The organism is Gemmatimonadales bacterium, assembly GCA_035502185.1.
Taxonomy (GTDB): domain Bacteria; phylum Gemmatimonadota; class Gemmatimonadetes; order Gemmatimonadales; family JACORV01; genus Fen-1245.
The window spans coordinates 1-44,370 of record DATJUT010000111.1 but is presented as its reverse complement, the minus strand read 5'-3'; the positions used below and the strand labels follow the sequence as shown (position 1 = coordinate 44,370).

Here is a 44,370-nt window from a genome sequence, read left to right as displayed (position 1 = left end):
CGCGACGACGTGGTATGCGAGTCGACTGCAGGAAGCGTCCCGACGCCCCCGCGCGGACGAGATGCGCGCGATCTTCGCCGGCCTGGGCCTGGAGGGTGATTTCTGGGATCCGCAGTCAGACAGCTTCGGCGGCCCCACGTGCGTCGAAGCCACGAAGCAGCTTTAGGATGGAGAACGTGACCGGCATCGGCGGGCTGTGGCAGCGCGAGGGACGGGACGCGGGCGCGAGGTCCGCCTCGTGACGAGAGTGCGCGTCCACAGCTTCGCGATGTCCCTCGACGGCTTCGGCGCCGGGCCCGACCAGGACCTGGCCAATCCGCTCGGCGCGGGCGGCCCCCTGCTCATGGACTGGTTCTTCCACACACGCACATGGCAGGCGATGAACGGCAATCCGACCGGCGGCGAGACGGGGCTCGACAACGACGTGGCGGGGCAGGGGTTCGCCGGCATCGGGGCCTGGATACTCGGCCGGAACATGTTCGGCCCGGTTCGGGGGCCGTGGCCGGACGACAGCTGGAAGGGCTGGTGGGGCGACGAGCCGCCGTACCACACGCCCGTCTTCGTCCTGACCCATCACCCTCGGCCTCCGTTGCGCATGACGGGCGGCACCGAGTTCCGGTTCGTGACCGACGGCATCCACGCCGCCCTGCGGCAGGCGACCGAGGCGGCGGGCGGAGGCGACGTCCGCGTGGGCGGCGGCGTCGCCACGATCCGGCAGTATCTGGCCGCCGCGCTCCTCGACGAGCTTCACCTGGCCATCCGTCCGGTCCTGCTCGGTGCCGGGGAGGCTCTGCTCGCGGGCATGAACCTGCCGGCGCTGGGCTACGAGTGCGCCAGCCACGTCGCCGGCGAGCGCGCCCTGCACGTGTTCCTGCGCAGGCGCGGATGACCGCCCCCCGGGTGCCCGATGCGGTGGACGCCGGGCACACGGGCGGTCCGGCCAGCGATGGAGATGCGGTCCTGCGCCTGGTCAATCCCACGCTGCTGCTCATCGATCTCCAGAAGGCCGTGGACGACCCGAGCTGGGGCGCCCGCAACAACCTCGCCGCCGAGCGCACGATCACTCGTCTGCTGCAAGCGTGGCGCGCCCGGGACCTGCCGCGCATCCACGTGCGGCACGACTCGCCCGAGCCGGCGTCCACGTACCGTCCCGGCCAGGTCGGCCACGAGTTCAAGGCGGAGGCCGCCCCCGTCCCGGGCGAGGTCGTGCTCGCCAAGCGCACCAACAGCGCGTTCATCGGCACGGATCTCGAGGCACGCCTGCGCTCAGCCGGAGCCCGGACGCTGGTGGTCGCCGGCGTCAGCACGAGCAACTCCGTGGAGGCGACGGTGCGGATGGCCGGGAACCTGGGGTTCGAGGTCTTCCTGGTGGCGGACGCCTGCTTCACCTTCGCCAGGCGAGACTGGAGCGGACGGCTCCGGACGGCGGATGAGGTGCACGACATGTCGCTCGCGAACCTGGACGGCGAGTACTGCACGGTCGTCGACGCGGAGGCGGTTCTCGCGGCCCTCGGCGGGGTGGTGAGGCCGGCACAGTGAGGGAGCCGTCGAGCTTTCGCCCGGTCGTGCGGCGCATCTTCCTGGTCGTCGCAGTGCTGCTCCTGGTGGTGCTGGCCTGGGGGGTGATCTCGGGCGCGATCCAGCAGATTCCCCGGTCCCGCACGCTTGGCCAGCGAGTCGAGACCGCCGTGCAGGTCGCGGGCGGGCTTCTGAGCCTGGCGACCGTGCTCACGTCGTTCCGGTGGCGCAGCTGGGGCCGCCCGGTCAGAGCCGCCTGGGCCGGCTCGCTGGCGACGGCGGCCGGCCTCTCGTCGCTCGTCTGGGGTCCCCCGATGGTGATGGTCGGACTGGCCTTCGCGGCGGGGACGCTGCTCGCGGCGCTCGGCATCATCTGGCTGCTCGGTGCCGGCCTCGCGGAGTGACGGGCCCCGGCTCGGCGCGCGGCGGCTCGGGCGCGCGATCCTCCTGCGACGCCGTGGCGACCGTCCGTTCCGGGCGGAAGCGGGCCCGACGGCGGCCAGCGCCATCGGCCCGCCGGCCATACCTGCGCCAGGGCGCGATCGGCGGCCCGCCCTAACGCTCGCGTGACGCGGTGCACCTAGGATGTCGCGTGGCCGCGCGAGCGTCCGGCGCCGCCCGCCGCCGAAGGAGGGGGGCTGGTGCGCTCGACGGGTGACGCCACGGGAGGGTAGGATGCGGCACCTGGCTCCGATGGCCCTCGCGATGCTCCAGGCGTGTGCGAGCAGCCCGCCGATGTGGACCCCGGCCGCCCGCACCACGGTCGCGTCGTGCGCCGCCCCCGGCGCGCCGGCCGCGCCGTCGTGGCAGCTGGTGACGGCGGACGGATTCACGTTCTGCGTGCCGGCCGACTGGCGGTCGGCGGACGGGCGCACGTGGCACAGCGCAGACGGGTCGGTCACCTGGGGCACCGGAATACCGGGGCCGCGCGACGTGGTGACCGGATCCGTGATCGTCCTGGTCCCGGTGGGTGGGACCGGGGCGATGCCTTCGCCGTCCGCCATGCAGTCAGCGGCGAACGCTCAGATGCGCGAGCGCTGCTCGAACGACCGGTTCGCGGAGAAGGTGGGCGGGCGATCGGCCACGCTGTTCGACAACGAGTGCGGCGGCCGGCACAACACCGGGGCACAGTGGGGGGCGCCGGCCGTGTACTTTCGAGGGGAGGCCGGGGACGCAGCTACTGCGTCGCTCCAGCTGCAGGTGTACCGGTCCACCCGGTTCGTATCGGCCACCGGGCCTTAGGCGCCCGGCGCTCTACCACGTCACGGGAGGCTGCCACGGCCGTCATCGTCCGCGCCATCACCTATGCCACGCTGTTCGTCGGCTTCGTCCTGGTGTTCCTGCCCGCGCGGGTCCTGCGCTGGTCGGGCATCGTGGGTCCCGTGCCGGGCGGGGTGCTCGGGGTCGCCGGCGTCGTCGCGGGCGCGGCCGGAGCCGGCCTGGCCGTCTGGTGCGTGCTCACCTTCGCGCTCGTCGGGAAGGGAACGCCCGCGCCGTTCGATCCGCCCCGCCGGCTCGTGGCCCGCGGTCCCTACGGCGTGGTGCGGAATCCCATGTACGTCGGGGCCGGGCTCGCCCTGGCCGGGGCCGCCCTCGTGTACCGGTCGGTCGCGCTGCTCGGCTTCGCGGCGGCGTTCCTGGTGGTGTGCCACCTGTTCGTGCTGGTGTACGAGGAACCGACGCTGCGGCGGATGTTCGGGGGCGAGTACCAGGACTACTGCAACCGGGTGGGCCGGTGGTGGCCGCGGCGGTTCGCGCGGCGCGCCGTGGGTGCCGGCTGACCGGCGGTGCGGCGGCGGGCACTGTGAGGCCACCCGTGGATCGGCAGGTGCACGTGTGGGAGTTCCAGGTTCGCCCGGGGCGCGAGGTCGAGTTCGAGCGGCACTACGGGCCCGACGGCTCGTGGGCGCGGTTGTTCCGGTCCGCGGAGGGCTATGGCGGCACCGTGCTGCTGCGCGACCTCGAGCGGCCCGGGCGTTACCTCACGCTCGATCACTGGGAGAGCGAGCGCGCCTACCGGGCCTTTCGGGCGGCGCGCGAGCAGGAGTACGCGGCGCTCGACGCGGCCTGCGAGGCATTGACCCTCACCGAGCGGGCGATCGGCCGGTTCGAGGTCGTTGCGCCGCCGGCTACCTGAGCGACGAGCAGCACGCTGCTCAGTGAAGTCACCGCGAATGGCACGGAGGCCCGGATGCAGAAGGAATGGCTGTGGGGACCCGGCCGGATCGCTCCCGAGCACAAGGGACTGCCCAAGCGCGACTACCTCGAGCGGCTCGCCTCGGTCAGAGCGAGCTACCTGCACAAGCTCCTGGCGGACCTCGAGCCGGCCGACGTGCCGTACGTCTGCCGGATCGAGAAGGCCAGGTTCTCGCTGCTGGCGGAGCTGGACCAGGTGACGGAAGAGGAATTCGCGCGCCCGCAGGAGGACGTGCCCGCGTGCCGCGACTGCCCCAACGAGGCGGCCTGTGAGGCCAGCGGGGTCTGCGACGGCTGGTCGCTGGCGGACTTCGCGGCGCATCTCCTGACGCACGAGGAGAAGAACGTCGATCCCGACGTCAACGAGACGCTGCAGCACATGGCCGAGCACGAGGAAACACACCTGCACCAGATCGAGAGCATCGTCCGGCGGCTCCGGCGCCGGCGGACGGCGTTCCCGGCACCGGGGGGAATCCGGAACTGAGCCGCAGCGGCTCCGCCCTGACGCTGGACTGACGGGGGAGGTATACGTTGGGCGGCAGCGCGGCCGGCCGGGGGGGGGCAGCGCGCCAGGCGCGTCCAGCCGCGCGCCGACCGGAGCCGGGTCGCGAGGAGGGTGAGGCGCGATGATCTCGGCCTGCGGAGTCATGTGCTCGGAGTGCCCGGCGTACCACGCCGCCGAGAAGGGCGTGGCCTATCAGCGGCGGATCGCGGCGGCGTGGCGCCGGATCTACGGGCTGAAGGAGCCGGCTGCCAACATCTCGTGCGGCGGCTGCCTGGGGCCGGAGCGCGACCTGTTCCACACCAGCCGGCGCTGCAAGGCTCGCCGCTGCTGCGTCCGCAACGGATTCGGCAGCTGCGGCGAGTGCCCGATGGAGGCGTGCGCGGACCTGGAGCACGCGCAGGCCGTGTGGGACGGCGTGCCGGAAATCGGGGCGAAGCTGTCGGCCGCGGACTTCGCCAGATACGCGCGCGGCTACTGCGGGCATCGCGAGCGCCTGGGGGCAGCCAGGCCCCTGCGCCCGACCGGCCGCGCCCAGCCGCCCCGGTAGAGGCGCGGGAACCGCCGGCGCGGCGCATCGAGCTTCGGCACGTCGTTGGCCACGATGGAGGGATCGGCGGGGTGGCGCGGGGCCGGAGCCGCGCAAGCGCCGCCGGCCTCGCCGCCATCCCGCCCTCTGCTTGCGCCCATCGGGCCGGGCGGCAATAATCGCACCCGGCGTCTCCCTCGCAGGAGTCGGCGATGAACTCGTGGCCGATGCGCGTCCTGGTCGTCGGTGTCGTCCTGCTGGTCGTCGCGGCCCTCGTGGTCGTGATCGCCGCGGTTCCGCCGGCTGGGGCGGACACGTTCCCGCTCGCGACGCCGGAGGGCGCGGTTCGCGGGCTGTGGGGCAACGCGCTGCTCAACGTCTCCGCCGCGGCCGCGGCACTGGCCGCCTCCCGCGTGGAGCCGGTCCGCGTCTCGCTGCGCCGCGCGCTCGTGGCCGTGGCGGGCGTGGCCGCGCTGTTGCTCGCGGCACACCTGATCACCACGGCCGCCACGCTGCATCGGCACGGGCCGGCCCTGCGCGGCGCCGTCGCGGCGCTGCGGGCGTGCGCGGGGTGCGACCTCGCGGGCGGCATCGCCCTGCTCGCCGCCGCACTCGGGCGGCGTCGGTGAGCGCCGGACGGGGTGCATCGTCCCGGAGCGGCGCCGGGAACGCGCCGGCGCAGGTGCGCGCCTACTTCGCGAAGCTGCCGCCCGACGCGCGGCGTCGCCTCCGCGCACTGCGCCAGGCGATCCGGTCGGCGGCGCCCCGGGCGGTGGAGGCCTACAGCTACGGGATTCCCGCCTTCCGGCTCGACGGGCGGATCCTGGTGTGGTACGCCGCCTTTGCGCGCCACTGCAGCCTCTACCCGATGACCGCCGCCATCCGGCGCGCCCACGCAGCCGCCCTGAAGGGGTACGAGACGTCGAAGGGCACGATTCGATTCCCGCTCGAGCAGCCGCTGCCATCGGGACTGGTGACGCGACTCGTCAAGGCGCGTGTCGCCGCGCAACGTGCGGCCGCGGGGCGCCGGGGGCGCTGAGGCGTCCGGGCGCCGACCGTGCGCGCCGCTCCACCATGACGGTCGACCGGAAGGCCCTCAGCCGCCGGTACAAGGACACGCCGCGCCCGATGGGCGTCGGCGTGGTCCGCAACCTCACCAACGGCAGGGTGCTGCTCGTCTCGAGCCGGGACCTGCCCTCGATGCTGAACCGGCAGCGCGCACAGCTGAGCCTCGACGCGCACGCCAATCGCGCCCTGCAGCAGGACTGGAACGCCCTCGGCCCGGCGAGCTTCGCGTTCGAGGTGCTGGACACGCTCGAGCCGGCCGACACGCCCGACTACGACCCCGCGGAGGATCTGGAGGCCCTGAAGGCCCTGTGGATGGAGAAGCTCTCGCCGTTCGAGCCGGACGGCTATCACCCCCGCCCGGCATGAGCGCCGCTCCTACGGTCGCGCCATCGGCGACGAGGAGCCGACGCTGCGCCGCCGCTTTGGCGCGTCCTTCGACACGTACGCCGGGGGGGGTCGCCGGATCCCCGGCCGGAGAGCAGGTGTTCCGGCGGCCCGCCCGGCGGGCGACCGGGCGGGCGGCGCGTTAGATACCAGTGGGAGGTGGCGACGTGAGCACGGGCGTGAAAGCGTACCTGGCGTGCACTGGCGTCCTGTTCGGGCTGTTGGCCGCGTGGCATGTCGTGGAGCTGGTGGCCGGCCTGCGGAAGCCGGAGTCGGACCCGGGGTTCGTCGTCGGCGTCGCCCTCATCATCCTGGCGAGCGGGGCGTTGAGCGTCTGGGCGTTCCGCCTGCTGGCGGTGAAGCACGGGGACTAGAATGCTGGACCGCGTGCCGCCGGCCGTCGCGCGGCTGGGCCCTGCCGTCGCGCTCGCCCTCGTGCTCGCCGGCTGCCTCCCGATTCACTGGCGAGAGCCGCTCTCGCCGGCGGTGGTCGGCGTCGTGCGCGACGAGACGGGCGAGCCGGTGGCCGGCGTCCGGGTGGGCGTCGCAACCGGGTACGGCGGCTCGTCCTGCGAGCGGCCCGCGGTCGAGGCGACCACCGACTCGGCCGGTGCGTTCCGGCTCCCGGCCACCGAGCGCCGGCACGGGTTCGTGGTGCTGCTGCCGTTCGACGCGGCCTTCCGCCCGTACGGTTTCTGCGCCGGCGACGCGGATTCGCTGCGCCTGGTGTACCGCGGCGAGCGCACCTGGTGGGGCAGGCAGGCGGAATCGGTGGTGTGCATCCGGGAGGATGGTCCCGAGCTCCCGCTGGTGCGCTGCTACGGCTACTACGTCCGGGACGGGAGCGGCCGGCGGCGCGTGGACTCCACGGCCGCGGAGCACGCCCGGTAGGCGGCGCCGAGTGCGACGGAACTCGGGCCGGCCCGCGTCACGACCTGACCCGCGTCGAGGAGGTAACTCATGCGCTGCTCCATCCTTCGAGTTTCGCTGACGGTCCTGTGCCTCGCAGCCCTGGCGGCGGGAGCCGCCACGGCCCAGAACCCGCCGCCGGCGCCGCCCCGCAACGACTCCGCGCTGGCCGCGATGCCGGCGGAGCTCCAGACCGTCGTGCCGCTGTTCTCCCGGATGATGGCCGCGATGCTGCAGGGAACCCTGGCCGTCCTGGCGCGCCCGGAGACCGCGGAGCAGCTCGCCACGTTCGACCGGAACTACCTGGATGCGCTGCAGCACCACGGATTCACGCGCGACGAGGCGCTGCGGATCGTGGCGAGCGTGGGCCTGCCGTTGCCCGGCGCTCCGAAGTAAGCGCGGCCGCGGGCGGCGCCGCGGGTGCGGTGAATGCGGGTCCCCTGCGGCGGGGGCGGGTGCGCTCTGGCGGGCGCCCCGGCCGCGGTGCATATCTGACCCCGGCGGCGGGCGGAGGGCGCACCCGGTGGGGCGCGTCAGGCTGGATGGCCGCGTGACCACGCCCGGTCCGGCCGGCTTGCGTGAACCCTTGTCGAGAAGGAGAGCCTCGCCATGAAGATGAACAAGAACATCGGCATGGTCCTGCTGGCCATCTGGCTCATCGTGCACGGGCTGCTGGTCCTGACCAACTTCACGTTCTCGGGGCTCAGCACCATCATGGCGATCGTCGCGATCGCCGCGGGCCTGCTGATCTGGTTCTGGGACAAGTCCGCCGCCTGAGGGAGCGCGCATCCTGCAGGCTCCTGAGGCCGACCGCGGCCGCTCGGCAGGGCAGTCCCTGCGGGCGGCCGCTGGCGGCTGAGGCCCTGACGTGACGACGATCGCGGAGGTGATCATGGCGCTGGTGCTGACGAGCGGCGCCTTCACGGGAGGCGGCGCCATCCCCGCCCGGCACGGCTGCGACGGCGCGAACCTGTCGCCGGCGCTGGCGTGGAGCGGCGCGCCGGCGGGCACGGTCGCGTTCGCGCTGATCGTGGACGATCCCGACGCTCCGGCCGGCACCTGGGTGCACTGGGTGCTGTTCAATCTCCCCGGCACGCTCGCGGCGCTGCCGGAGGGCGTCCCCGGGAACGAGCGGCTGCCGGCGCTGGGTGGCGCGCTCCAGGGGCGGAACGACTTCCACCGGGTCGGGTATGGCGGACCGTGCCCGCCGCCTGGCCGCGCTCACCACTACTACTTCCGGTTGTACGCGCTGAACGCGGCCCTTTCGCTCGCGGCCGGCGCCTCCCGGCAGGAGGTGGACCGCGCGATGCACGGCCACGTCCTGACGGAGACGACCCTCATGGGCACGTACGCGCGCCAGGCGCACTGAACGGCGACACGTCTTAGCTTCCCTCCGAACCACGCGCGGAACCCCTGACGCGGATCCGGAACCCGCGTGGGCACTGGAGCCCCGATGAGACTCGTGTCCGCCCTGCTCGACGCCCTGCTGGTGCTGCTGCTGCTCGTCACGGCCTACCTCGGCCTCACGGGTGGACTGCCGTTGCTGCGCGAAGCGCACACGGCCGGCCAGTGGGCGGCGACGGCCACGGAGATCGGGTACGGCGTCGTGGCGGTGCTGGTGCTGGTGGCCTGGGCGTCGCGGCATCCGTGGCACGGACGGCTGCTGCTGGTCTGGGCGCTGGCGCTCACGGTGACGGGCGCGCTGGCGCCGGTGGTGTGGGCCCGGACGTCCCTGGCGACGGGGGCGGTCTCGGGAGCGGGCGTCGGGGCCGTGCTGGCGCTGCTGCTGTGGGGCCGCCGGCGCGCGCGCTCCCGCGTGTCCGCGCCGTGACGCCAGCGCCGGCCGACGCCGGGAGCACGGGGGCGGGGGCGGACCGGGCCCGCGTGCTGCGCGCGATCGCCTACTACAAGTTCGTCAAGGCCGCGCTGCTGGTGGCCGCCGGCCTGGGCGCCCTCAAGCTGCTCCAGCCGAGAATGGCGATCGTGCTGGGCAGCTGGGCCTCGGATCTCGGCGCGACCCGCGTGCACCGCATCGTGGTCCGGCTCGTCTCCTGGCTCGGCGGCGTGCACCCCCGCCGGCTGGAGGCCATCGCCATCGGCGCGTTCCTGTTCGCCGCGCTGTTCCTCACGGAGGGCGTCGGCCTGTGGCTGGGCAGGCGGTGGGCGCAGTACCTGACGGTGATCGCCACCACGCTGCTCGTGCCGCCCGAGGTGTTCCAGCTGGTGCGCCACGCGACGCTGCCGCGCGCGGCGGTGCTGGTCCTGAACCTGGCGGTCGTGGCGCTGCTGGTGCAGCACCTGCGGCGCCACGGGGCCCGCGGCGGCGGTCCGGCCGTGTGAGATCCGGGCAGGCGCGGCCGCGGTGCGATGCGGCGCGGAGGGTCGCCCGATGGTGACGGTCCCGGTCTTTCTGCTCGGCGCGGTGGCGGTCATCGGTGCCGGCGCCGCCGCGGTGGCGATCGCCGAGTTGGCGCTCGGCCGGCCGCGCGCGGTGCTCGAGGAGCGACGGCGAGCGGAGCTGCGCCGGCGGGCGCCGCTGGAGCGGGGGGCGGCGCGGGAGCTGCGCGAGCGGTTGCTGCGGGACCTCGCGCGCCAGGCGGCGGTGCGCCGCGACCTGGAGCGCGACCGTTCGGCCGGTGCCGGGCAGGCCGCGCTGCTGCGCGACATCGAGCGCGCCGAGCAAGCGACGCGCGCCGAGATCGCGCAGGTCGAGCTGTGGATGGGCGCCGGCGGGTAGGCGACTGAACCCAAACGGCAGGGGACCAAGATGCGTGCGACGTCATCCCGGTCGCGCGACGCGGCCAAGGTCGGCATCGGCTTCGGCACGGCGCTGGCGATCACGATTTCCTGGACGGCGAACAAGTCCATCCTGTGGGTGATCCTGCACGGGATCCTGGGCTGGATCTACGTGGTCTACTACCTGATCCGGTACTACTGAGCCATGGCGGTCGGGCCGTGGGAGCCGTGCCGTGCGGCCTGAGGACGTCTTCGTCGTCATCGCGATCCTGTCCATCGCGGTGGGGCTTCCGCTCGCCGACCGCCGCGTGCCGCCGAACCGCTGGTACGGGGTGCGGGTGCGGGCCACGTTCGCCGACGAGCACATCTGGTACGAGGCGAACGCGCAGGCCGGGCGTGATCTCACCCTGCTCGGCGTGGTGACCCTGGTGCTCGCGCTCGCGCTGCGCGTGATGCTGCCGCGGGGTCAGTACGCGGCGGTGTGCGGCGTCGTGTTCGTCGTGGGATCGCTGATCTCGGTGGCGCGGAGCCTCAGCCTGGCGAGCCGCCTGTGGCGGGAGCGGCACGGCGGGAGTGCGCCGTGACCCGATCCGGGCTCGCGGCGGCGGCGCTCGCCGTGGCGGCGGCCGCCGGTCCGTCCGGTGCCGCCGCGCAGCGCCCACCGCCCACCGTCGTGCTCCGTCCCGGACTCGTGATCACGCAGTCGGTGCGCATCGCGCCCGGGACTTACCGTCTGGCCGCGCCCGCCTCGCTCGATTCGGCGCTGGTGACGATCCGGGGTGACGACGTCACCGTGGACTTCGCCGGCGCGCGGCTGGAGGGCCTGGCGCCGGAGGCGGACCCGGACCTCGCGCAGGGCGTGGCCATCCGGGTGGAGGGCGGGCGCCACGTACGGCTCCGGCACGCGACCATTCGCGGCTACCGGGTCGGGATCCTGGCGCGCGGGACGCGGGACCTCGCGCTGGAGGACGTGGACGCGAGCTATGGCTGGAAGCCGCGGCTGTTCAGCCTGGTGGAGCACGAGAGCCTGGTGGACTGGCAGTCGTACCACCACAACGAGCACGACGAGTGGCTGCGGTGGGGCGCCGCGTTCTACCTGGCGGACGTGCGGGGCGGCTCGGTGCGGGGGTGCCACGCGGTGCAGGGCGCGAACGGGCTGATGCTGGTGCGCACGGACAGCCTGGAGATCGTGGACGACGACTTCTCGTTCAACTCCGGGACCGGGATCGCGCTGTATCGCGCGAGCTGGAACCGCGTCGTGCACAACCGGATCGACTTCGACATGCGTGGCTACAGCCACAGGTTCTACCGCCGCGGGCAGGATTCGGCGGGCCTGCTGATGTACGAGCAGAGCTCGCACAACGTCGTGGCCTGGAACTCCGTCACCCACGGGGGCGACGGCGTGTTCCTGTGGGCCGGCCAGAGCACGATGGACGGCGGCGAGGGCGGCGCGAACGACAACCTGTTTTTCGGGAACGACTTCAGCTGGGCCGCCGCGAACGGGATCGAGGCCACGTTCGCCCGGAACGCGTTCATCGCCAACCGGTCGAACGGGAGCGAGTACGGCGTGTGGGGCGGGTACAGCCACGGATCCACGATCGTCGGCAACGACCTCTCGGGGAACCGGATCGGCGTCGCCATCGAGCACGGGCAGGACGACACCATCGCGTGGAACCGGATCGCGGACGGCACGACGGGCGTGAGCCTGTGGGCCGATTCGGTGACGGACACGAGCTGGGGCTATCCGAAGCACCGGGACGTGCGGAGCCGCGACTACCGCATCTCGAACAACCTGTTCCGTCGGCTGCGGGTGGGGCTGCGCGCGCGCCAGACCCGGGGCCTGGTGGTGGCGTGGAACCGGTGGTGGAGCGTGGACAGCGCGACGGTGTTGAGCGGCACGGACGGCGTCCAGTCGTCCGAGGATGCCGCGGCGCTGGAGGAGACGACGGACAGCGGTGTGCCCCGGCTCCGCGCCGAGCATGCGGGCCTCGCACCCACGGCGGCGCCCGGGGACTCGACGGTGCCCGCCTCGCCGCTGGCCGCGCGCGACCGCTCCGCGATCGTGGTGGACGCGTGGGGAGCGTACGACTGGCGCTCGCCCAAGCTGTGGCCCGCGGACAGCACCCGCGAGGTGCCGCTCCGGCTCGTGACGCTGGGTCCGCCGGGGCGGTGGCGGGTGGTGGCCCGGCGCGGCGTGGCGGTGCTCTCCCGGACGGCGGGACGGATCGGCGACACGATCGCCGTGACGCCGGCACGGGAGCCGGGCGCCGACTGGGAGGTGGTGCTGGAGTATCGCGGAGCGGCCACGGTCTCGCCGCGCGGGACGCCGCGGGCGGCGGGCGTGCCGTACCGGTTCTCGTTCGGTCGCTTCGAGCCGGCGCAGGACTGGACGATGCGGTTCTTCGCCTGGAGCGACGGCAGCGACCCGCGCGCCAGGCCGGACGCATTCGCAGCGCTGCTCGCGGGGAAGCCCTTGCTCGAGCGCCGGGCGCCGCGCCTCGACTTCGAGTGGTACCGCCCGCAGATCGAGTCGCTGCCGCAGGAGCGCTTTGCGCTGGAGGCGACGTCGACGGTGACGCTGCCGCGGGGCGCGTACACCCTGCGCACCATCAGCGACGACGCGGTGCGGGTGTGGGTGGACGGCAAGCTCGCGCTGGACGACTGGGCACCGCACGAGTCGGTGGTGGACCACACGCTCCTCGCCGGCGGCCGGCACGAGCTTCAGGTGGAGTACTATCAAGTGGATGGATGGGTGGAGCTCCGGGTGGAGTTCGTTCGCGGCGTCGAATCGTCGAGCGGGACTGCAGGATCACCCCTCACCTCTCACACTTGAGCCCCCATGCCCCCGGTGCCCCTCACCCCAGTAGCCTACGTCCGCAGCCCCCGTCGGGATCTCACCGACGACGCGTGGGGCACCGTGAAGGCCCGCGTGGAGCTGGCCGAGGGTTTCGAGGCCGACTCCCTGGACGGCATCGAAGCCTTCTCGCACGCCGAGATCATCTTCGTGTTCGACCGGGTTCCGGAGTCGGCGGTGGTCCGGGGCGCGCGGCACCCGCGCGGCAACCTCGCATGGCCGCGGGTCGGGATCTTCGCCCAGCGGGGCAAGGACCGCCCCAACCGGCTCGGCAGCACGATCGTCGAGATCGGGAAGCGGGAGGGGAAGGTGCTCGAGGTGATCGGGCTCGACGCGGTGGACGGGACGCTGGTCGTAGACATCAAGCCGGTGTTCAAGGAGTTCCTGCCGAGAACGCCGGTGAAGCAGCCGTCCTGGGCATCGGAGCTGATGGCGAGATACTGGTGAGAGGCAAGGACGTGAGAGGTGAGAGGTTCAAGTGAGGCGTGAGAGGTGAGAAGCGAGAGGCGTGAGAGGCCGCGACCCGACCTCTCACGCTTCACCGCCTCTCACCGCTCACTCACGCCTCTCACTTCTCACTTTCACTTCTCACCTCTCACAATGCTCACCTCTCACGATAGTCACCTCTCACCGTCGGGGCGGCCGTAGCTCGTACCCCGCCGGCGGCTCGGCTCCCAGGAGATTCCGCACGAAGTAGTCCCACCGCCGCCGCACCATGTACGGCTCGGCCCCGAAGCCGTGGCGCCGGTTGGGCAGCAGCAGCAGGTCGAAGTCCTTGTTCGCCTTGATCAGCGCGTCCACCACCAGCAGCGTGTTGTACGGCGGCACGTTGTCGTCGGTGGTGCCGTGCGCCAGCAGCAGCCTGCCCTTGAGGTTCCCCGCCTGCAGCTGGTTGGCCTGGTTGTCGTAGTCGGTCGTGCCGTTCGGCCCCGTCGTCAGCAGGCCCTGCCACTTCTCGCCCCAGTCGTCCTCGTACTCCCGGTTGTCGTGATTGCCGGCCTCGGAGACCCCGACCTTGAAGAAGTCCGGGTAGCGGAACATGGCGTCGGCGGCCGCGAACCCGCCGCCCGAGTGGCCGTAGATCCCGGCGCGGTCGAGGTCGATCCACGGGTAGCGCCGCGCCAGCTGCTGCATCCCGGCGACCTGGTCCGGCAGGCCGTTGTCGCCCATGTCCCCGTAGTAGGCGGCCATGAACGAGTGCGAGCGCATCGGCGTGCCCATCGCGTCGAGCTGCACGACGACGAACCCCAGCTCGGCCAGGGCCTGGCAGTCGCCGCGCGCCGCCACGAAGCTGCGCGTCCCCACGCTCCCCGTCTGCGGGCCCGGGTACACGTTGTTGACGATCGGGTAACGGCGGGTCGAGTCGAAGCTCGTCGGGCGGTACATCAGCCCGTAGAGGTCGGTCCTGCCGTCGCGCGCCTTCACGGTGAAGGGGATCGGCGGCCGCCACCCGATCGCCACGAGGCGCGAGACGTCCGCGACCTGGAGGGTGAGCACGAGCCTCCCGGCGGCGTCGCGCAGCACGACCGTCGGCGGCACGTCGGGCTTCGACCAGGTGTCCACGAACCAGCGGCCGTCGGGCGCGAGCGTGACGTCGTGGTCCGCGTCCTCGGGCGTCAGCAGCTGGAGATGCGTGCCGTCCATCCGCTCCGAGTAGAGGCGACGGAAGTACGGGTCGCCCGGCTCGCGGCCCGCCGCGGTGAACCAGATGGTGCGGCTGGCCTCGTCCACCCGGAGGACCTGGAGCACCTTCCAGGCGCCGCTGTCGATCTGCGCCTTCAGCCGGCCGGTGGCCAGGTCGTAGAGGTACAGGTGGCCCCAGTCGCTCCGCTCGGAGTACCACAGCACCTCGCCCGTGGCCCACAGCGGCTGCCAGTTCACGTGGTTGAAGCCCGACTCGAAGAAGTCCTTGACCTGCTCCGCGAACACCTCGCGGACCTGGCCGGTCGCGGCGTCCGCCACCCGGACCTTCTCGTCGCGGTGGTCGCGCGACGTGGACACGAACGCCAGCCGCGACGCGTCCGGGCTCCAGTACACGTCGGCCCAGGCGCCGCCCGGACCGAAACCGCAGGCCACGTGGTCGCAGAGCGTGGAGCGGTGCTGGTCGGCCGGCATCTGGAGCCGGACGACCTTCGGTCCCGCGAGGTCCACGACGACGCGCTGGATCGTGGTGATCACGCTGTCGCCGGGCAGCGGGTAGTGCCACGCCTGGAGCACGGGGTGACCGACGCGGGTCTCGACCAGGTACATGTCGCCCACGCCGCGCTCGTCCTGCTGGAAGGTGGCGATCTTCTTCGAGTCCGGGGACCACAGCAGGATCGGCCGGTCGCTGTGGATCCAGCCGGCGTTGTCGGTCGCGTAGCCGAAGTCCTTCACTCCGTCGGTGGTGAGCTGCGTCTCGCGGCCGCTGGCCAGGTCCTTCACCCACAGGTTCCAGTCGCGGATGAAGGCCGCCTTCGAGCTGTCGGGCGAGACCACCGAGTTCGCGGGCACCGCGCTCTCGGGCCGCCGCGCGGCGGTGCAGGTGTCGCCCGCCAGCGCGCAGGTGAACACGCGATTGCGCACCTCGAACGTGATGCTCTTGCCGTCCGCGGTGAACTCGAACCGCATGAAGGGCAGGTGGGTCGCGTCGTACGCGGTGTCGGCGGCGCGCGAGAGGGCCGCGGCGAGGCGGGCGTGGTCGAAGGCCCGCGCGCGGGTCTTCCGCGCCGGATCCACCAGGACGAACTCCGCGCCCTCGGGGATCGTGTTGCGGTACCAGAACCGGTCGCCGGCGAGCCACGCCGGCCGCACGGTCGCTCCGAGGACGAGCGGGGCGGCGTTGTAGCCGAGGAACTGCTCGGCCCGGGCGTAGTCCGCCGTGGTGAGCTGGCGCGCGGGCTGCTGCGCGCGGGCCGGCACGGCGAGGAGCGCGGCCACGGCGGCCAGCGCGGCGGCGAACGATGAGAAACGACGCGGCATGGGGTCCTCTGGCGAAAGACGGGAACGGGAAGCGGCCAATATTACCGGCGCGCCGCGGCCCGCGCCAACGAGGCCCCGGCCCATGGTGCCCACCGGCGGCGCGCTGCCCGGGGTGAACGGCGGCGCGGCGGGGTCCGCAGGCCGCGACCGCGCCGGACCTTGCCTCCCGGTGCGGGCCCGTGTCCATTGCGGGGCCCAGGCGAGGGAGCGGCGACGGCGGTGAGCATCGACCCCAAGGCGCGCTTCGCGCTGCCCATCGAGGTCCAGGCCGGCGACATCGACGTGCTCGGCCACGTCAACAACGTGACCTACGTCCGCTGGATCCAGGACGCGGCGGTCGCGCACTGGCGCGCGCTCGCGACGCCCGAGCAGCAGGCCGAGTGTGCCTGGGTGGTGGTGCGGCACGAGATCGACTACAAGCGGCCCGCCCGGCTGGGTGAGACCCTGGTCGCCGAGACCTGGGTGGGGTTGGCGGCCGGCCAGCAGTTCGAGCGCCACACGGAGATCGTGCGGGCCGACGACCGGAAGGTGATCGCGAGGGCCCGCACCCTGTGGTGCCCGATCGACCGAGTGACCGGGCGCCCCAAGCACGTCTCCGCCGAACTCCGTGCGCGTTTCTCGGTGATGGCGGAGTAGGGCAGCCGAGGTCCGCGGTCGGCAAGTGACGGTCGCCTAACGCCTCCGGCGCTATGTTGGAGCGAGCCCTGGAGGTGCTCGCCCGATGCGCACCTGCCGCGTGATCCGCCAACTGGCCCTTCTCCTCGCCGCCGCCTGTTGCGGCGCCCTCGTTCCGTCCAAGCCGGTTTCGGCCCAGAGCGTGCTCGGAGGCATCCGGGGCACGGTGATCGATTCGCTCGGCCCCGCGGCCGGCGTCCGCGTGTCCCTCGAGGGCTCGGCGTTCACGACGGTCACCGACGTCGGCGGCCGGTTCGCGTTGGACCACGTGCCGGCGGGCACGTACGTCGTGCGGGCCGAGCGGAGCCCGGCCGGGGAACAAACGGGCGAGGTCACGGCCGTGCGCGTCGCGGGCGACGCGACGGTCACCGTGGACGTTCGACTCGGGGAGCGCGGGGAAGTGGATGCGCGGGCCGAAGCCGAGGGCGGGCTGGCCACGAGCGCGCGCCGCAGCGGAGCGCAGCTCGCCGCGCTCCCGATCGACGATTCCCGGCAGGGCCTGGCGCTGATGCCGGGCGTCGAGGAGCGCGGCACCGAGCTGGGGATCGCCGCGTATCCGTCGCTCGAGATCCGGGGCAGCCCGGCGGACCAGACGGCGGTGTTCGTGGACGGGGCACCGGCGCGGTTCGAGACGTTCGGGACGTCGCTGCTGGCGCTGCCAGCGGGCGGCCTCTACGAGGCGTCCGTGGTCACGGGCGCGCCGGGCGCCTCCGTCGCCGAGGCGCGCGGCGCCACGGCCGCCTACGTGACGCGGGCCGGGGGGCCGCACTTCGAGGCGGGCCTCGCGGCCGGAACCGACGGGCCGTTTTCCCGGAACGCGACCGTGGGGTTCAACCACTTCGACGCCTTCGCGGGCGGTCCGGTGCCGCCGGTGGCCCACCTGACGTGGTTCGTCTCTGGCGCGCTGCTTGGCCAGTCGTCACAGTACCGCGGCCGCGGGGCCGACTCGGTGCCGACGTTCGCGCTCGCGGGCGTGGACACCGTCATGCCATACACGTTCGACAACCCCTCGAGCCCGGGTGGCGTCGACAGCGGGACCGCGGTGCTGCCGCGGTTCGCGCAGGCAAGTGGACGCTGCGGTCAACTGGGCAGCGCGAACAGTGCCACGGCGCAGCAGATCCACGGCAACTACGGGCTGGCCTGCCAGGGCCTGCGGCAGAGCCTCGACTGGACCACGAGCCGTCGGGCGCAGGCGAAGCTGCTGTACACCTACGGCGACGGGTCGAGCGTGAGCCTGTCGGGTCTGGCGAGCGACCTCCAGCAGCGGGACCCGCCGGGCGCGGCGCTCGCGGACAACGCGCTGTACACCGGCACCCGGGCGCACTCGCTGCTCGCCGTGCTCAACTGGAGCCACCGCTTGCGGCCGCTGGGCGGCTCGCTGACGCTGCTCGGCAACCTCGCGTTCGGATGGGACGGCGCGCAGGGAGGGCCGCTGGACGTCGCGTCCGAGGCGGCGACGACGGATCCCGCGATGGGGATCGAATTCTCGCCGCTGCGCTTCGCCGGACTCGAGGGGCTGCCGCTTCCGCTGACCGACGACGTCGTCCGGCAGATGCGGAACGGCACCTTCCGGCCGCCGTTCTACGGGCGCACCGACCTGGCGCCCTCCCAGCAGTTCCGCCTCAACCCCTACGGGGTGATGGGGGGCTGGCCGACGAGCGGGTTCGGCGGCGAGGCCACGGTCGCGTCGGAGTCGCGGGTCACCGGCCGGCTGGGCGCCGAGTGGCGGGCGACGCCCGCGCTGCTGGTCGCGGCGGGCGCCGATTACTCGCGCACCGACCTCTCGTTCTACGACGCGGCGATCGTCACCGGCCTCGCGTTCGACGGATTCCTCGCCCACCCGAGCCGGACCGGCCTGTTCGGGGAGGCGACGCTGGACGACGGGCCGTTCGTGCTCGACGTGGGCGCGCGCGCAGACCGGTACGTCACCGGCTCCGACTTCCCGAAGTACCCGGGCCGGATCTACTCCAACCCGGTCTGGAGTCAGGGCGACACCTCGTATGCCGCGCGCCTATCACGGACCTTCGACCCGGGGCGGACGCAGACCTTCGTGACGCCGAGGGTCCGGATCGGATTCCGGGCGGCGGAGCACACCTTCGCGCGCATCGGGGTGAGCCAGCAGGTGGAAGTGCCGCCGTACGCGATGCTGTTCGCGAACGTCAACACGGACCTGGCCGGCGCCGCGGGTGCAACCTCGTTCGGCCGCGACGTCAGCTACGTGACGTCCACCCTGATCGAGGGAGGGATCCACCACACGATCCGGACGGGGCTGTCGGTGGACATCTCGGCCTACACCAAGTCGAACGTGACGCCCTACGACTTCGCGGGCGAGTCGGTCTACGATCCGTACGTCGTCGGCCCGCCGAATCAGCCGAACGAGTCGCTGGTCCTGCTGGTGCCGAAGCTGGGCACGCGGGCCACCGGGGGCGAGCTGGTGCTCGAGTGGGGAGCCGGACGCCCGGTGAGCGGCCAACTGTCCTATTCGATCGAGCGCCTCCACCTGGTGATCGAGAACCTGGCGCCCGGCGAGGACGTCGTGGATCCGACCAATCACGTGATCGCGGGGACCCTGGTGCTGCGCGTCCCTGACGGCTGGCGGCCGCGGTCGGCCGTCGGCTCGGCAGCCCGGGGCCTGAGCGCCGCGATCACCGGCCGCCTCGCCAGCGGCGATCCATACACGCCGCTCCAGAACCAGGGCTCGGGCGTCGTGGCGCCCTACAATACGTTCGCGGGGAACCCGCAGGGCGAGCTGTTCAGCGCCAACCTGCCCTGGACCAAGGCGCTCGACCTCAGGGTGGCGAAGGCGGTCGAGGTGCGCGGCCGGCGCCTGTCGGTCTACGCGGAGGCGCGCAACCTGCTCGACCTCGACAACCTGGTGGGGCTGTTCGCGGAGACGGGCCAAGACGTGAACCCGCTGTTCCGCGCGGTGGTCGTCGCGCCGCAGGTGAACGGCCTGATGCAGGACGCGGGGGCGCTGTGGGTGCAGAAGCCGGTGACGGTGAACGGCGTCGCGCAGACGCTCTACGGGGTGGACCTGAGCGACTGCTCGAAGTACCCGCAGGGCTTCGGCGGCACGCGGGGCGCGGTGGACTGCATCGCGCTCCGGCGCGTGGAGGCCCGCTGGGGCAACGGCGACGAGTTCTACGACACCAACGAGATCAGCCGCGCCCTCACCGCCTGGTACGACAGCATGTACGGCACCTGGGCGTTCCACGGCCCGGCGCGCACGGCCCGGATCGGCATCGAGCTGGAGTTCTAGGCCCGGGGAGGCGAGCGCGCGGCGGGCGCCGTGCGCTCCCTCGATGTCCGGCCGCTACCCGGCGAAGGCCGGATCGCGCACGAAGTTGAACTGAAACTCCAGGTTGATCTCGTCCTCGATGCTGAGCAGGATCGGCACGCGGGGCTGGGTCATGCCGAAGTCCTCGAACGTCACCCGCGTCTGCGCGGTGCCCGCAAAGCCGCCGTCCTTCGCCACGGCGGTCACCAGCCACGTGGTCGGCTTGGTCACGCCGTGCACCGTCAGGTCTCCCACCAGCTCGAACGTGAAGCTGCCGGTGTCCGGCATCGGCGAGCGCATGCGGAGAAAGTCGGTGGGCACCAGCGTCGCGGTCGGAAACCGGTCGGTCTCCAGGGTGCGGTGCTGGACGTAGCGGTCGCGCATGTCGCGGTCGCTCTTCAGCGTGGTCAGGTTCACCGTGATCTTCGAGTCCTTCGCGACCGGCTTGCCGTCGGCCCCGACGACGATCGCGCCGCCGATGTCGCGCGTCGTGCCGATGGCGTCGTTGGGGAAGTCGAACGAGGCCAGCCGCTCGCGCACGCGCCAGCGGGCCTCGTTGCCGGAGGGGGCGAGCACGAGGCGGAACGGGGCGCCGGCCCGGGCGGGGGCCGGCCGGGCAGCCCGCCGTGGCGCGGGAGCGATCAGGGCGAGCAGCGCGAACGCCGCGGGAGCGGTTCTGACCATCGGCCTGCCTTCAGATTGAGGGTGCTGGACTACGCGCGAGCGCCGCGGCGCGTTGGCGCCGGCCGGCTCGCCCGTCTACCTTGGTCCATGGCTTTCACCGGTTTCGGCCTCGACGCGACGCTGCTCAGGGCGATTCGCGAGCTCGGCTTCACCCGTCCTACCCCGATCCAGGCGCAGGCGATCCCCCCGGCGATGGAGGGGAAGGACGTCCTGGCCTGCGCGATGACGGGGAGCGGCAAGACCGCCGCGTTCCTGCTGCCCATTCTCCAGCACCTGCGCCTCAAGCCTCGAGGGGTGACGCGCGCGCTGGTGCTGGCTCCGACGCGCGAGCTGGCGGCGCAGATCCACGAGCACCTCGAGGAGCTGGCGGTGCACACGCCGGTGACCGGCGCGGCCGTGTTCGGCGGGGTCGGGATGGAGCCGCAGGAGCACGCGTTCCGGAGCGGGGTGGACGTGATCATCGCCACGCCGGGCCGGCTGCTGGACCATTTCTCGCGGCCGTACGCGAAGCTCGAGCGGCTCGAGTACCTGGTGATCGACGAGGCGGACCGGATGCTCGACATGGGCTTCCTGCCGGACATCCGCAAGGTGCTGCGCCACATCCCGACCCGGCGCCAGACGCTGTTCTTCAGCGCCACGCTGCCCCCGGAGATCGTGCGGCTGGCCGGCGAGCTGCTGCGCCACCCGGTGACGCTCAACCTCGAGCGGAAGGCGGCGCCCGCGGTCGGCATCACGCAGGCGGTGTACCCCGTGGCCCGCGAGCTGAAGTCGGCCCTGATCGTCGAGCTGGTGAAGCAGGGAGTCGTGCACGACGCCATCGTGTTCACCCGCACCAAGCACCGCGCCAACCGGCTCTCGGAGTTCCTCACGAAGCACGGCCTCACCAACGCGAAGATCCACGGGAACCGCAGCCAGAACCAGCGCACCGAAGCGCTGGCGGGCTTCAAGAGCGGGAAGGTGAAGCTGCTGGTCGCGACCGACATCGTGGCCCGCGGCATCGACGTGGAGGCGCTGGGCCACGTGGTGAACTTCGACGTCCCCAACTCGCCCGACGACTACATCCACCGGGTGGGCCGGACAGCGCGGGCGGAGACCACCGGCGACGCCTTCACGTTCGTGTCGCCGGACGAGGAGGCCGAGCTGGCGGCGATCGAGCGGGCGGTCGGCCGGCGGCTGCCGCGGGTGACGCTGCCCGGCTTCGATTACAGCCGCAAGCCGACCGAGCGGCTGGAGGTGCCGCTGGCCGAGCGGCTGGCGGCGCACCGCGCCCAGCGGGCGGTGGCGCGCAGCCGCGTGCTCGGCAGGGCGGCAGGCCCCGGCCGGCCGGCCGCGCCCTCCGGCCCGAAGCCGCCCGCGCCTGCCGGCCCGCCGGCCGCCGCGCCGCCGCCGGCGTCGCGACTGCGCCGCTACCACCGGCGCGGGAAGTGAGCGGGCCGCGCGTGGCCCCCGGCGTCCGGAGGTCGCAGGCGCGTGACCACGGCGGCGCGCGTAGATTGCACCCATGAGTGGCTACAAGGTCGAGCAGCACCGCATCACCCACCGCGGGCGCGGGTTCCACTTCGTGTCGTACGACGGTGCGCCGGGGAACCCGGCCCGGGATCTGCCGGCCACCGAGCCGACCTGGTACATGATGGGCGCGGGCAAGCGCTGGGCGGTCATGCCGCACCGGGTGGGCCAGGATCCCGTCGAGGTGGACCGCCTGTTCGTGGAGTGGCTCGACCGCCACGTCTTCGTCTAGAGCCGCCGCCGGGATGCGGGCCGTGGGCCCGCGGCGGCGTCCCCCCGGAACTCGGTCCAGCAGGTGCGGCGATGATGAACACCGGTCTCGCCGAACGCATCGTCCTGATCACCGGCGCAAACTCGGGCATCGGCGCGGCGACCGCGCTCGCCTTCGCGAGCCAGGGCGCCGCGGTGGCCGTCCACTATCTCGGCTCCGCGCCGGCGCCGCCGCCGCGGGTGAAGTACGAGCACGACGCGCCGGGCCGGCCGGCCGCCGACGCGCTGGTGCGCCGGATCGCGGACGCCGGCGGCCGCGCGGCGGCGTTCGCCGCCGACCTGATGGTGCCGGCGGCGATCCCCGCGCTGTTCGACCGGGTCACCGCCGATCTCGGCTCGGTCGAGATCCTGGTCAACAACGCCGCCCACTGCGAGACGCCGGACACGATCGGCTCGATCACCGCCGAGACGATCGACCGCCACTTCGCGGTCAACACCCGGGCCCCGGTGCTGCTCGTGGCGGAGTTCGCGCGCCGCTTCGACGTGCGCCGCGGAAGGGGCGGGCGGGTGATCAACGTCAGCACCGACTGGGCCCGCGCGTTCGCGGGGGAGATCGCCTACGGGGCGAGCAAGGCGGCGCTGGAGGCCTTCACCCGCAGCCTCGCCATGGAGCTCGGGCCGTCGGGCATCACGGTCAACGCCGTGGCCCCGGGCCCGGTGCAGACCGGCTACATCACGCCCGCGCTCGAGCGCGAGATCCTGCCCACGATCCCGCTGCGCCGCATCGGCAAGCCGGAGGACGTCGCGGCCGCCGTGGTCTTCCTCGCGTCGGAGCAGGCGGCGTGGATCACGGGCCAGGTCATCCAGGTCGCGGGCGGCCACGCGCTGTAGGCCCCGGCGCCGATACCCCCGAGCAGCACTAGGCAATGGCGCGCGGGAGCCGCCTAACGCCCGCGTGACGCCCGGACGCATCATTGGAGCCCACCGCAACCGGGCCCGGACCCATGCTGCACCTGCTGCTCGCCGCCGCGCTGCTCGCTCCCCAGGAGCCCCTGCCGCCTCCGCCGCCCCAGCGCGCCACCACCGAAGCGCTGCACGTCTACCTGGACTGCAGCATGTGCGACTTCGACTTCTTCCGGACCGAGATCACCTTCGTCAACTGGGTGCGCGACCGCCACGATGCCCAGGTGGACATTCTCGTCAGCACCCAGGGCACGGCCGCGGGAGGCACGGAGTACACGCTGACCTTCATCGGCCAGAAGGAGTTCGAAGGCCGAGCCGACACGCTGCGCTACGTGTCCCGCCCGGCGGAGACGGACGACGCGGTGCGCCGGGGGCTGGCGCACGCCATGTCGCTCGGCCTGGTGCGCTACGCCGCGCAGACGCCGCTGGCGGACGAGCTGGAGGTGCGGCGCGCCGGCCTGCCTCCCGGTGCGGGACCCGCGCAGCACCCGCACGACCCGTGGAACTACTGGGTGTTCAGCGTGGGCACCTCGGCGAACGCGAATGGAGACGCTTCGGACCGATACAGCTACTACTCGGCGCAACTGTCGGCGAACCGGATCACGGAGTCCTGGAAGACGCTGCTGAGCGTGTACGGGAGCTGGACGCGGAACGCGTACCAGGTGCCGGACAGCCTCGGCAACCTCTACTGGTTCGTGAGCCCGACCCACACCTTCACCTTCTCGGGCACGCTGGTCCGCAGCCTCGGCAGGCACTGGTCGGCCGGCGCGCAGGCGAGCGCCCTGTCGTCGACCTATTACAACCGCGACTACAACTTCGTCGTGGGCCCGGCGGTGGAGTACGATCTGTTCCCGTACGAGCAGTCCACCCGCCGGCAGCTGCGGTTCCTGTACGCGGTCAACCTCGAGCGCGACGCGTACGACCAGCTCACCCTCTACGGGAAGACCGCCCAGACGATGCCGAATCACGCCCTCACGGCAGCCCTCTCGCTGCGCGAGAAGTGGGGTACGGTGTCGCTCTCGCTCAACGGCACCCAGTACCTGAGCGACCTCAGCAAGTACGACGCGGGGCTCTACGGCGGGTTCACGGTGCAGCTGGTGCGCGGCTTGTCCGTGGGCGCGTCCGGCAACTACAGCGCGGTGCACGATCAGCTGTACCTGCCGGCGGCTGGTGCGACCTCCCTCGAGATCGTGGCGCGCCAGCGGCAGCTGGCGACGCAGTACACCTACTACGTGTACTACTCGATCACCTACACCTTCGGCTCGATCTTCAACAACGTGGTGAACCCGAGGTTCGGCGCGAGCGGGAGCGGCAGCTCGAGCTGCTTCTGCTTCTAGGCGTCGGCGCGGTTGGGCGCCGCGGTCAGGCGGCCGGCGTGGCTTCGACGCGCGGGGCCGCGCCCACGTCGCGGGGCGGCGCGGCCCGGCGGCTCCGGGCCGGCACGAAGCGCAGCGCCAGCAGCGCCACCAGGACCACCGCGTAGCGGGTCGGCACGGTGTGGTCGGCCTTCACCTCCCACACGAAGTGCACGATCCCCCCCAGCGCCGCCAGGTAGACCAGGCTGTGCAGCGTCTTCCAGCGCTTGCCGAGCCGCCGGACCATCGCGGCGCTCGACGTGAAGGCCAGCGGGATCATCAGGAGGAAGCTCGCGAACCCGACGGTGATGTAGGGCCGCTTGGCGAGGTCCTGCCCGATGTACTTGATGGCGAAGAACTGGTCCACGCCGAACCAGGTCAGGAAGTGCAGGCAGATGTAAGTGAAGGCGAACAGCCCGAGCATCCGGCGGTAGCCGCCGAGCACGTTCCAGCCGGTCAGGCGGCGCAGCGGCGTGATGGACAGGGTCGCCACCAGCAGGGTCAGGCCCCAGATGCCGAGACGCAGCTCCGTGGCGCGGATCGGCTCGGCGCCGAGCCGGCCGCCGAGGGCGTCCGCGAGCAGGACGGCGAGCGGGACGAGGCACGCCACGAACAGCGCGGCCTTGACGGCCCGCCGGGCGGCGCGCGGGGTCACGCGGTCCTCAGAAGAACCGCCGCAGATCCATCCCGGCGTACAGGGACGCCACCTGGTCGCCGTACCCGTTGAACATGAGCGTGGGGCGGCGGAAGAACTCGCCGATGCGCCGCTCGCGGGCCTGGCTCCAGCGCGGATGGTCCACGTCGGGGTTCACGTTGGCGTAGAAGCCGTACTCGTTGGGCACGGCCACGTTCCAGGTGTTCAGCGGCTGCGTCTCGACGAACCGGATCCGCACCAGCGACTTGGCGCTCTTGAAGCCGTACTTCCACGGCACGTGGATGCGGAGCGGCGCGCCGTTCTGGTTGGGCAGCGGGCGGCCGTAGAGCCCGGTCACCACCAGCGTCAGCGGGTGCATCGCCTCGTCCATGCGCAGGCCCTCGACGTACGGCCACGGCAGGACGTCGCTGCGCTGGCCCGGCATCTGGCTGGCGTCGAGGAGGGTGGTGAACTCCACGAACTTGGCGCGCGAGGTGGGGCGGAACCGCTCGATCAGGTTCCGCAGGGGGAACCCGTTCCACGGGATCACCATGGACCACGCCTCGACGCAGCGATGGCGGTAGATCCGCTCCTCGATCGTCTGTCCGCGGAGCAGGTCGTCGAGGTCGTACTGGCCGGGCTTCGCGATCTCGCCCGAGACGTCCACCTTCCACGGCCGGGTCCTGAGGCCGCCGGCGTTCGCCGCCGGATCCTCCTTGCCGGTGCCGAACTCGTAGAAGTTGTTGTAGTGGGTGATGTCCTGGTACGAGTTGGGCTTGTCGTCGGCGCGGGCGCGGCTGGTGCGCGCGAGTCCGACGGCGGGCAGCGCGGCATCCAGCGCCACGAAGCCCGCGGCTGCGAGGAACGCGCGCCGGCCGAAGTACGCGCGCTCCGGCGTGATTTCCGAGGATCGAATGTCTGGCGCCCGGCGTATGAGCACGGCAGGTCTCCGGCTGCTGGACCGATGGGATGGCTGGCGGAGAGTAATACCGGGATGGCATCGGCCGGGTTCCCGGCGGATTGACAGCGGTGCTCCGGGCCCGTAACGTCGCCCGGTGCTGTTCCTCAAGCTGATCCAGCAGCTCGTCAAGGCCCTCAACTCCGACGGCACGCCGGGACAGGTGGCCGCCGGGATCGCGCTCGGCGCGGTGTTCGGCCTCACGCCCCTGATGAACCTGCACAACCTCGTGCTGTTCGGGTGCGCGCTCATCTTCAACCTCTCGTTGCCGGGCGTCTTTCTCGGCTGGACGCTGGCGGTGCCCGTGGGCTTCGCCCTCGACCCGGTGTTCGACGCCGTGGGCTCCGCGCTGCTGGGCGCGCCGGCGCTGCGGGGCCTGTGGACGGCGCTCTACAACCTCCCGGTGGTGCCCTTCACCAACTTCAACAACTCGGTGGTCCTCGGCAGCTTCGTGGTCTGGGTGGTGCTGTTCCTCCCGCTGTTCTTCCTGGCGCGCTGGGCGGTGGCGAAGTACCGGGAGCGCGTCTACGAGCGGCTGCGGAGCATGCGCCTCTTCCAGGCGGTGACCGCGTCGGGGTGGTACTCGACCTACAAGTCGCTCACCGGGTGGAAGCTGTGAGGATCTTCCGCTGGAAGGCGGTGATCCCGCTCGGGTTGTTCGTCCTGCTCGTGGTTCTGTGCTGGACGCTGTTCGTGGATCGCCTGATCCGGCTCGGCATCGAGGCCGGCGGGACGGCGGCGGTCGGCGCCAGGGTCGAGCTGAAGTCGGCGCGGCTCCACCTGTTCCAGGCCTCCCTCGTGCTCCGTGGCCTCGCCGTGACCAACCCGCGCGAGCCGATGAAGAACCTGTTCGAGGTGGACGAGCTGAACCTGGACATCCACCTCCGGGCCCTGCTCGAGAAGAAGTTCGTGGCCGAGACGGTGGCCGTGCGCGGGCTGAGGTTCGGCACCGCGCGGACGGTGTCGGGGGCGCTGCCGGCCAAGAAGGCCGCCGCGGCGCCGGGCGGCGGAGCGGCGGTCCAGTCCGAGGTCGACGACTGGGCGCACCACGTGAAGCTGCCCTCGCTCGACCTGCAGGGCCTCGGCAAGGCGGTCAACGTCGCCGGGGTGAGCCCCGAGAGCCTGCACACGATCGCGCAGGCGCGGGCCATCGCGGCCAGGGGCGATTCGCTCCAGGGCTCGCTGGGGCGACGGGTCGCCGCGGCGGATCCGCGGCCGGTGGTGGACTCCGCCAAGGCGCTGATCGCGCGGCTGGGGAGCACGGACCTCCGGCGCCTGGGCCTCGCGGGCGCCCGGGACGCGGCGACGTCGGTGCGCACGACGCTCGGCGCGGTGAAGGCCTCCCGCGACCGGCTCACGGCGCTGCAGCGCGACGCGACGGCGCAGGTGGATTCGCTGCGGCAGCAGGTGACCGCGCTCGACCGGGCGCGGGCCGACGACTACGCCTACGCGCGCCGGCTCGTGCAGGTGCCGTCGCTCGATCCCAAGGACATCTCCGCCGCCCTGTTCGGACCGGCCGCCCTCGAGCGTCTCGTGCCCACGCTGCTGTGGACGCGACTCGCGGACCGGCACCTGCCGACCGGCGCGGCACCGCAGAAGAAGGCGGGCCCCAGGCGGGTCCGGATGGCCGGCACGACCTTCGTGTTCCCGATGCTGCACCGCTACCCGTCGTTCCTGGTCGAGTTCGCCGAGGGGAGCTTCGAGCTGGGCGGCGGCACGACGATGGCGGGCCAGTACCTGGGGCGCGTCACCGGCGTGACGACCGAGCCCGCGGTCTACGGCAAGCCGCTCACCTTCCTGGCGGGCCGCAGCGGCGCCGTCTCCGGCCCGCAGCGCATCGAGGTCTCCGGCTCGCTGGATCACACCGGTGCGGTCCCGCACGACGTGGTCTCCGCCGATCTCGCCGGCGTCCGGCTGCCGGCCTTCGATCTGGCGGCCGCCAGCGCACGGATGGATCTCAGGACGGGCGCGGTCAATCTCGCACTGGCGCGCACGGGCGACAGCCTGCGCGGCCGCTGGCTGGTGCGCTCGGACAGCGTGGGCTGGACCCGGCTGGGCGACACGGCGGCCGCGAGCGGCGGGACGCCGGCGCTCGGCAGCCGCGCCTGGCTCGACGCCCTGGTGTGGCACGCGGTGTCGTCGCTCAAGAACGTGGAGGTCGAGGCGTCCCTCTCGGGGCGGCTCGCCTCCCCGAGCGTGGACGTGTCCTCCAACGTCGGCGGCCAGGTCGCGACCGCGCTGCGCCAGGCGGTGTCGGCCGAGCTGAGCAAGGCGGAGGCACAGGTGAAGGCGAGGGTGGACAGCCTGGTGTCCCAGCAGGTGGGCGCGGCGAAGAGCAAACTGGCGGCGCTCGACACCGGACCCCTCAAGAGCCTCACCGACGACCAGGGCCAGCTGAACGCGGTCGAGGCGCAGCTCCAGCAGAAGCTGCGGAGCCTCACCGGCGGGATCCCCGGCCTGCGCCTGCCCTGACCGCGTGATCACCGGCGTCGCGCAGATCGCGCTGGTGGTGCACGACCTCGAGAAGGCGGTCGCGTTCTATCGCGACACGCTCGGCCTCACCCTCCTGTTCCAGGTGCCGAGCGCGGCGTTCTTCGACTGCGGGGGCACGCGCCTGATGCTGGCGCTGCCGGATCCCGGCCACCCCGAGCTGGACCATCCACCGTCCATCGTCTACTTCCGGGTGGCCGACATCGCCGCGACCTGCGGCACCCTGCAGGGGCGCGGGGCGAGGCTCGAGGGCGAGCCGCACGTCGTCGGCCAGTTCGAGGGGCGCGACGTGTGGCTGGCGCACTTCTACGACAACGAGGGCAACCTGCACGCGCTGACGAGCGAGGCCCCCCGGGGAAAGTGATCAGGTCATGAAGTGACGTGGCGTTGAGGAGGAAGCCGCCCGCCGGCGTTGCGCCCGGGCGCCCGCCGCCCCAGCTTCAGGGCCATTCCACGACAGTCCATCTCCGAGCCGCAAACCCACGGGAGGCTTCATGCAGGCCCTGCTGGTCGCGCTGCGTCTGCTCCACATCGTCCTGGGCGTGTACTGGGCTGGTGCCATCTTCTTCTTCGTCACCTTCGTCCAGCCGAGCATCAGGGATGCCGGCCCGGACGGGATGAAGGTCGCCCAGCAGATCATCCGGCGGGGCTACCTCAACATCGTGCCGGCCATCGCCGGCCTGACCATCCTGGCGGGGCTGACCCTCTACTGGCTGGATGCCCGGGCGATGCGCGGCGTGTGGATGTCGTCGGGGACGGGGCGGACCTTCACGCTGGGGGCGGCGGCGGCGCTCGCCGGCTTCGCCGTCGGCATGGCGGTAGTGCGGCGCTCGATGCTGCGGGTCGTCGCGCTGGGGCAGACGCTGCCCCAGCTGGCCGAGGGGCCGGAGCGCCAGGCGCGGATGGTGGAGATCGACCGGCTGCGCGCTCGCGCGACCAGCGGCGCACAGTGGGTGGCCGGGCTGCTCCTGGTCGCCGCGGCGGCCATGGCCGTCGCCCGATACGTCTGAGGCGGGGAGAGCGGCAGCGTCTCGAGCGGGCGTGACGAGCGCCCGCCAGCGACTGCTGCTCCTCAGCAACTCGCGCAACGCCGGGCAGGGCTACCTCGAGCACGCCGGGGACGTCATCCGGGCCTTCCTGGGTCCGGCGGTGAAGACGGTCCTGTTCGTGCCGTACGCGGCGGTGCGGGTCTCGTACGACGCGTTCGCCGCGTCGGTCGGCATCCGGCTGCGGGAGTGGGGCTACCGCATCGAGTGCGTCCACCTCCGGAGCGATCCGGCGGCGGCGGTGCAGGGCGCCGAGGCGGTGATGGTGGGCGGGGGCAACACGTTTCAGCTCCTCAAGGCGCTCTACGAGCACGGCCTCGTCGAGGCCCTCCGGGCCCGGGCCCGGTGCGGCACCCCGTACGTGGGCTGGAGCGCCGGCGCCAACGTGGCCGGGCCGAGCATCAGGACGACGAACGACATGCCCATCGTCGAGCCGCCGAGCTTCGCGGCGCTGGGCCTCGTGCCGTTCCAGATCAACCCGCACTACACCGACGCGGTGATCCCGGACCACGCGGGCGAGACGCGCGCCGAACGGCTCCTGGAGTTCGTCACCGCGAATCCGGGGGTGAGCGTCGTCGGCTTGCGCGAGGGCAGCATCCTCCGGGTGGAAGGCGGGGCGCTCGAGCTGTTGGGGAGCAAGCCGGCCCGCGTGTTCGTGGGCGGGCGCGAGCCGACCGAGCACGAGCCGGGCGCATCGCTGCAGTTCCTAATGGAGTAGCGCGGCGCGGCGGACCTGGCCCGTTCGCTGGCCCGTTCGGAACACTGTGTGTGCAGACCCGCGCAGTCGGAGAGAGGGCGGCGAGGCGACCGAGGCTCATCCCCTACACCCTAACACCTTACACCCAATGGAGTTGCGCGATGTGAGCCGATCCGCGCCTCCCATGGCCCCACTCCTGCCATAGTGAGGGTCGAGACGATGAAGCACCGACCGTAACGCAGGCAGGAGAAGACCATGACTCAGCCCATCGCGCGAGAGCACTCCGCGCAGACCAACCCCGCCGTTCCGCAGCGCGGTCTCGAGCTGCCCGCCGCCGTCGCGATGTCCTGGTCGCTGGCGACCGGGATGCTCCTGGGCGGCGCCGCCGTCGTCGCCATGATCGCGACCGACCGCATGAGCGGCCACCTGCTGCTGCTGGGGAGCGCGGTCCTGTTCGCCATCGGCGCCGCGGTCGGGCTCGTGCACGGCGTGATCCTCGGCATCGCCGGCCGTCCGGAGGGCACGACGCCGCGCCAGGCCGTGGGCGCGATGCTGCACGGTCTGTTCTACTATCCGTTCGGCCTGCTGCTCTCCTGGGCGGTGGCCGGCTGGGTGGCCGCGATGCCGCTCGCCCTGCTTGGGCACCACGTCATCGGCACCGTGATCTCGGCCCTGGCCTGGGTCGCGATGGCCGCGACCGCGTACTTCGCGGGCAGCACCGGCCTGCACGCCCTGACCCTGGCGTACCGCCGCTGGCCGGACCGGGTACCCGGGACGATCATGGTGGGCGCCACGCTCGTGGCGCTCCTGGTGGCGTTCGCGATCCAGCCCCCGACCATCTGGTTCACCGACGTGCGGCTGACCTACCCCGGCGCGGTCGTGCTCGCGCTCGGCGCCACGTTCTGGTTCTACGGTCCCATCATCACCGCGGGACTCGCGGTGCTGCGCCGGGCGATGCCGCTGTTCCCCGCGTCGCGCGTGCTCGACCGCGTCCACGCGTCGAAGGGCATCGCGCTCAGGGCCGGCCTCGCCATCGGCGCCGGCATCCTGGTGGCCGCGCTCGCGGCGCCGTTCCACAAGGGCGCCCTCGGCCTGCCCACCGACGTCGAGCGCGTCGGCTTCCTGCCCGCGATGGGCCTGGCCGTCGCCAACGCGGTCACCGACGAGCTGTTCCTCCGGTTGTTCGTGTTCACCGCGGCGCTCGCGCTCGCGGTGCGGCTGCTGCCCAAGGACCGGACCTGGGCCGTCTGGCTCGCCATCGGGGTGGCCACGGTCGCGGACCTGCTGCTCCACTGGCCGGACATGACGGCGCTGGGCCTGCCGGGCTTGTCGACAACGCTCGCCTACGCCGTGGCCCGGATGGCAATCCCAGCCGTTCTGTTCGGTTATCTCTATTGGCGGCGCGGACTTGGGACGGCTGTGGCGGCGCACGCAGCTGCCGGAGCTGCAGTCGGGCTTCTGGCCCTCTAGTCCCAGCCGTTGTACCAGTCAGCGCAATCCGCGTGCAAGACGGCACGCGGATTGCGCTTTTTGGGCCAGGCATGACACTCAGCGACCTGTCGATCCGGGCCAAGGTCCTGTGGACCGCGTTGGGGGCACTGCTCGTGGTCCTGGGCGTGGCGACGACGCTCTCACTCCGGTACTGGGAGCGGGAGCAGCTGGCGCTGACGAGCGAGCACGCGCTGATGGCCGTGGCGGCGGCACAGGGCCCGGTGGAGGCGGCGCTGGCGCACGGGCAGGTCGGCCAGGTGCGGGAGGAGCTTCGGCGGCTGGTGGCACGGCCGCCGGCGCTCGGCTACCGCCTGGTGGCGGCGGACGGCACGGTTCTGCTCTCGAGCGACTTCGGCGAGGAGGCGCGGCGGCGCCCTGGCCGAGCGCTGCCGAGCCCCTGGGACATTCCGCCCGAGGGGCAGGTGCTTGGCGGGCGCGGGGATTCGACCCTGAGCGCGGTGATCGCGGTCGGCGGGGTCGGGGGGCCGGGCGGCCGGGCGACCCTGGAGCTGGTGTTGAGCGTGAGCCGGATCGACGCCGCGATCCGGCGCGGGCGGATCTACGGGCTGGTGCTGACCGCGCTGCTGTGTCTCGCCTACGCGGTCGTGCTGGGGGCGATGATGGAGCGCGAGGTCGTGATCCCGATGCGGAAGATGCGGCGCGGGATCGCGCGGGCGAGTGCGGGAGAGGAAGGCGTGCGCATCGGCCTCACCCGCCACGACGAGCTGGGCCGCCTGGGCGCCTCGGTGGACCGGCTGCTCGAGAAGGACGAGCAGGCGGTGCGGCTGGCGGCGCAGCAGCAACGCACGCTCACGGAGCAGGCGGGATTCGCCGAAGTGGGGGCGCTGGCCGCGCAGGTGGCGCACGAGATCAAGCGGCCGCTGGCGGGCATCAAGAGCGCCATGGAGCTCATCGCGCAGGAATATGCGATGAGCGACGCGGAGCGGCGGCTCCTGGTGCGGGTCGAGGACGAGCTGCAGCACGTGGACGAGACCGTCCGCGATCTGATGAGCCTGGCGCGCCCCGTGGGACTCAACACCCAGACGCTGGATCTGCACGCCGTCATCAACGGCGCGCTGGCGCGGCTGTCCGGGCTTCCGGGCGCCGACCGGGTGAAGGTCGAGCGGGTCTACGACCCGGGTGTCCCGCCACTCGTGGGCGATGCGGCGCGGTTGGAGCAGGCGATCCTGAACCTCTCGGTCAACGCCGTGGAGGCGATGGGCGAAGGCGGGCGACTGACGATCACGACCCGGCTGGCCGACGGTGCGGTCGCGATCGACGTGCGCGACACCGGCTCCGGCATCGCGCCCGAGAATCTCGAGCGCGTGTTCAAGCCGTTCGTGTCCACCAAGCCGCTGGGCACGGGGCTCGGGCTGCCGCTGGTGGCGCGGGTCGTGGCGGCTCACGAGGGCCGCATCACGGTCGAGAGCGAGGTCGGCCGCGGCACCACCTTCCACATCCACCTGCCGGTCAAGCCCGGCGTGGCGAAGCAGGGCGGGGAGGCGTAATGGCCGGCGAACGGCTGTTGGTCCTGGAAGACGATCCCCTGCTGCTGAGCGTGCTGGCGGAGCGGCTGGGACGCGAGGGGCTGGAGGTGACCTCCGCATCCACCCTGGCGGATGCCCGCAAGGCGCTGGACGCCGCCGATCAGGACGTGGCGCTGATCGACCTGCGCCTGCCCGACGGCGAGGGGCTGTCGTTGCTGCGGGAATACGCGCCGAAGGGCGACACGGTCTGGGTGGTGATGACGGCCCACGCGACCGTGAGCTCGGCGGTGGAGGCCCTGAAGCTCGGGGCGAAGGACTATCTGGAGAAGCCGTTCACGCTCGACCGCGCCGTGGCGACGATCAAGCAGGCGCTGGAAATGACGGCGCTGCGCCGCGAGGTGGCGGCGCTCCGCGACCGCAGCTCGCACGCCGGCACCACCGTGATCGGCGAATCGCCGGCCATGCGGCGCGTTTTCGAGCTGGTCGAGCGGCTGGCCGCGGTGGACGCGACCACGGTGCTGATCGAGGGGGAGAGCGGAACGGGGAAGGGCGCCATCGCGCAGGCGCTGCACCGGCTCAGCAAGCGGTCGAACGGACCCTTCGTGAACGTGACCAGCTCGGCGCTGCCCGAGACGCTGATGGAGTCCGAGCTGTTCGGGCACGAGAAGGGCGCGTTCACCGACGCGCACGCGGCCAAGCGCGGCCTCGTGGAAATGGCGGACGGCGGCACGCTGTTCCTCGACGAGGTGGGCGAGCTCACGCCGGGCGTGCAGGCGAAGCTGCTGCGGTTCATCGAGGAGAAGACGTTCCGGCGCCTGGGCGGCACCCGCGACCTGGTGGTGGACGTGCGGATCGTGACCGCCACCAACCGCGACCTGGCGGCGGAAGTGGCCAGCGGGCGGTTCCGCGCGGACCTGTTCTACCGGCTGCGCGTCATCCCGATCACGCTGCCGCCCCTGCGCGAGCGGCGCGAGGACATCCTGCCGCTGATCAAGCACTTCGTGGCGCACTTCGACCGCGAGTTCGGCAAGAAGGTGCGCGAGATCACGCCGGAGGCGCAGGCGATGCTCGCCGCCTACCCGTGGCCGGGCAACGTGCGCGAGCTGAGGAACGTGATCGAGCGCGCCGTGCTGCTGGCGGACGGCGAGGCCGTCGGGCCCCGCGAGCTGCCGCCCGAGGTGGCGGCGCCGATGGCGCAGCCGGTGGCGGCGGCCGCGCTGCCCTCGGACGGCGTCAAGCTCGACGAGGTGGAGCGCCGGCTGCTGGTCGAGGCCCTGGACCGGGCGCACGGCAACCAGTCGCACGCCGCGGCGCTGCTCGGCCTGAGCCGGCACCAGGTGCGCACCCGGATGAAGCGCCACGGGCTCATGGCCCTGGCCCTGCTCGTGCTCGCCGCCGCGCCGGCGGCGCGGGCCCAGCGGGCCGCGGGCGGCCGCGGCGCGGCCGCGGTCCCGTCCCTCACCTGCCTCCGCTGCCACGGGTCGCGGGAGTTCCTCGAGCAGGCGGTGCCGCGCGGCCAGTTCCGCCTCTCCCTGGTGGTGGCGCCGGACACGGGCGGAGGCCGCGCCCACGCGAGGCTGGCGTGCGTCGCCTGCCACGTCGGCGCCCTCGAGTTCCCGCACCGGCCCGAGGCCGCGACGCCGATCGCCTGCACCAGCTGCCACGCGGCCGTGAGCGAGACGCTGCACGCGAGCGTGCACGGTGAGGGGAAGGGCGTCGCCTGCACCGAGTGCCACGGTGCCCACCAGGTCGGCGCCGTGGCCTGGCTCGCGACGGCGCCGGGCCGCGCGGCGCTGAACGCGGCGTGCGCGGCGTGCCACGCGCACAAGCTGCCGGCGCCGGGCGACGTGCACGCGAGCGCGGCCGGGTGCATGGACTGCCACGGCGGTCACGCGATCGAGCCGCTCCACGACCCGGAGACCCACGGCGTGCCGCTCGCCGTGGCGCGGCGCTGCGCCGCGTGCCACCCGGCCGAGGCCGCGCAGTACTGGCTGGACGCGCACGGCCAGGCCGTGCTGAGCGAGGCCGGCAGCCCGGCGCCCCTGGGCGGCGACACCGCGGCGACGTGCGTGGACTGCCACCAGGGCCACGCGGTGCGCGTGCCCGCCGACAGCGCGGCGCACTTCGGCTTCGCCGAGACGTGCACCCGCTGTCACGCGGCGTACGGCGCCACGTTCCGCGAGAACTACCACGGCCAGGCCACGCAGGTGGGTTCCCGGCGGGCGGCGCTGTGCGCCAACTGCCACACGGCCCACGCGATCTACCCGGCCTCGGACCCGCGGTCGTCGGTGTCGGCGGGGCGGCGGCTCGCCACCTGCCGCCGCTGCCATCCGGCGGCGAGCGGCCGGTTCGCCGACTACCGACCCCACGCCGATCCGACCAGCGCGGCGCGGAACCCGGGCCTGTTCGCGCTGTGGCTGGCGATGGTGGTGCTGCTGGCCGGCGTGACGGCCGTCTACCTGGTGCACGCGGTGCTGGTGTCGCGCCGCACCGCGATCGAGCGGAGGGCCGCGCCGTGACGCGCAAGGACGTCTTCTTCGACGGGGTCGCGCTCGACGCCGCGCACCGCGGGCGGGGGCCCTACATCTGGCGGTTCACCGTCGGGCAGCGCGTCCTGCACGGAGTGCTGGTGGTGGCGTTCTTCGTGCTGGCGTTCACGGGGCTGCCACTGCGCTTCAGCTGCGTGGTCTGGGCGCCGAAGCTGATGGCGCTGTGGGGCGGGGCGCGCACGGCGGGCTTGATCCACCGCTGGGCCGGCGGCGTCGTGCTGGCATGCTTCGCCGGCTACCTGGGCTACGCGGCCGTGGCGCTGGCGCGCGCGCGCGACCGGCGCGCGCTGCTGTGGGGGCCGGAGTCGATCCTGCTCGGGCGGCGCGACTTCCGCGAGTTCTGGCAGATGCTGCGCTGGGCGGTCGGGAAGGGCGAGCGGCCGCGGTTCGGGCGGTACAGCTACCGCGAGAAGTTCAACTACCTGATGGTGTTCCTCGGCCTGGGCGTGATCGCGGCGACCGGGCTGCTGCTGTGGTTCCCCGAGTTCTTCGGGCGGTTCCTGCCGGGCGTGGTGTTCAACGTCGCGACCATCGTCCACTCCTACCAGGTGATGCTCCTGGCCGCGCTGATCGTGGCGTACCACTTCTTCGACGTGCACCTGCGCTCCACCAAGTTCCCGCTCGACGGGGTGATGGTCACGGGGCGGGCGACCCTGGGTTACATGGAGGAGGAGCATCCGCTCGTGGCCGAGGCCCTGGGCGACGTCGCGGCGCAGGCCCCGAGCGCGCGCGCGGTCGCGGACCGCGTGGCGCCGCCGGCGCCGCGCTGGCTCGGCGTGCTGAGCGCGGCGTCGGGGATGCTGTTCCTCGCGCTGGGCGTGCTGCTGATCGTCCTGGGGCTGTGGGACGTGCTGTGCTAGGTCGGGCGCTCCGGCTAGTGGTGCTCGCGGCGGCGCTGGGGCGCGGCGCCCTGGCCCAGAATGCGGCGGACCGGATGGCCAGCTCGCAGTGCGAGCGGTGCCACGCGGACCGTGAGCAGCTGGCGCGGCGGGCGCCGGCGGGCTGGAACGCCGACTCGCTGTTCGTCAGCCGCGACGTGCTGGCAGGCTCGGTGCACGCCTCGGTGCCGTGCGTGCGGTGCCATCCGATCCCCGGGCTGGCGATGCATCCCGGCGAGGCGCGCACCAGCGTGCCGTGCGGCACCTGCCACGCGAAGGAGGACTCACTGTGGCGCGCCGGGCCGCACGGCGGGCGGGCCGGGCTCAAGGAGGCAGCCTGCACCGCCTGTCACGGCGTGCACGACGTGCGGCCGGCCCGGGAGCTGGAGCGCGGCGCCGGGGCGGCGCTGCTGGTCACGCGGTGCGTGAGCTGCCACGAGTCGCGGGCGTTCGCGCCCGACGACGTGCACCGCGGCCGGGTGACCTGCGCGGCCTGCCACGGCGCCCACATGATCCAGCCGGTGCGCGACCCCGCGACCCACGGCATCGCGATCGGCATCGCGCAGCGCTGCGCGGTGTGCCACGACTCGGTGGCGGCGCAGGAGTTCGGGGACGTCCACGGCGTCACGGCGCGGGCGCAGGCGGCGATGCGCGGCCCGCTGGCGGGCGACACCGCGCCCACCTGCGTCTCGTGCCACGGCGGGCACGGGATGCAGCCCGCGCACGCGCTGCAGCGCGAAGTGGCGCTGGTGGACCGCTGCGCCTCGTGCCACAAGCACGAGGGCAAGACCTACGCGGACACCTACCACGGCCGCGCCACGCGGCTGGGCTACTACCGGGCCGCGCGCTGCAACGACTGCCACGGGTCGCACCAGATCTTCCCCTCGAGCGACCCGCGCGCCTCCACCTCGGCGGGCCGCCTGGTGGCGACCTGCGCGCGCTGCCACGCGTCGGCGGCCCGGCCGAGCTTCGTGTCGTACCGCGCGCACCCCCGTCCCATGGACATCCGCGACAACCTGGCCGTGTTCGGGGCGTGGGTGCTGATGAACGTGATCCTGTTCTTCACTTTCACGGTGTTCGGCATCCACACCGTGCTGTGGCTGGCGCGCCTGCTCGAGATCAAGTGGCGGGAGCGCCGGCGCCGCCGCGAGCTGGGACTCGACGACGAGCCGGCCGCCGCGCCGTCGATCGACTCCGCGGCGCGGGGCCGCGGTCCCTACGTGTGGCGGTTCCGCCTGTTCCACCGGATTCTCCACGCCGTCTCGGTGGTGAGCTTCTTCGCGCTGGTGATCACCGGGCTGCCGCTGCGCTTCAGCTGCGCGCTGTGGGCCTCGGACCTGATGCGCCTGCTCGGCGGCACGCACGTCGCAGGCATCGTGCACCGCACCGCCGGGGCGATCACCATCGCCTACTTCCTCACCCACCTGGGCTGGCTGGCGGTCTTCGTGGCCCGCTCGAAGGACCGCAAGGCCATCTTCTGGGGCCGCGACTCGATGGTGCCGCAGCCGCAGGACTTCCGCGACTTCGTCCAGATGTTCAAGTGGTTCTTCGGCAAGGCGCCGTTCCCGCGGTTCGGTCGCTACGGCTACAACGAGAAGTTCCACTACTTCGGCGCGTTCTGGGGCATCGTGCTCCTGGGCGGCTCGGGAGTGGTCCGCTGGCTGCCGGGCGTGTTCACCCGGGTGCTGCCGGGGTGGGCGTTCAACGTGGCCGCCGTGTTCCACTCCGAGGAGGCGCTGCTCGCGGCCGGCTTCATGTTCGTCATCCACTTCTTCAACGTGCACCTGCGGCCCGGGAAGTGGCCGATGGACGGCGTGATGTTCACCGGCCGGGCCACCGCGCAGGTGCTGGAAGAGGAGCACCCGCTCACCATGGAGCGGTGGGACGCGCTCGCGGGCCGGCCGGTGAGCCGGGCCGCCGTCCCGGACCTGCCGGCGCCCCCGCCGCCGGGGTGGATGACCGCCGTGGCGGCGGCGTTCGGCCTGCTGGCGCTGGGGGTGGGGCTGCTGATCGTGGGCCTGATCATGTGGGCGCAGCTGTGCTGAGACGGCTCGCGCTGGTGCCGGTGCTCGCGGCCCTGCTGGCGGCGCCGGCCGCGGCCCAGCGGCGGGAGGTGGCCCCCGGCCAGGACAGCGGGCGGGCGGCCGGCGCGAGGCACGCCGGCGTCACGAGGCCGTTCCCGTCCGGCGCAGACTGCGAGCGCTGTCACGGGAGCCGCGAGTTCCTGCTGAGCGCGGCCTCGGACCGGAACGTCGGGGCGGGCCTGGTGGTGACCCGCGCCACGCTGAGCGGGGGGCCGCACGCGCGGGTCGCGTGCAGCGAGTGCCACACCGGTGTCACGTTCTTCCCGCACGAGCCCGAGGCCGCCCGCCGGGTCGTGTGCGGCCGCTGCCACGCCGCCCAGGACTCGGCCTGGCGGCGCGGCGTCCACGGCCCGCACGGGGCGTCGGGGGAGCCGCGGGCCGGTTGCGTGGCGTGCCACGGCGGCCACGAGGTGGCGCGCGCCGGCTTCCTGCCGACGGCGGCGGGGCGGAGCGAGATGCGGAAGGCGTGCGCGCAGTGCCACGCCGCGCAGGTCGTGAGCTCGGAGCGCGACGTGCACGCCGACACGATCGCCTGCACCCGTTGCCACGGCAGCCACGCGATGCGGCCGGTGCCGGACGAGGCGACGCACCGCATCGACGTCGGCCTCGCCCGCGCGTGCGGCCAGTGCCACGCCGCCGAAGCGGCGAGCTACTGGAGCGACGTCCACGGCCGCACGGCCGCGCGCCAGGCGGCGAGCCCCGCGGCGCTCGGCCCCGACACGGCGGCCACCTGCATCTCCTGTCACGGCGAGCACGGGATCCGGCGGGCCAGCGATGCGACCTGGCGGTTCGCGGTGGCCGGCGCCTGCACCCGCTGCCACGCCGCGTACGGGCGGACCTACCGCGACAGCTATCACGGGCAGGCGTCGGGCGTCGGGTCGACGCGGGCGGCCAAGTGCGCCGACTGCCACACGCCGCACGACGTGCGGCCCGCGTCCGATCCCGCGTCGTCGGTCGCGCCGGCCAACGAGCTCAGGACCTGCCGGCAGTGCCACTCCGCGGCGCGCGGCAAGTTCGCCGGCTACCAGCCCCACGCGAACCCGCGCGACCGGCACAAGAACCCGGTCCTGTTCGCCGTGTGGCTGTTCATGAACGTGGTCCTCACCGGCACGATGCTGGTGTGGGGCGCGCACACGCTGCTGTGGTACCGCCGCACCCTGCTCGACCGGCGCGCGGCCGGCGCCGCGCGGTCCGCGGCCGCCGCGGGCCCGACGCCGATGGACTCGGCCCTGCGCGGCGGCGGCCCGTTCGTGTGGCGCTTCAACCTGCTGTTCCGCGTGGTGCACGCCCTGATCGTCGCCACCTTCTTCGTGCTGGTCGTGACCGGGCTGCCGCTGCGGTTCAGCTGTGCCGCGTGGGCGCCCGGGCTGATGCGGCTCCTGGGGGGGGCGACCCGGGCGGGCGTGGCGCACCGCACCGCGGGCCTGTTCGTGTTCGGCTACTTCGCCCTGTACGCCGGGTATCTCTCGGTCCGCGCGTGGCGGAGGCCGGGGCGGGTGCGCGAGTGGCTCGGCCTGGACTCGATCGTCTTCAGGCCGCAGGACCTGCGCGACGCCGTGGCGATGGTGCGGTGGTTCTTCGGGCGCGGGCCGCAGCCCCGGTTCGGGCGGTACAGCTACATGGAGAAGTTCGACTACTTCGCCGAGCTGTGGGGCGTGGGCGCGATCGGCTTCACGGGGCTGATGCTGTGGCAGCCGGAGTTCTTCGGCCGCTTCTTCCCGGGCATCCTGTTCAACGTCGCCATCATCGTGCACTCGTACGAGGCGATGATCGCCACCGCGTTCATCTTCACGATCCACTTCTTCAACGTGCACCTCCGGCCCGACAAGTGGCCGGTGGACGCGGTGATGTTCACCGGCCGCGCCACGCTCCACTATATGGAGGAGGAGCACCCGCTCGTGGCCGAGCGGCTGCGGGAGCGGGTCGCCGCCGCGGCGCCGAGCGCCGCGGCCGTGGTGGACGAACCGGCCCCGCCGCCCTCGCCGTGGATGAACGTGGCCGCCGCCGCGGGCGGGCTGGTGCTGCTCGGCATCGGGCTGGTGCTGATCGGCCTGATCCTGTGGGGCTCGCTGTGCTAGGCGGGCGCCCTCGGCCGGTGCGGGGCGGCCGCGCCCGGCGGCGCGCCGCGCGCGCCGCGCCCTGGCTGCCGGCGCTGGCGCTGGCGGTGCTGGCCGGATGCGGCGGGGCGGGGCGGCCCGGCGGCGCGCGGAGCCCGCACGACCGGGTCGCGTGCGTGGGGTGTCACCGCGGCGGCCCGACGCCCTCGGGGCGCGCGGGCGTGCCCGACGCCGCCTGCTCGGCGCGCGGGTGCCATCCCAACGGCGGGCCCGACAGCGCCCGGATCGCGATGGTGACCTTCCGGCACAGCGCGCACCCGATGAGCGAGCGCCGCTCGGTGCCGTGCGCCGCGTGCCACACCCACGAGGCCGGCAGCACGGTGCTCGGGGCCGACAGCTCGACCTGCGCGCTGTGCCACTTCACGGAGGTCTCGAGCCCTCGCGACGCCGGCTGCGCGACCTGCCACCGCCATCCCCGGCACACCCGGGCGACCAGCCAGGGCGTGCCGCTCTCCCATGCGATGCTCGAGCAGGCGCGGGTGCCGTGCACCCGCTGCCACTACCGGGTGGTCGAAGGCGACACCACCGTCGCCGTGGCGCGGTGCGCCGCGTGCCACGGGGCCAAGCCGCCGGCGAAGCTGCCGCCGGCCGACTCCGCCCACGCGCACCATCCGGAGCTGGCGTGCCGCTCCTGCCACGGTGCCGTCACGCACCGGGTCGTGGCGATGAGCGGCTCGATCGACCTGCAGTGCGCGGACTGCCACGCGCTGCGCCACCGCCGGCCCATCCCCGCCGACACGTCGCGCACGGCCAGGTGCGCCGACTGTCACGCCGGCGTGCACGCCGAGCAGCAGCGCCTCATGCTCGGGCTGATGCCGGGGGAGGAGCTGCGGCCGAGCCTGATGTTCATGGGCGGCGTGACCTGCCGCTCGTGCCATGTCTCGCCCGACGCGCCGCGGCCGGCGCCGGGCACGAGCCTCGTGCCGACGGCGTCGGTGTGCGTCGGCTGCCACGGCGACGCGTGGCGCGGCGTGCTGGCGCGCTGGGAACGGGGCTACCAGCGGCGACGCGCCTGGATCGACGCGTACCTCGGCAGGGCGGAGGCGGACCTCGGCGGCCGCGCGCCGGGGGCGGCGCTCGCCCGGATCGCGGAAGCCAAGGGCCTGATGGCGTTCGTCCAGCGGGCGCGGCCGGCCCACAACCTCACGGCCGCCGACGGGATCATGCGCCAGGCGCTGCGACTGGCCGACGACGCCTACCGCCTCGCGGGCCGCGGCGCGCCGCCGCCGCCCGAGCTGGGGCCGGCCGTGCGCGCCGGCGCGTGCATCGCCTGTCACTACGGCATCGAGGAGGCGACGACCGGCAGGGACAGCGCCAGCGGGCGCGTCACCACGCACGCCGACCACCTCTTCAAGGCCTTCCTGCCGTGCGACGCCTGTCACGCGGCGGGCGCGGCCCCGCCGGGCGTCCCGGACAGCTTGTGGATCGACACCACCTCGGTGGGCGGGCCGGCCAGCCGCGCGTTTCTCAAGCCCAGACGTCCAGCAGCGCCGTAAGTAACGATTTCGCAACATCTTACTGACATACCGATGTGGCCTTGACACCCGGTCCTGGGGCGGCTAGTCTTCGCGCCACGCTATTAGCACTCAACGCAGGTGACTGCTAACATCATCCGCATCCGTTTGCGCAAGGAGGCAGGAGACACATGGCCACGACATCCAAGGCGGCGAAGGGGAAGGTGCACCCGCTGGCTGATCGTGTGGCTATCCGTCCGCTCGAGGAGACCGAGCAGATGCGCGGTGGGCTGTACATCCCGGACACCGCCAAGGAGAAGCCGCAGCAGGGGGAGATCATCGCGGTCGGACCCGGCCGGATGGAGAAGGGCCAGCACGTTCCGATGGAGCTGAAGGTCGGCGACAAGGTGCTGTACGGGAAGTACAGCGGCACCGAGGTCACCATCGAGGACGACACCATCCTGATCATCAAGGAGTCGGACGTCCTCGCCAAGATCGGCTGAGGGTCCGCAAGGGGAGGAGCACGACATGGCAGCGAAGGAGCTCATTTTCGGCGTTGATGCGCGCGCCAAGCTGAAGCGGGGCGTGGATCAGCTGGCCGAGGCGGTGAAGGCGACGCTCGGCCCGAAGGGCCGGAACGTCGTCCTCGACAAGAAGTTCGGGAACCCGACCGTGACCAAGGACGGGGTCACGGTGGCGAAGGAAATCGAGCTGCCGGATGCGGTCGAGAACATGGGCGCGCAGATGGTGAAGGAAGTCGCGACCAAGACGTCCGACATCGCGGGTGACGGGACGACGACGGCGACGGTGCTGGCCCAGGCGATCTTCCGCGAGGGGCTGAAGAACGTCACCAGCGGCGTGAACCCGATGGCCCTCAAGCGCGGGATCGACAAGGCGGTCGAGGTGGTGTTCGAGGAGCTGAAGAAGCTGTCGGTGCCGACGGCGGGGAAGAAGGAGATCGCGCAGGTCGGCGCCATCTCGGCGAACAACGACGCCACGATCGGCGACATCATCGCCGAGGCGATGGAGAAGGTGGGCAAGGACGGCGTGATCACGGTGGAAGAGGCGAAGGGCCTCGAGACCACGCTGGAGACGGTGGACGGGATGCAGTTCGACCGCGGCTACCTGTCGCCGTACTTCGTCACCGACGCCGAGAAGATGGAAGCGGTGCTCGAGGACGGGGTGATCCTGATCCACGACAAGAAGATCAGCTCGATGAAGGACCTGCTCCCGGTGCTGGAGAAGGTCGCCCAGCTCGGGAAGCCGCTGCTGATCGTCGCCGAGGACATCGAGGGCGAGGCGCTGGCGACGCTGGTCGTGAACAAGCTGCGCGGCACGCTGAAGGTGTGCGGCGTGAAGGCGCCGGGCTTCGGCGACCGCCGCAAGGAGATGCTGCGCGACGTCGCGATCCTCACCGGCGGCAAGGTGATCAGCGACGAGCTGGGCTTCAAGCTCGAGAACACCGTCCTGGGCGACTTGGGGAAGGCGAAGCGGATCGTGGTGGACAAGGACAACACCACGCTGGTGGACGGGGCCGGCAAGCGGTCCGACATCGAGGGCCGGATCAACGAGATCCGTGCCGCGATCGAGAAGTCCACGTCGGACTACGACAAGGAGAAGCTGCAGGAACGCCTGGCCAAGCTCGCGGGCGGCGTGGCGGTGATCAACGTGGGCGCCGCGACCGAGACCGAGATGAAGGAGAAGAAGGCCCGGGTCGAGGACGCGCTGCACGCGACCCGCGCGGCGGTCGAGGAAGGCATCGTGCCGGGCGGCGGCGTCGCGCTGCTCCGTTCCCAGCCGGCGGTCGGCCGGATGAAGCTGTCCGAGGACGAGAAGATCGGTGCCGAGATCGTGCGGCGCTCCCTCGAGGAGCCGATCCGGATGATCGCGCTGAACGCCGGCGCCGAGGGCTCGATCGTGGTCGAGAAGGTGCGCGAGTCGAAGGACAAGAACTTCGGCTACAACGCGCAGACCGACGAGTACGAGGACCTGGTCGCGGCCGGCGTCATCGACCCGACCAAGGTCACCCGCACGGCGCTGCAGAACGCGGCGTCCATCGCGGGACTGCTGCTGACGACCGAGGCGGTCGTGGTCGAGAAGAAGGAGGAGCAGAAGGCCCCGCCGATGCCGCCGGGTGGCGGGATGGGCGGGATGTACT

At 72.8% G+C, this 44,370-nt stretch carries 47 protein-coding genes; 43 read left to right on the top strand and 4 right to left on the bottom strand.

Annotated elements, in window-relative coordinates; all coding sequences use genetic code 11:
• The first annotated feature begins 238 nt into the window (after positions 1-238).
• The 23 genes from VMF70_14930 (at position 239) to VMF70_14820 (ending at position 13,143) form a co-directional block, all read left to right on the top strand.
• Positions 239-889, top strand: coding sequence for a dihydrofolate reductase family protein (locus VMF70_14930; protein ID HTT69317.1), 651 nt, complete (start codon positions 239-241; stop codon positions 887-889).
• Positions 886-1,539, top strand: a complete 654-nt coding sequence (locus VMF70_14925) for a cysteine hydrolase family protein (GenBank protein HTT69316.1) — start codon at positions 886-888, stop codon at positions 1,537-1,539. Before VMF70_14930 ends, VMF70_14925 begins: the two co-directional genes overlap by 4 nt.
• Positions 1,536-1,922: a hypothetical protein gene (locus VMF70_14920; protein ID HTT69315.1), complete on the top strand. Its 387-nt coding sequence runs from the start codon at positions 1,536-1,538 to the stop codon at positions 1,920-1,922. The genes VMF70_14925 and VMF70_14920 overlap by 4 nt, the downstream gene beginning before the upstream one ends.
• A 271-nt stretch (positions 1,923-2,193) precedes the next feature.
• Positions 2,194-2,760, top strand: coding sequence for a hypothetical protein (locus VMF70_14915; GenBank protein ID HTT69314.1), 567 nt, complete (start codon positions 2,194-2,196; stop codon positions 2,758-2,760).
• A gap of 92 nt (positions 2,761-2,852) precedes the next feature.
• On the top strand, positions 2,853-3,299 hold the full coding sequence (locus VMF70_14910; protein ID HTT69313.1) for an isoprenylcysteine carboxylmethyltransferase family protein: 447 nt from the start codon (positions 2,853-2,855) through the stop codon (positions 3,297-3,299).
• Between the two features lie 35 nt (positions 3,300-3,334).
• Entirely contained in the window at positions 3,335-3,655 is a 321-nt protein-coding gene (locus tag VMF70_14905) for an antibiotic biosynthesis monooxygenase (protein HTT69312.1), read from the top strand.
• 54 nt (positions 3,656-3,709) lie between these two features.
• Positions 3,710-4,198, top strand: a complete 489-nt coding sequence (locus VMF70_14900) for a hypothetical protein (GenBank protein ID HTT69311.1) — start codon at positions 3,710-3,712, stop codon at positions 4,196-4,198.
• 142 nt (positions 4,199-4,340) lie between these two features.
• Positions 4,341-4,766: a DUF3795 domain-containing protein gene (locus VMF70_14895; GenBank protein ID HTT69310.1), complete on the top strand. Its 426-nt coding sequence runs from the start codon at positions 4,341-4,343 to the stop codon at positions 4,764-4,766.
• A gap of 191 nt (positions 4,767-4,957) precedes the next feature.
• Entirely contained in the window at positions 4,958-5,374 is a 417-nt protein-coding gene (locus VMF70_14890; protein ID HTT69309.1) for a hypothetical protein, read from the top strand.
• The gene (locus tag VMF70_14885; protein HTT69308.1) at positions 5,371-5,784 is read left to right on the top strand and encodes a DUF1801 domain-containing protein; all 414 of its coding nucleotides are present in this window, start codon (positions 5,371-5,373) and stop codon (positions 5,782-5,784) included. The genes VMF70_14890 and VMF70_14885 overlap by 4 nt, the downstream gene beginning before the upstream one ends.
• A 35-nt stretch (positions 5,785-5,819) precedes the next feature.
• Positions 5,820-6,179, top strand: coding sequence for a GIY-YIG nuclease family protein (locus tag VMF70_14880; GenBank protein ID HTT69307.1), 360 nt, complete (start codon positions 5,820-5,822; stop codon positions 6,177-6,179).
• A gap of 185 nt (positions 6,180-6,364) precedes the next feature.
• Complete coding sequence (locus VMF70_14875) at positions 6,365-6,571, top strand: hypothetical protein (GenBank protein HTT69306.1); 207 nt, start codon at positions 6,365-6,367, stop codon at positions 6,569-6,571.
• Between the two features lies 1 nt (position 6,572).
• On the top strand, positions 6,573-7,088 hold the full coding sequence (locus VMF70_14870) for a carboxypeptidase-like regulatory domain-containing protein (GenBank protein ID HTT69305.1): 516 nt from the start codon (positions 6,573-6,575) through the stop codon (positions 7,086-7,088).
• Positions 7,089-7,157: 69 nt separating this feature from the next.
• On the top strand, positions 7,158-7,502 hold the full coding sequence (locus VMF70_14865) for a hypothetical protein (protein ID HTT69304.1): 345 nt from the start codon (positions 7,158-7,160) through the stop codon (positions 7,500-7,502).
• 213 nt (positions 7,503-7,715) lie between these two features.
• Positions 7,716-7,883, top strand: coding sequence for a hypothetical protein (locus VMF70_14860; GenBank protein HTT69303.1), 168 nt, complete (start codon positions 7,716-7,718; stop codon positions 7,881-7,883).
• 91 nt (positions 7,884-7,974) lie between these two features.
• Positions 7,975-8,475: a YbhB/YbcL family Raf kinase inhibitor-like protein gene (locus tag VMF70_14855; GenBank protein ID HTT69302.1), complete on the top strand. Its 501-nt coding sequence runs from the start codon at positions 7,975-7,977 to the stop codon at positions 8,473-8,475.
• An 84-nt stretch (positions 8,476-8,559) separates the two neighbouring features.
• Complete coding sequence (locus VMF70_14850; protein HTT69301.1) at positions 8,560-8,937, top strand: hypothetical protein; 378 nt, start codon at positions 8,560-8,562, stop codon at positions 8,935-8,937.
• Positions 8,934-9,446, top strand: coding sequence for a DUF2127 domain-containing protein (locus VMF70_14845; protein HTT69300.1), 513 nt, complete (start codon positions 8,934-8,936; stop codon positions 9,444-9,446). Before VMF70_14850 ends, VMF70_14845 begins: the two co-directional genes overlap by 4 nt.
• Positions 9,447-9,495: 49 nt before the next feature.
• Positions 9,496-9,843 carry a hypothetical protein gene (locus VMF70_14840; GenBank protein HTT69299.1) on the top strand — a complete coding sequence of 116 codons (348 nt, stop codon included), beginning with the start codon at positions 9,496-9,498 and terminating at the stop codon, positions 9,841-9,843.
• A 30-nt stretch (positions 9,844-9,873) separates the two neighbouring features.
• A complete protein-coding gene (locus VMF70_14835) occupies positions 9,874-10,044 on the top strand; it encodes a hypothetical protein (protein HTT69298.1) in 171 nt (56 codons plus the stop codon).
• 31 nt (positions 10,045-10,075) lie between these two features.
• Entirely contained in the window at positions 10,076-10,426 is a 351-nt protein-coding gene (locus VMF70_14830) for an SdpI family protein (protein HTT69297.1), read from the top strand.
• On the top strand, positions 10,423-12,675 hold the full coding sequence (locus VMF70_14825; GenBank protein ID HTT69296.1) for a right-handed parallel beta-helix repeat-containing protein: 2,253 nt from the start codon (positions 10,423-10,425) through the stop codon (positions 12,673-12,675). The genes VMF70_14830 and VMF70_14825 overlap by 4 nt, the downstream gene beginning before the upstream one ends.
• Before the next feature lie 6 nt (positions 12,676-12,681).
• Complete coding sequence (locus tag VMF70_14820) at positions 12,682-13,143, top strand: SAM-dependent methyltransferase (GenBank protein ID HTT69295.1); 462 nt, start codon at positions 12,682-12,684, stop codon at positions 13,141-13,143.
• Between the two features lie 180 nt (positions 13,144-13,323).
• On the opposite strand, the gene VMF70_14815 is transcribed toward VMF70_14820, so the two are convergent.
• Positions 13,324-15,657 (bottom strand): DPP IV N-terminal domain-containing protein, encoded by a 2,334-nt coding sequence (locus VMF70_14815; GenBank protein ID HTT69294.1) that lies wholly within the window; start codon positions 15,655-15,657, stop codon positions 13,324-13,326.
• 219 nt (positions 15,658-15,876) lie between these two features.
• Between VMF70_14815 and VMF70_14810 the strand changes: the two genes are divergently transcribed.
• Both VMF70_14810 and VMF70_14805 read left to right on the top strand, forming a co-directional pair.
• On the top strand, positions 15,877-16,293 hold the full coding sequence (locus VMF70_14810) for a thioesterase family protein (protein HTT69293.1): 417 nt from the start codon (positions 15,877-15,879) through the stop codon (positions 16,291-16,293).
• Positions 16,294-16,378: 85 nt separating this feature from the next.
• Positions 16,379-19,591: a carboxypeptidase-like regulatory domain-containing protein gene (locus tag VMF70_14805; protein HTT69292.1), complete on the top strand. Its 3,213-nt coding sequence runs from the start codon at positions 16,379-16,381 to the stop codon at positions 19,589-19,591.
• A gap of 54 nt (positions 19,592-19,645) precedes the next feature.
• On the opposite strand, the gene VMF70_14800 is transcribed toward VMF70_14805, so the two are convergent.
• Complete coding sequence (locus tag VMF70_14800; GenBank protein HTT69291.1) at positions 19,646-20,293, bottom strand: YceI family protein; 648 nt, start codon at positions 20,291-20,293, stop codon at positions 19,646-19,648.
• An 87-nt stretch (positions 20,294-20,380) separates the two neighbouring features.
• Between VMF70_14800 and VMF70_14795 the strand changes: the two genes are divergently transcribed.
• The 4 genes from VMF70_14795 to VMF70_14780 all read left to right on the top strand — a co-directional run bounded on the left by VMF70_14795 (position 20,381) and on the right by VMF70_14780 (position 24,309).
• Positions 20,381-21,721 (top strand): DEAD/DEAH box helicase, encoded by a 1,341-nt coding sequence (locus tag VMF70_14795; GenBank protein ID HTT69290.1) that lies wholly within the window; start codon positions 20,381-20,383, stop codon positions 21,719-21,721.
• A gap of 73 nt (positions 21,722-21,794) precedes the next feature.
• Positions 21,795-22,031: a hypothetical protein gene (locus tag VMF70_14790; GenBank protein ID HTT69289.1), complete on the top strand. Its 237-nt coding sequence runs from the start codon at positions 21,795-21,797 to the stop codon at positions 22,029-22,031.
• A gap of 74 nt (positions 22,032-22,105) precedes the next feature.
• Positions 22,106-22,900, top strand: a complete 795-nt coding sequence (locus VMF70_14785) for an SDR family oxidoreductase (GenBank protein HTT69288.1) — start codon at positions 22,106-22,108, stop codon at positions 22,898-22,900.
• A gap of 113 nt (positions 22,901-23,013) precedes the next feature.
• Entirely contained in the window at positions 23,014-24,309 is a 1,296-nt protein-coding gene (locus VMF70_14780) for a hypothetical protein (protein HTT69287.1), read from the top strand.
• 25 nt (positions 24,310-24,334) lie between these two features.
• Here VMF70_14780 and VMF70_14775 read toward each other — a convergent pair whose 3' ends face one another.
• Together VMF70_14775 and msrP are read right to left on the bottom strand one after the other, a co-directional pair.
• Positions 24,335-24,982: a protein-methionine-sulfoxide reductase heme-binding subunit MsrQ gene (locus VMF70_14775; protein HTT69286.1), complete on the bottom strand. Its 648-nt coding sequence runs from the start codon at positions 24,980-24,982 to the stop codon at positions 24,335-24,337.
• Between the two features lie 7 nt (positions 24,983-24,989).
• Complete coding sequence (msrP, locus tag VMF70_14770) at positions 24,990-25,901, bottom strand: protein-methionine-sulfoxide reductase catalytic subunit MsrP (GenBank protein HTT69285.1); 912 nt, start codon at positions 25,899-25,901, stop codon at positions 24,990-24,992.
• 115 nt (positions 25,902-26,016) lie between these two features.
• On the opposite strand from msrP, the gene VMF70_14765 reads away from it, so the two are divergent.
• From VMF70_14765 to groL, 14 genes are all read left to right on the top strand, one after another.
• Positions 26,017-26,538 carry a TIGR03546 family protein gene (locus VMF70_14765; protein ID HTT69284.1) on the top strand — a complete coding sequence of 174 codons (522 nt, stop codon included), beginning with the start codon at positions 26,017-26,019 and terminating at the stop codon, positions 26,536-26,538.
• Positions 26,535-28,391, top strand: coding sequence for a hypothetical protein (locus tag VMF70_14760; protein HTT69283.1), 1,857 nt, complete (start codon positions 26,535-26,537; stop codon positions 28,389-28,391). Before VMF70_14765 ends, VMF70_14760 begins: the two co-directional genes overlap by 4 nt.
• A gap of 4 nt (positions 28,392-28,395) precedes the next feature.
• Positions 28,396-28,773 (top strand): VOC family protein, encoded by a 378-nt coding sequence (locus VMF70_14755; protein ID HTT69282.1) that lies wholly within the window; start codon positions 28,396-28,398, stop codon positions 28,771-28,773.
• Positions 28,774-28,903: 130 nt separating this feature from the next.
• The gene (locus VMF70_14750) at positions 28,904-29,419 is read left to right on the top strand and encodes a hypothetical protein (GenBank protein ID HTT69281.1); all 516 of its coding nucleotides are present in this window, start codon (positions 28,904-28,906) and stop codon (positions 29,417-29,419) included.
• A 31-nt stretch (positions 29,420-29,450) separates the two neighbouring features.
• Entirely contained in the window at positions 29,451-30,173 is a 723-nt protein-coding gene (pepE, locus tag VMF70_14745; GenBank protein HTT69280.1) for a dipeptidase PepE, read from the top strand.
• A gap of 234 nt (positions 30,174-30,407) precedes the next feature.
• Positions 30,408-31,622, top strand: coding sequence for a hypothetical protein (locus tag VMF70_14740; protein ID HTT69279.1), 1,215 nt, complete (start codon positions 30,408-30,410; stop codon positions 31,620-31,622).
• 71 nt (positions 31,623-31,693) lie between these two features.
• Complete coding sequence (locus tag VMF70_14735) at positions 31,694-33,151, top strand: ATP-binding protein (protein ID HTT69278.1); 1,458 nt, start codon at positions 31,694-31,696, stop codon at positions 33,149-33,151.
• Positions 33,151-35,649, top strand: a complete 2,499-nt coding sequence (locus tag VMF70_14730) for a sigma 54-interacting transcriptional regulator (protein ID HTT69277.1) — start codon at positions 33,151-33,153, stop codon at positions 35,647-35,649. Before VMF70_14735 ends, VMF70_14730 begins: the two co-directional genes overlap by 1 nt.
• Positions 35,646-36,539, top strand: a complete 894-nt coding sequence (locus VMF70_14725) for a cytochrome b/b6 domain-containing protein (protein HTT69276.1) — start codon at positions 35,646-35,648, stop codon at positions 36,537-36,539. Before VMF70_14730 ends, VMF70_14725 begins: the two co-directional genes overlap by 4 nt.
• Positions 36,540-36,556: 17 nt before the next feature.
• The gene (locus VMF70_14720) at positions 36,557-38,602 is read left to right on the top strand and encodes a hypothetical protein (protein ID HTT69275.1); all 2,046 of its coding nucleotides are present in this window, start codon (positions 36,557-36,559) and stop codon (positions 38,600-38,602) included.
• Positions 38,596-40,719 carry a hypothetical protein gene (locus VMF70_14715; GenBank protein HTT69274.1) on the top strand — a complete coding sequence of 708 codons (2,124 nt, stop codon included), beginning with the start codon at positions 38,596-38,598 and terminating at the stop codon, positions 40,717-40,719. The genes VMF70_14720 and VMF70_14715 overlap by 7 nt, the downstream gene beginning before the upstream one ends.
• A gap of 17 nt (positions 40,720-40,736) precedes the next feature.
• Positions 40,737-42,254, top strand: a complete 1,518-nt coding sequence (locus tag VMF70_14710) for a cytochrome c3 family protein (protein HTT69273.1) — start codon at positions 40,737-40,739, stop codon at positions 42,252-42,254.
• 149 nt (positions 42,255-42,403) lie between these two features.
• Positions 42,404-42,715: a co-chaperone GroES gene (locus tag VMF70_14705; GenBank protein ID HTT69272.1), complete on the top strand. Its 312-nt coding sequence runs from the start codon at positions 42,404-42,406 to the stop codon at positions 42,713-42,715.
• Between the two features lie 25 nt (positions 42,716-42,740).
• Positions 42,741-44,370 (top strand): chaperonin GroEL (groL, locus tag VMF70_14700; GenBank protein ID HTT69271.1); only part of this gene is annotated, 1,630 nt, incomplete at its 3' end.

Coding starts and splice junctions, on each gene's coding strand:
- VMF70_14790 (HTT69289.1), top strand. CDS start 21,795: ATGAGTGGCTACAAGGTCGAGCAGCACCGCATCACCCACCGCGGGCGC.
- VMF70_14900 (HTT69311.1), top strand. CDS start 3,710: ATGCAGAAGGAATGGCTGTGGGGACCCGGCCGGATCGCTCCCGAGCAC.
- VMF70_14840 (HTT69299.1), top strand. CDS start 9,496: ATGGTGACGGTCCCGGTCTTTCTGCTCGGCGCGGTGGCGGTCATCGGT.
- VMF70_14880 (HTT69307.1), top strand. CDS start 5,820: ATGACGGTCGACCGGAAGGCCCTCAGCCGCCGGTACAAGGACACGCCG.
- VMF70_14735 (HTT69278.1), top strand. CDS start 31,694: ATGACACTCAGCGACCTGTCGATCCGGGCCAAGGTCCTGTGGACCGCG.
- VMF70_14785 (HTT69288.1), top strand. CDS start 22,106: ATGAACACCGGTCTCGCCGAACGCATCGTCCTGATCACCGGCGCAAAC.
- VMF70_14915 (HTT69314.1), top strand. CDS start 2,194: ATGCGGCACCTGGCTCCGATGGCCCTCGCGATGCTCCAGGCGTGTGCG.
- VMF70_14835 (HTT69298.1), top strand. CDS start 9,874: ATGCGTGCGACGTCATCCCGGTCGCGCGACGCGGCCAAGGTCGGCATC.
- VMF70_14795 (HTT69290.1), top strand. CDS start 20,381: ATGGCTTTCACCGGTTTCGGCCTCGACGCGACGCTGCTCAGGGCGATT.
- VMF70_14805 (HTT69292.1), top strand. CDS start 16,379: ATGCGCACCTGCCGCGTGATCCGCCAACTGGCCCTTCTCCTCGCCGCC.
- VMF70_14850 (HTT69301.1), top strand. CDS start 8,560: ATGAGACTCGTGTCCGCCCTGCTCGACGCCCTGCTGGTGCTGCTGCTG.
- VMF70_14895 (HTT69310.1), top strand. CDS start 4,341: ATGATCTCGGCCTGCGGAGTCATGTGCTCGGAGTGCCCGGCGTACCAC.
- VMF70_14740 (HTT69279.1), top strand. CDS start 30,408: ATGACTCAGCCCATCGCGCGAGAGCACTCCGCGCAGACCAACCCCGCC.
- VMF70_14780 (HTT69287.1), top strand. CDS start 23,014: ATGCTGCACCTGCTGCTCGCCGCCGCGCTGCTCGCTCCCCAGGAGCCC.
- VMF70_14800 (HTT69291.1), bottom strand. CDS start 20,293: ATGGTCAGAACCGCTCCCGCGGCGTTCGCGCTGCTCGCCCTGATCGCT.
- VMF70_14820 (HTT69295.1), top strand. CDS start 12,682: ATGCCCCCGGTGCCCCTCACCCCAGTAGCCTACGTCCGCAGCCCCCGT.
- VMF70_14865 (HTT69304.1), top strand. CDS start 7,158: ATGCGCTGCTCCATCCTTCGAGTTTCGCTGACGGTCCTGTGCCTCGCA.
- VMF70_14890 (HTT69309.1), top strand. CDS start 4,958: ATGAACTCGTGGCCGATGCGCGTCCTGGTCGTCGGTGTCGTCCTGCTG.
- VMF70_14750 (HTT69281.1), top strand. CDS start 28,904: ATGCAGGCCCTGCTGGTCGCGCTGCGTCTGCTCCACATCGTCCTGGGC.
- VMF70_14925 (HTT69316.1), top strand. CDS start 886: ATGACCGCCCCCCGGGTGCCCGATGCGGTGGACGCCGGGCACACGGGC.
- VMF70_14705 (HTT69272.1), top strand. CDS start 42,404: ATGGCCACGACATCCAAGGCGGCGAAGGGGAAGGTGCACCCGCTGGCT.
- VMF70_14730 (HTT69277.1), top strand. CDS start 33,151: ATGGCCGGCGAACGGCTGTTGGTCCTGGAAGACGATCCCCTGCTGCTG.
- VMF70_14870 (HTT69305.1), top strand. CDS start 6,573: ATGCTGGACCGCGTGCCGCCGGCCGTCGCGCGGCTGGGCCCTGCCGTC.
- VMF70_14815 (HTT69294.1), bottom strand. CDS start 15,657: ATGCCGCGTCGTTTCTCATCGTTCGCCGCCGCGCTGGCCGCCGTGGCC.
- VMF70_14860 (HTT69303.1), top strand. CDS start 7,716: ATGAAGATGAACAAGAACATCGGCATGGTCCTGCTGGCCATCTGGCTC.